We start from the raw sequence: 57671 nt of genomic DNA, 5'->3' as shown, positions 1-57671 counted from the left end.
CGGCGGGGCCGCCCTCCCGGGAACGGCGGCGCGGCCCCGGGAGCGCGCCGCCGGCTGGCGCTACCGGCAGGCGCTGGTGGCCCTCGGCACGGCCCCCTTCTCGGGCCACCTCACCGTCGACTCCCTGCTGGACGACGACCGGGCCGCGCCCGGCCCCGTACCGCACGGCGACGCCCGGCACCCGCAGCCGGACGCGGGCCCGTACCCCGGACCGGGCCCGTACCCCGGACCGGGCGCACAACCGCCGTCGCACGCGGGGCGCGAGGTACGGGGAGACCGGCCGCGGCACGGCCCGCCACCCGGCGGCCCGCAGGGAACCCGGAACGGCGCGGCGCGGACGGGACGGGCGGCCGCGGCGGTCGCGCCGCTGACCGAAGCCGAGCACCGGGTCGCGGCGCTGGCCGCCGGGGGCCTGCCCAACCGGGCCATCGCCGGGGAACTCGCCGTCACCGCCCGCACCGTGGAACAGCACCTGACCAAGGCCTACCGGAAGCTCGGCATCCGAGGGCGTCCCCAGCTGGCCGCGGCACTCGAACGAACAGCGACGGAGGAACCGACATGAATCCCCTGCTCCACCGGTGGCAGGAACTCGACCTGATCGCGGCGGCGCTGGACGCCACGGGCGGCACGGCGGGCGGCGGGTCGCTGACCCTGGTGACCGGGGGCATCGGGATGGGCAAGACCGCCCTGCTCAGGGCCCTGCCGGAGCTCGCCGAACGCCGTGGTGTCCGCGTCCTCACCGCCAGCGGGGTCCCGTACGAACAGGCCTTCGGCTTCGGCGTGCTCAGCCAGTTACTGACCCCGCTGCTCCCCGGCGCGGGGGGCCCCGTCACCCCGCCCGAGGAGTCGGCCGACCCGTGCGCCGGTGCCGGGCAGGACGCCGAGCTGCTCGCCCTCGTCGCCGAACACGCCGGCCGCAAACCGCTGCTCCTGCTGGTCGACGACCTCCAGTGGGCCGACGCCGCCTCGCTGAACTGGCTCGTCCGGCTCGCCGGAAGGCTGCCCCGGCTGCGCGTCACCGTGGTCGCCGCCCTGCGCGAGGGCGACCCCGGCGAGGACGAACCCCGCCTGCACCACCTCACCGGGCGCGCCGCGACCGTCCTGCGGCTGCGCCCGCTGTCCCCCGGGGCCACCGCCGACCTCGCCGCCGCCCGCCTCGGCCGGCCCGTGGACCCCGCCTGCGCCCGCGCCTGCCACGAGGCGACCGGCGGACACCCCCTGTTCCTCACGGCCACCCTCGACGCCCTGACCGCCGCCGCGCCGGCCCGCGAGGGGCGGCTGCCGGACGCGCGGACCCTCCGGGGGATCCGCCCCGAGGGCCTGCGCGAACGCCTCGCGGCCGTCCTGCGCGCCCAGCGGCCGCCGGTGTGGAGCTTCGCGGCGGCCCTCGCCGTCCTCGGCGAGGACACCGGGGTCGGGGAGGACACCGGGGACGCCGAGCGGGCCGGAGCGCCCGGCGCCCCGGAGGGCACCGCCGGGAGCGCCGGCTGGGAGGAGGACGCCGGAGACGCCGGGTACGCCGCGGACTCCGGGGGCGCCGGCCCGGCCCGGGAGACCGGGGGAGGCGCCGGGGACGGCGAAGGCGCCCGGGCCGGCGGTGAGGATCCCGCCGCACGGCTCGCCGGGCTCGACGACACCGGACGGGCCGAGGCGGTGCGGGCGCTGCGCCGTCTCGGGCTGCTGGCGGAGGAGCCCGTACCGCGGTTCGTCCATCCGGTCGTGGCCGACGCCGTGGAGGAGGCGATGACCCCCGCCGAAGCCGAGGCCGTGCGCCTGCGCGCCGCCCTGCTGCTGCACCAGGGCGGCCACTGCGCCGAGCGGGCCGCCGCCCAGCTGCTCGCGGTCTCCGCCTGTGAGGAGCCCTGGGCGCAGGAGGTCCTGCGGGCCGCCGCGGCCGCCGCCCAGCGCCGCACCGACCCGGAGGCCGCCGCCCGCTACCTGCGGCGCGCCCTGCTCCTCAGCCCGCCCGAGGGGCCCGCCCGCGCCGATCTCCTCGTCGAACTCGCCGTCGTCGAACGCGACTTCGCCCCCAGGGCGGCGCTGCGCCATTTCACCCAGGCCCTGCTCCTCCTCCCGGACCCGGCCCGGCGGGCCCGGGTGGCGGGCCGGATCCCGCCCTTCCTCCTCGACGACTGTCCGCCCGCCACCCTCGACACCGTCGCCAGGACGGCCGCCGAGCTGGGGGACGCGGCGGGCCTCACCGGCACCGACCGGCGCAGCGCCCTGCGGCTGGAGGCCCGCCTGCGGCACGCCGCCGTGGCCGGACCGGACGAACTGGCCTCCTCCGGCGACCGGTTGCGCGCCCTGGGCCCCATCCCGAGCCTGGACAGCGCGGCGGACCGCGAACGGGTCACCGTCCTGCTGCACGGCGCCGTCCTGGCCCAGCGGGTCACCGCCGCCGAGGCCGTCCCCCTCGCCGAACGGCTGCTCCAGCACGAGCCGGCCACCCCGGACCACGTCCACACCGCCCTGCCCCTGCTGACCGACGTCCTGGTCGCCGCCGACTCGCTCGGGACCATCGGCCCCTGGCTGCACACCGCCTACGACCGGGCCCGCCGCGACCACGCCACCGTCCCGCGCGCCCTGATCGCCTGCGAGCTCGCCCACCTCGCCCTGGCCCGCGGGGACCTGGCGGGCGCCCGCGCCCGCGCCGCGGAGGCGCTCGGCCTGGGCGCCGCCGACTGGGCCACCCTGCGTTCCCTGGCCGTCGTCGTCCTCGCCGCCCTGGAAGCCCGGGACACCGCCCTGTGCGAGCGGCTGGTGTCCGCCTCCCCGCCGGACGCCGCCCACGGCCACCTGCCCTCCCTGCGGCTGCTGATCCGCGGTTCCGCCGCCGCGCTGCGGCACGACCTGCCGACCGCCCTGGGCTGCTACCTCGACTGGGGCCGTACGGCCGAACGCGCCCACTGGCACAACCCGGCCGTCGCACCCTGGCGCTCCTGGGTCTCCGCCCTCCACTACCGCACGGGCCGCCCCGGCCAGGCCCACGACCTGATGGACGAGGAGTACGCGCGCGCCCTGAGCTGGGGCAGCCCGGTGGCCGTCGGCCGCGCCCTGCGCGGCCGGGGCGCGATCACCCGGGGAGAGCCGGGGATCGCCCTGCTGCGCGAGTCCGCGGCCACCCTGGACCGGAGCGCACACGTCCTCGAACAGGCCCGCACCTCACTGCTCCTGGGCCGCCGGCTGCTGGCGGCCGGACGCGCGGCCGAGGCCGAGCACCGGCTGACCCGGGCCCGGGAGCAGGGGCTCACCTGCGGGGCGCCCTGGATCGCCGACCGGGCGGGCAGGGCGCTCTACACCATCGCGGGCTCCCGGGGCGCGGACGCGGTCGCCGCGCTGACCCGCACCGAGCGCCGCGTCGCCGCGCTGGCCGCCGCCGGCACCTCCAACCGGGCCATCGCCGAACGCCTGGAGGTCAGCGCCCGGGCGGTCGAGAAGCACCTCACCCAGGCCTACCGCAAGCTGCGCATCGACGGCCGCGCCGAACTCGCCCCCATGGAGCGGCTGCTGTCCGAGGAGTGCCCCGAGGCCCGTACCCGGCCGGGGGAGGGGCGGGTACCCGGGGGACCCGTACCGAACCGAACCGAAGCCCCCCGGTACCGCGCGTAACCGTACCCCCCGGCCCGCGCCCACAGGGTTAGTGTGCGGGGGATTGATTTCGTTGACACTTTTCACCGGATCTCCCTACCTTCGTATTGGCGCTGATCGAACTGCGCGGACGGCGGAGTTCGCATTGCAGGAGCCGTGTTAAGGACGCGTTGACGCCGTGTTGAGGCCGCGTTTCCGAGGGAATCAGCCGCAATACCGCCAGCCATGGAAGGGTATTTATGAGCCAGGGTTTACCCGTGACCTTTTCCACTGTCCGGGACGGATACTTCAGCCCGCCCCCGGAGACCCGGTCGCTGCGCCGGACCGAACCGCTGACCCGCATGGAATTCGCCGACGGCCATCTCGGATGGCTCGTCACGGGCTATTCCGCCGCCCGGGCCGTCCTCGCCGACGCCCGCTTCAGCGCCCGCGGTGAGCTCAAGCACCCGCCGGTCCCGCGTGCCGCGACCCTGGACGAGGCCCCGGCGGCGCCCCCCGGCATGTTCATCCAGCACGACGACCCCGAGCACCAGCGCTACCGCAAGCTGCTGGTCGGGCAGTTCACCGTGCGCCGCATGCGCCTGCTCACGGAGTGGATCGAGAAGATCACCGCGGAGCGGCTCGACGAGATGGAGCGCCTCGGCTCCCCCGCCGACCTCTTCGAACACTTCGCGCTGCCCATCCCCTCCCTCGTCATCTGCGAACTGCTCGGCGTCCCCTACGCGGACCGCGCCACCTTCCAGCACCACACGCACGTGTGGAGCAGCTTCGGCGAGTCCACCGAGGACGTCACCGCCGCGTTCATGGAACTCGGGGCCTACCTGGGCGGCCTGGTGCGCCTCAAGCGCACCGAACCCACCGACGACATCCTCAGCGGCCTGATCACCGCGGACCCGGACCTCACCGACGAGGAACTCACCTCGATCGCCTTCCTGCTGCTGGTCGCCGGCCACGAGACCACGGCCAACCAGCTCGCCCTCGGCACCTTCGCCCTGCTGGAACACCCCGAACAGCTGGCCGCGCTGCGCGCCGACCCCTCGCTGATCGAGGGCGCCGTCGAGGAGAGCCTGCGCTACCTGAGCATCGTCCACCACGGCCCCACCCGGGCCGCCCTGGAGGACGTGGAGATCGAGGGCACCCTCATCAAGGAGGGCGAGGTCGTGATGGTCTCCCTCGCCGCCGCCAACCGCGACCCCGAACGCTTCCCCGATCCCGAGGCCTTCGACGTCACCCGGCGCGCCGCCGGCCACCTCGGCTTCGGCCACGGCATCCACCAGTGCCTCGGCCAGCAGCTGGCCCGCATCGAACTCCGCGTCGGCTTCACCGCCTTGCTGGAACGCTTCCCGGAACTGCGCCTGGCCTGCCCGCCCGAGGAGATCCGGCTCCGCCACGACATGCAGGTCTACGGCGTGTACGCGCTCCCCGTCGCCTGGTGACGGACGGCCCGCTGCGGGTCGGGGTCGACCGGCGGCTGTGTTGCGGCGCCGGGATGTGCGCCCTGCTGGCCCCCGAGGTCTTCGACCAGTGCGAGGAGGGCTTCGTGCTCCTGCTCGACCCCGGCCCGCCCGCCGCCGCGTACGCCTCCGTGCGCGAGGCCGCCGACCAGTGCCCCTGCTCGGCGATCACCCTGCACACCGGCGACTGACGCCTCCCCGGCCGCCGCCCGCGCCCGCCGCGCGGGGCGGACCCACGCCACCGCTCGTCCCTTTTCTCCCGAAAGTCAGGTACCTACCGTGGAACAGCACCTGTCACGCCGCCGCTTGCTCGGAATGACGGCCCTCGGCGCGGCGGCGCTCGCGGGCAGCACCACCATCGGCGCCCCCCGGGCCCTGGCCGCCGACCGCGCCGACGGCGTCGCCTTCGTCCCCGCCGTCGTCATCGGCACCGGCTACGGCGCCGCCGTCTCCGCCCTGCGGCTGGGCGAGGCCGGAGTCCGCACGGTCATGCTGGAGATGGGCCAGCTGTGGAACCAGCCGGGCCCCGACGGCAACGTCTTCTCCGGCATGCTCAAGCCCGACAAGCGCTCCAGCTGGTTCAAGAACCGCACCGAGGCCCCCCTCGGCAGCTTCCTGTGGCTGGACCTCGCCAACCGCGACATCGACCCGTACGCCGGCGTCCTGGACCGGGTCAACTTCGACCAGATGTCCGTGTACGTCGGCCGCGGCGTCGGCGGCGGCTCCCTCGTCAACGGCGGTATGGCGGTGGCCCCGAAGCGCTCCTACTTCGAGGAGGTGCTGCCGCGCGTCGACTCCGCCGAGATGTACTCCCGCTACTTCCCGCGCGCCAACTCCATGCTCCGCGTCAACCACATCGACGACGGCTGGTTCGAGAGCACCGAGTGGTACAAGTTCGCCCGGGTCTCGCGCGACCAGGCCCAGAAGGCCGGGCTGGGCACCGTACACGTCCCCAACGTCTACGACTTCGACCACATGCGGCGCGAGGCGGCCGGCGAGGCCCCCAAGTCCGCGCTGGCCGGCGAGGTCATCTACGGCAACAACCACGGCAAGCAGAGCCTGGACAAGACCTACCTCGCCGCCGCCCTGGGCACCGGCAAGGTCACCATCGAGACCCTGCACCAGGCCAGGACCATCCGGCAGCAGAAGGACGGCACCTACCTGCTGACCGTCGAACAGCGCGACGCCGACGGCCGGCTGCTCGCCACCAAGGAGATCTCCTGCCGCCACCTGTTCCTCGGCGCCGGCAGCCTCGGCTCCACCGAACTGCTGCTGCGCGCCCGTGAGACCGGCACGCTGCCGGACCTCAGCTCCGAGATCGGCGCCGGCTGGGGCCCGAACGGCAACATCATGACCGCCCGCGCCAACCACGTGTGGAACCCCACCGGCGCCAACCAGTCCTCCATCCCCGCCCTGGGCATCGACGACTGGGACAACCCGCAGAACCCCGTCTTCGCCGAGATCGCCCCCATGCCGGCGGGCCTGGAGACCTGGGTCAGCCTCTACCTGGCGATCACCAAGAACCCCGAACGCGGGACCTTCGCCTACGACGCGGCCACCGACCGGGCCGCCCTGCGCTGGACCCGCGACCAGAACACCCCCGCCGTCAGCGCCGCGAAGTCGCTGTTCGACCGCATCAACAAGGCGAACACGACGATGTACCGCTACGACCTCTTCGGCAAGCAGCTGAAGGCCTTCTCCGACGACTTCACCTACCACCCGCTGGGCGGCTGCGTCCTCGGCCGGGCCACCGACGACTACGGCCGGGTGAAGGGCTACAAGAACCTCTACGTGACCGACGGTTCGCTCATCCCCGGCTCCATCGGCGTGAACCCGTTCGTCACCATCACCGCCCTGGCCGAACGGAACATCGAGCGCGTCATCCGCCAGGACGTCACCGCCGCGTAGCCGGTGGCGGACGCCGGCCCGCCGGGCCCTCCGGGGCCCGCCGGTCCGGCACGCAGGGGGACCAGCACGGGGGCTCTCCCCGGCATGCCCGCACGCCCCGAGGCGCTGCGGAACCAGCAATCAGCAGTAGTTCAACGGGTCGATGGAGCACACATGATGCGCGAGTCTGTCGCTATGCCGGAGGAGTCCGGGAACGGCGCACACGAGGTGATCGTGGCGATCGGGTCGGCACACCGCCCGCCGGGGGCCACCGGCACGGACGCGGCGTACGACGCGGAATTCCTCGCGGAGGCCACCGCCGACCCGTCGGACCCCGCCCGGACCGACGCCCTGCCGCACGGGCCTGCCGCGGCGGAGACCTGGTGGGAGGCGCTGGAGGACGCCGGGGTCGTCCCGGCGGCGGCCCGGGGAGCGCGCGCCGGCGTCTTCCTCGCCGCCCCCGGGGAGGACACCGGGCTCCCCGCCCGGGAGGAGGCCGCCGCCGCGGTCGGCGCGGTCCTGCGCTTCGCCCCCGGAGCGGCCCCCCTGCTGAGCCTGCTCCCCACCGCCCCCGACGCGCTGCGCGCGGCCCGCGAGGGCCTCGTCCGGGGAGAACACGGCCTCGCGCTGGCCGCCGGCCCCGACGTACTCCTGCCGGACGCGGCGCCCGGCGGCTACGGCGCCGTCCTGCTGAAGCCCCTCGCCGGGGCCCGCGCCGACGGCGACCGGATCCTCGCCGTACTCGACGCCGACGGCCGGCTCACCGCCACCACCGACCTCGGCTGGGACGTCGCCCCCACCGGCGCCGCCGTCCGCGCAGCCGACGTCGCCCCTGGCCTGGAGTCCGCCCCTGGCCTGGAGTCCGGCCCCGGCCTGGAGTCCGGCCCCGGCCCGGAGTCCGGCCCCGGCGCCGAGACCGTCCCCGGTGCCGAGGAGCCGCTGCCCTGGATCCTCTCCGCCGCCGGGCCCGAGGCCCTGCGGGAGCGGGCGCGGGAGCTGCGGGAGTACCTCGGCGCGCGCCCCGGCCTCGACCCCGCCGCCGTCGGGCGGGCCCTCGCCACCACCCGGCACCCCTTCCCGCACCGCGCCGTCCTCCTCGCCGACGGCCGCGACCGGCTCCTCGACGCACTGGCCGCCCTCGCCGACGGCGGGTTCACCCCCGACGTGGTGCGGGGGACCGCCACCGCCCGTCCGGCCGCCTTCGTCCTGTCCGGCATCGGCGGACAGTGGCCCCAGATGGCCGCGGAACTCCTCGGCTCCTCGACCGAGTTCCACGCCGCCGCCCTCCGCTGCGAGCAGGCCCTCGCCCCCTTCACCGGCTGGCTCCTCACCGACGTGCTGCGCGGCGCCCCCGGTGCCCCCGGCCTGGACACCCCCGACGTCAGCGTCCCCGCCACCTTCGGCGTCCAGATCGCCCTCGCCGAGACCTGGCTGGCCCACGGCGTCCGCCCCCGGGCCTACGCCGGCCACAGCATCGGCGAGGTCGCCGCCGCCCACCTGGCCGGTGTCCTCACCCTGGAGGACGCCGCCCGCACCATCCACGCCTGGGGCGACGCCCTGGCCGAACTCGCCGGACACGGCGGTGACATGCTCGCCGTGAGCCTGCCCGGCCACCTCCTCCAGGAGCGGCTCGCGCCCTGGGCCGGCCGGCTGGCCGTCGCCGCCCACAACGGCCCCGCTTCCCAGGTGGTCTCCGGCGACGCCGACGCCGTCCGCGCACTGCGCTCCGTACTGGAGGGCGAGGGCGTCCGCTGCGGCGGCGTACGCCTCGGCGCCGCCGCGCACTCGGCGCACGTCGACGCCGTCCACGACCGGATGCTCTCCGCCCTCACGGGCCTCGCCCCCCGCGCCGGCCACACCCCGCTCTACTCCTCCGCCACCGGCGGCCTCGTCGACGGCCGCACCCTGGACGCCGCCTTCTGGTTCGAGGCCCTGCGCCGCCCCGTCCGCTTCGAGCAGACCACCCACGCGCTGCTGGCCGACGGCCACGAAGCCCTCGTGGAGATCAACCCGCACCCCTCGCTGACCGCCGCCATGCAGGAGACCGCCGCGGCCGCCGGCCGCCACGCCGTCACCATCGCCACCCTGCGCCGGGGTCAGGGCGGCCTGCGCCGCCTGCGCACCGCCCTGGCCGAGGCCTGCGTACAGGGCGTCGACGTCGACTGGGCCACCGCCTTCCCCGCCGGCCCGGCGGAGCGCGTCCAGCTGCCGGCCTACCCCTTCCGGCGGGCCGCCGCCGCCCACGGCGCACCGGCCCCGGCCGCCCGGCTGGCCCTGCTGCCCGAGGCCGAGCGCGAACGCACCGCCGCCGCCCTCGTCCGCTCCCTCACCGCCGCCCTGCTCGGGCTCCCCGGCCCGGACGCCGTCGCCCCCGACCGGGCCTTCCGCGACCTCGGCCTGGACTCCGTCACCGCCGTCGAACTCCGGGGCCGCCTCGGCGAGGCCACCGGGCTGGACCTGCCGCCCACCGTCGTCTTCGACCACCCCACCCCGGCCTCCCTGACGGGCCGGATCCTCGCCGAAGCCCTCGGCACCCACGAGGACCCGCAGGACGCGGACACCACCACCGCCGCCTGGGACGAACCCGTCGCCATCGTCGCCATGAGCTGCCGCCTGCCCAGCGGCACCGACACCCCCGAGGCCCTGTGGCGGCTGCTCACCGAGGGCGGCGACGCCGTGTCCGCCCTCCCCGCCGACCGCGGCTGGGACGTCGAGGGCCTCTACGACGCCGAGCCCGGCCGCCCCGGCCGCTACTACCAGCGCGAAGCCGGCATGCTCCGCGAAGCCGCCGCCTTCGACCCGGAGTTCTTCGGGATCTCCCCGCGCGAGGCCCTCGCCATGGACCCCCAGCAGCGGCTCCTCCTGGAGACCGGCTGGGAGGTCCTCGAACGCGCCGGCATCGACCCCGCCACCCTGCGCGGCACCCGCACCGGCACCTTCGTCGGCGCCATGAACCAGGACTACGGCCCCCGCCTCCACGAGGCACCCGAGGACATCAGCGGCTACCTGCTGACCGGCAACAGCGTCAGCGTCGCCTCCGGCCGCCTCGCCTACACCTTCGGCTTCGAGGGCCCCGCCGTCACCGTCGACACCGCCTGCTCCTCCTCCCTCGTCGCCCTGCACCTGGCCGCCCAGTCCCTGCGCACCGGCGAATGCTCCCTGGCCCTGGCCGGCGGCGTCACCGTCCTGCCGACGGCCGGCTCCTTCGTCGAGTTCAGCAAGCAGCGCGCCCTGGCCCCCGACGGCCGCTCCAAGGCCTTCTCCGCCGACGCCGACGGCTTCGGCCTCGCCGAGGGCACCGGCATGGTCCTCCTGGAGCGGCTCTCGGACGCCCGCCGCAACGGACACCGCGTGCTGGCCGTCCTCCGGGGCTCCGCGATCAACCAGGACGGCGCCTCGAACGGACTCACCGCGCCCAGCGGCCCCGCCCAGCAGCGGGTCATCCGGCAGGCCCTGGCCAACGCCGGGCTGACGGCCGCCGACGTGGACGCCGTCGAGGCCCACGGCACCGGCACCCGGCTCGGCGACCCCATCGAGGCCCAGGCCCTGCTGGCCACCTACGGGCGCGAGCGGCCCGAGGACCGTCCGCTGTGGCTGGGCTCCCTCAAGTCCAACATCGGCCACACCCAGGCCGCCGCGGGCATCGCCGGCGTCCTGAAGTCCGTTCTGGCCCTCCAGCACGGAGTCCTGCCCAAGACCCTGCACGCCGACGTCCCCTCCCCGCACGTGGACTGGTCCGCCGGACGGGTCCGGCTGCTGACCGACGCCGTGGACTGGCCCGCGACCGGCCGGCCCCGCCGCTTCGGCGTGTCCTCCTTCGGGATCAGCGGCACCAACGCCCACGCCATCCTCGAAGAGGCCCCCGCCGAGCCCGGGCCCGAGGCCCCCGCCGAGCCCGAGGCGGCCGACGCGGCCGACGCTGCCCCGGCCGCCGGCACCCCGGCCGAAGCCGTCGCGGCCGAAGCCCCCGCCGTGCCCTGGATCCTGTCCGCCCGCAGCCCCGAGGCGCTGGCCGCCCGCGCCGAAGCCCTCCTCGCCCACACGGCGGCGCACCCCGGCGTCCGCCCCGCCGACACCGGCCACGCCCTCGCCACCACCCGTACGGCCTTCGAACACCGCGCCGTCGTCACCGGTGCCACCGGGGCCGAACTCACCGAGGGCCTGCGCGCCCTCGCCGCCGGCGGCTCCACCCCCCGTACCGCCCAGGGCACCGCCGCCGACGGCCGCCGCGTCGCCTTCGTCTTCCCCGGCCAGGGCTCCCAGTGGGCCGGCATGGCCGTCGGACTCCTCGACACCTCCGCCGTCTTCCGCGACCGGATCGCCGCCTGCGGCCGGGCCCTCGCCCCGTACGTGGACTGGTCCCTGGAGGACGTCCTGCGCGGCGCCCCCGGTGCCCCCGCCCTCGACAGCGCCGACGACGTGGTCCAGCCCGCGCTGTGGGCCGTCATGGTCTCCCTCGCCGAACTCTGGCGCTCCTTCGGCGTCGAGCCCTCCGCCGTCATCGGCCACTCCCAGGGCGAGATCGCCGCCGCCGCCGTCTCCGGCGCCCTCGGCCTCGACGACGCCGCCCGGGTCGTCGCCCTCCGCAGCCGCCTCCTCGCCCGCCTCGCGGGACTCGGCGGCATGGTCTCCGTACCCGAACCCCTCGCCGACGTCACCGGGCGCCTGGAACGGTGGGGCGACCGGCTCGGCATCGCCGCGATCAACGGCCCCCGCTCCACCGTCGTCTCCGGCGACGCGGACGCCCTCGGCGAACTCCTCGCCGCCTGCACCGCCGACGGGATCCGCGCCAAGCGGGTCCCCGTCGACTACGCCTCCCACTCCGCCCACGTGGAACTCATCGAGGCCGAACTCGCCGCAGCCCTCGACGGCATCACCCCGCGCACCCCGCGCGTCCCGTTCTACTCCACCGTCACCGGCGAACCCGTCGACTCCGCCGCCCTCGACGCCGCCTACTGGTACACCAACCTCCGCACCACCGTCCGCTTCGAGCCGGCCGCCCGCCGCCTGATCGCCGACGGCCACCAGGTCCTCGTCGAATGCAGCCCCCACCCGGTGCTCGCGATCGGCCTCCAGGAGACCGCCGAGGACGCCTCCGCCACCGTGGACGTCATCCCGTCGCTGCGCCGCGGCGACGGGGGCACCGCCCGCTTCCTGACCTCCCTCGGCGAGGCCTGGACCCGGGGCGTCCCCGCCGACTGGGCCGCCGCCTTCCCGGGAGCGCGCCCGCACCCCGCCGACCTGCCCACCTACCCCTTCCAGCGGCGCCGCTTCTGGCTCGAACCCGCCGCGCCCGCCACCCGCGCGACCGGAGCCGGCCACAGCGAGGAGGAGGCCCGCTTCTGGGCCGCCGTCGAGAACACTGACGTACGGGCCCTCACCAGCTCCCTGGACCTGGCCCCCGACGCCTCCCTCGACAGCATGGTCACCCGGCTCGCCGACTGGCGCCGCCGCTCCACCCGGACCGCGCGGATCGACGACTGGCGCTACCGCGTCACCTGGACCCCCACCGAAACCCGGCACCGGCGCGGCACCCGCGCCGCGCTCACCGGCACCTGGCTGCTCGCCACCACCGCCGCACACGCCGGATCCGCCACCGCCACCGCCGTCCACGAGGCCCTCACCGCCTGCGGCGCCCGCGTCGAACGCGTCACCCTCGACCCGGCCGCCCACCCCGGCCGCCAGGAGGTGGCCGCACTCCTCACCGGCCGGCTCACCGAGGCCGCCCTGGACGCCGACGCCGTCACCGGGGTCCTCTCCCTGCTGGCCGAAGACCCCGCCGACGCCCCCGGACACCGGGTACCGGGCGCCCTCGCCGCCACCCTCGCCCTCATCCAGGCCCTCGGCGACACCGGCATCGGCGCCCCCCTGTGGTGCGCCACCTCCGGGGCCGTCGCCACCGGTCCCGCCGACCCGCCGCGCCACCCCGCCCAGGCCCAGCTCTGGGGCCTCGGACGGGTCGCCGGCGCCGAGTACCCCCAGCGCTGGGGCGGCCTCGTCGACCTCCCCGAAACCCTCGACGCACGCACCCTCGACCTCCTCACCGGCCTCCTCGCCGACCCCGGCGGCGAGGACGAGCTCGCCGTACGCGCCACCGGCACCCTCGCCCGGCGCCTCGTCCGCGCCACCACCGACGCGGCCGCCCCCAGCGGCGAATACGCCCTCGCCCGCCCCCACGGCACCGTCCTCGTCACCGGCGGCACCGGGACCCTCGGCACCCACGTCGCCCGCTGGCTCGCCCGCTCCGGAGCCGCCCACCTCCTCCTGACCAGCCGCAGCGGCCCCGCCGCCGAAGGCGCCGCCGAACTCCGCGAGGAACTCGCCGCCCTCGGCTGCCGCGCCACCATCGCCGCCTGCGACGCCGGCGACCGCACCGCCCTCGCCGGCCTCCTCGCCTCCCTGCCCGCCGAACACCCTCTCACCGGCGTCATCCACACCGCGGGCGCCCTCGACGACGGCGTCCTCGACGCCATGACCACCGACCGGCTGGAACACGTACTGCGTCCCAAGGCCGACGCCGCAGTCCACCTCCACGAACTCACCGCCGGCCACGACCTCGACTTCTTCGTCCTGTTCTCCTCCATCGCCGGCACCGTCGGCAACGGCGGCCAGGGCGGCTACGCCGCCGCCAACGCCCACCTCGACGCCCTCGCCCACCAGCGCCGCGCACAGGGCCTGCCCGCCACCGCCATCGCCTGGGGCTCCTGGGGCAGCGGCCGCATGATGGGCCGCCACGCCGAGGAACACCTCACCCGACGGGGCATCCTCCCCATGCCCACCGACCTCGGCATCGCCGCCCTGCGCCGCGCCATGGAACACGAGGACACGGCCGTCACCATCGCCGACGTCGACTGGGAGCGCTTCGTCCGCGCCTTCGCCCCCACCGGCGACTACCCGCTCCTGCACCGCCTCCCCGAAGCCCGCCGGATCCTCGACGGGGCCGCCGCGCCCGCCGGAGCGAACGGCCCCGCCGCAGGCGGCCCCGCCCTCGCCGGACAGCTCGCCGCACTCCCCGGCCCCGACCGGCTCCGGGCCCTCGTCGAGCTCGTCCGCACCCAGGCCGCCACGGTCCTCGGCCACGCGGGCGCCGACGCCGTCCAGCCCCAGCGGGCCTTCCGCGACACCGGGTTCGACTCGCTCACCGCCATCGAACTGCGCAACCGCCTCGCCGCGGCCACCGGCCTGCGGCTGCCCACCACCGTCGTCTTCGACTACCCCAACCCGGCCGAACTCGCCGGCCACCTCGACACCCTGATCGCCGGCGGTCCGCACACCGGGGCGACCGCCCCCGCGTCCGCCGCCCGGCCCGCCGACGACGAACCCATCGCCATCGTCGCGATGAGCTGCCGCTTCCCCGGCGGGGTGACCTCCCCCGAGGAGCTGTGGACGATCCTCTCGCAGGGCGAGGACGCCCTCTCCGCCTTCCCCGAGAACCGGGGCTGGGACCTCGACTCCCTCTACCACCCCGACCCGCAGCACCCCGGCACCACCTACGCCCGTGAAGGCGGGTTCCTTTACGAGGCGGGCGAGTTCGACGCCGCGTTCTTCGGCATCTCGCCCCGCGAGGCCCTCGCCATGGATCCCCAGCAGCGCCTCCTCCTGGAGACCACCTGGGAGGCCTTCGAACGCGCCGGCATCGACCCCGGCACCCTCAAGGGCAGCCGCTCCGGGGTCTTCATCGGCTCCAACGGGCAGGACTACGCCTCCGGCCTGCGCCGGGCGCCCGAAGGCGTCGAGGGCTACCTCCTGACCGGCCGGGCCGCCAGCGTCGTCTCCGGCCGCCTCGCCTACACCTTCGGCCTGGAGGGGCCCGCGCTGACCGTCGACACGGCCTGCTCCTCCTCCCTCGTCGCCCTCCACCTCGCCGTCCAGTCCCTGCGCCAGGGCGAATGCGAACTCGCCCTCGCGGGCGGCGTCACCGTTATGTCCGGCCCCGGCATCTTCATCGAGTTCAGCCGCCAGCGCGGCCTGGCCCCCGACGGCCGCTGCAAGGCCTTCGCCGCCGCGGCCGACGGCACCGGCTGGGGCGAGGGCGCCGGCATGCTGCTCCTGGAGCGGCTCTCCGACGCCCGCCGCAACGGCCACCGGGTCCTGGCCGTCGTACGGGGCTCCGCGATCAACCAGGACGGCGCCTCCAACGGCCTGACCGCCCCCAACGGACCGTCGCAGCAACGGGTCATCCGCCAGGCCCTCGGCGACGCGGGCCTCGCACCCGCCGACGTCGACGTGGTCGAGGCCCACGGCACCGGCACCCGGCTCGGCGACCCCATCGAGGCCCAGGCCCTTCTCGCCACCTACGGCCAGGGCCGCCCCGAGGACCGGCCCCTGTGGCTGGGCTCGCTGAAGTCCAACATCGGCCACACCCAGGCCGCCGCCGGCGTCGCCGGTGTGATGAAGCTGGTCCTGGCCCTCCAGCACGCCGAACTTCCCCGCACCCTGCACGTCGACGCCCCCACCCCGCACGTCGACTGGACGGCCGGCGCGGTCGAACTGCTCTCCGCCCCCGTGGCCTGGCCCGAGGAGCCCGGCCACGTCCGGCGCGGTGGCGTCTCGGCCTTCGGCGTGAGCGGCACCAACGCCCACGTGATCATCGAACAGGCCCCCGCACCGGAGGCGACCGAGACCGACGAGGCCGCGGACTCCGGGGACGACGCCCGGCAGGAGGCCGTCGTCTGGCCGCTGTCCGCGAAGACCGTCCCCGCCCTGCGCGCCCAGGCCCGGCGCCTGCGCGCCCACCTCACCGCGCACGAGGAGGCCACCCCGGCCGACATCGGCTTCTCCCTCGCCACCGGCCGGGCGGCCCTCCCGTACCGCGCGGCCGTTCTCGGCACCGACCGAGCCGAGCTGCTCCGCGGCCTGGACGCCCTCGCCGACGAGGACCCGACGGGCGCCCCCCAGCTCGTCACCGGCGTCACCGACACGGCCACCGGCCGCGAACCGGGCCGTACCGCCTTCCTGTTCTCCGGCCAGGGCAGCCAGCGACTGGCCATGGGACGCGAACTGCACGCCGCCCACCCGGTGTTCGCCGACGCCTTCGACGAGGCCTGCGCACACCTGGACGGACACCTGGAACGACCCCTGCGGGACGTGGTGTTCGGGGAGGACGCGGAGCTGCTGCACGAGACGCGGTTCACCCAGCCGGCGTTGTTCGCGGTCGAGGTGGCGTTGTTCCGTCTGGTGGAGTCGTGGGGTGTGCGTCCGGACTTCCTCGCCGGGCATTCGGTGGGCGAGTTCGCCGTGGCTCATGTGGCGGGTGTGCTGTCGCTGGAGGATGCGGCGAGGCTGGTGGCCGCGCGTGGCCGGCTGATGCAGGAGTTGCCGTCCGGTGGTGTGATGGTGGCGGTGCAGGCTTCCGAGGTGGAGGTGCGGGAGCTGCTGGCCGGTCTTGAGGACCGGGTGGGTATCGCTGCCGTCAACGGGCCTGTGTCCGTGGTGCTTTCGGGTGCGTCGGAGGCTGTGGCGTCCGTCGTGGACCGGCTGTCGGCGGAGGGTCGTAAGACCAAGGCGCTGGCCGTCTCGCACGCCTTCCATTCGCCGCTGATGGATCCGATGCTCGACGCGTTCCGGGAGGTCGTCGCATCGGTCTCGTTCGAGGCGCCTCGGCTGCCGATCGTCTCCACCCTCACCGGCGGCATCGTCACCGCCGAGGAGTTCGGCTCCGCCGACTACTGGGTGCGCCACGTCCGCGAGGCCGTCCGCTTCGCCGACGCCGTCACCACCCTGGCCGCAGAAGGCGCCGGCACCTTCCTGGAGATCGGCCCCGGCGGCGTCCTGTCCGCCCTGGCCCGCGAACTCCTCGACGACCAGGCCGTCACGGTCCCCGTCCTGCGGGCCGACCGCACCGAGGACCTGGCCGTCACCACCGCCCTCGCCCGGCTCCACGTCCACGGCACCCCCGTCGACTGGACGGCCCGGTACGCGGGCCGGGGCGCCCGCCGCGTCGCCCTCCCCACCTACCCCTTCCAGCGCGAGACCTACTGGCTGCACGTCCCGGCCACCGCCGACCCCACCGCGATCGGCGTCACCGACACCGAACACCCCCTCCTGGGCGCCACGGTCGTACTCCCGGACGGCGGCATCGTGCTCACCGGCCGCCTCTCCCTCACCACCCACCCCTGGATCGCCGACCACACCGTCTCCGGAGCCGTACTCGTCCCCGGCACCGCCTTCGTGGAACTGGCCCTGCGGGCCGGCCGGGAAGCAGGCTGCGCCCACATCGAGGACCTCACCCTGGAGGCCCCGCTCGTCCTGCCCGAACACGGCGGCGTCCAGCTCCGCCTCACCGTCGCGGCCCCCGACGACGAGGGCCGCCGCGCCCTGGAACTCCACTCCCGCCCCGAGGACGCCGCCTCCGACTGGACGCGGCACGCCGGCGGCACCCTGTCCACCGAGACGCCCCGGCCGCCGGTCGCGACCGAGCTCGCGGTCTGGCCCCCACGGGGAGCCGAACCCGTGGCCACCGACCACCTCTACGAGCTCCTCGACGACCTCGGCTTCGGCTACGGCCCCGTCTTCCGCGGCCTCACGGAGGCCTGGCGGCAGGGCGACACCCTGTACGCGGCCGCCGCCCTCCCGTCGCCCACCGCACCCGACGCGGACGCGTTCGGACTCCACCCCGCCCTCCTCGACGCCGCCCTCCACGCCTCCTGGCTCGGGCTGCTCTCCGGCACCGGCACCGGACAGGGCCTGCTGCCCTTCTCCTGGAGCGAGGTCGCCCTGCACGCCACCGGCGCCCCCGCCGTACGCGTCCGGCTCACCCCGGCCGGCCCGGACACCGTCTCCGTCCTGGTCGCCGACACGGCCGGCCAGACCGTCGCCACCGTCGGCGCCCTCGTCCTGCGCCCCGTCTCCGCCGACCGGCTCCGCGCGGCGGCGGCACCCCGCGCCGACGGCCTCCTGAGCCTCGACTGGACCCCGGTCCGGACCCCCGCCGACGCCCCCGAACCCGACTGCGTCCTGGCCCTCGCCGGACCGGACCCCGACAAGGAACCGGCACCGTCCGACCCGGCCGAAGCCGTCCGCGCGACCACCCACCACGCCCTCACGCTGATCCAGGAGTGGCTCGCCGAGGACCGGTCCGAGCGGACCCCGCTCGTCGTCGTCACCCGTCGCGCGGTCGCCACCACCCCCGCCGAACGCGCCGGCCTGGACCCCGCACAGGCAGCCGTCTGGGGCATGCTCCGCACCGCACAGTCGGAGAACCCCGGCCGATTCGTCCTCCTCGACCTCGAACCGGGCCTGGACCCGGGTGCCGGACCCGGCCGGGAGGCCGTGCGCGCCGCCCTGGCCACCGGAGAACCCCAGCTCGCCGTACGCGGCGGCACGGTCCTGCTGCCGCGCCTGACGGCCCACACCGACCGCCCGGCCGACGGGCCGCCGCGCCGCCAGACCTTCCCGGCCGACGGTACGGTCCTGGTCACCGGCGCCACCGGCACCCTCGGCCGGCTCGTCGCCCGCCACCTCGTCACCGAGCACGGCGTACGCCACCTCCTGCTGACCGGCCGCCGGGGCCCCGCCGCCGAAGGCGCGGCCGCGTTCGAGGCCGAACTCAGCGCCCTCGGCGCCCGGGTCACCACCGCCGCCTGCGACGTGGCCGACCGCCAGGCCCTGGCCGCCCTCCTGGCGTCGGTCCCCGACGGGCACCCGCTGACCGCCGTGGTCCACGCGGCCGGCGTGACCGACGACGGCATCGTCCCCGCCCTCACCCCGGACCGCGTCGACCACGTGCTCCGCCCGAAGGCCGACGCGGCCCTCCACCTGCACGAACTCACCCGCGACCTCGACCTCTCCGCGTTCGTGCTCTTCTCCTCCGTCTCCGCCACGCTCGGCGGCTCCGGACAGGCCAACTACGCCGCCGCGAACGCCTTCCTCGACGCCCTCGCCCAGCAGCGCCACGCCGCCGGACTGCCCGCCGTGTCCCTGGCCTGGGGCCTGTGGGCCGACGGCAGCGGCATGACCGGAAAACTGGACGCCACCGACCTCGCGCGGATCCGGCGCATGGGCCTCGTCGCCATGGACGCGGCCACCGGCCTCGCCCTCTTCGACGCCGCCTGCGCCGCCGGCGCGGACGTCCTCTTCCCCGTGCCGCTGGACCACGCGGGGCTCCGCGCCCAGGCGGCCGAGGGCACGGTCCCCGCCCTCCTGCGCGGACTCGTCAAAACACCCGTCCGCAAGGCCCACAGCGGCCCCGGCACCCCCTCCACGGCACCCGCCGACCGCGCCTCCGCCCTGGCCGCGACCCTGCACGGGCTCCCCGAGGCCGAACAGGACCGCGTCCTGACCGACCTGGTACGCGCCCAGGTCGCCACCGTCCTCGGCCACGCCTCACCCGACCGGGTGGAACCCGAACGCCCCTTCAAGGACCTCGGATTCGACTCCCTCACCGCCGTCGAACTGCGGAACCTGCTGAACGCCGTCACCGGCACCCGGCTGCCCGCGACCCTCGTCTTCGACCACCCCACCCCGCTGGCCCTCACCCGCTTCCTGCGCACCGAACTCCTCGGCGACACCCCCGGCACGAGCGCGCTCGTCCCGGCGGGCGCCCAGCCCGACGGCCTCCCGGCCGTCGACGATCCGATCGCGATCGTGGGGATGAGCTGCCGTTATCCGGGTGGGGTGCGTTCTCCGGAGGATCTGTGGCGGTTGGTGTCGGAGGGTGGTGACGCGGTCGGCGGGTTCCCGGTGGACCGTGGCTGGCCGCTGGAGGGGCTGTATCACCCCGATCCGGACCATGCGGGGACGAGTTATGCGCGTGAGGGTGGATTCCTTTACGAGGCGGGGGAGTTCGACGCGGGGTTCTTCGGGATCTCGCCGCGTGAGGCTCTGGCGATGGATCCGCAGCAGCGGTTGTTGCTGGAGACGTCGTGGGAGGTGTTCGAGCGGGCCGGGATCGACCCGGCGACGCTGAAGGGCTCACGGACCGGCGTGTTCGCCGGAGTCATGTACCACGACTACGGCTCCCGGCTCTCCGTCGTACCCGACGGCTTCGAGGGCTACCTCGTCAACGGCAGCGCGGGCAGCATCGCCTCGGGCCGCGTGGCCTACACCTTCGGTCTTGAAGGCCCGGCGGTGACGGTGGACACGGCGTGCTCCTCGTCGCTGGTGGCCCTGCACCTGGCGGCGCAGGCCCTGCGCCAGGGCGAGTGCTCCATGGCGCTCGTCGGCGGTGTGACGGTGATGGCCACCCCGAACATCTTCATCGAGTTCAGCCGTCAGCGCGGCCTGGCCGTCGACGGCCGCTGCAAGGCTTTCTCCGCCGCCGCCGACGGCACCGGCTGGGCCGAAGGCGCCGGCATGCTCCTGGTGGAGCGGCTCTCCGACGCCCGCCGCAACGGCCACCAGGTACTGGCCGTCGTACGGGGTACCGCGATCAACCAGGACGGCGCCTCCAACGGCCTGACCGCCCCCAACGGGCCTGCGCAGCAGCGGGTGATCCGCCAGGCGCTGGCCCAGGCCGGTCTGTCGGCGGGCGATGTGGACGCGGTGGAGGCGCACGGGACGGGCACCACGCTCGGTGACCCGATCGAGGCCCAGGCCCTCCTCGCCACCTACGGCCAGGACCGGCCGGAGGACCGGCCGCTGTGGCTGGGCTCGCTGAAGTCCAACATCGGGCACACGCAGGCGGCGGCCGGTGTGGCGGGTGTGATCAAGATGGTGATGGCGATGCGTCACGGGGTGCTGCCGAAGACCCTGCACGTGGACGAGCCGTCGCCGCACGTGGACTGGACGGCGGGGGACGTGCGGCTGCTGGCCGAGGCCCGTGAGTGGGCCGAGTACGGCGGTCGTCCGCGCCGGGCGGGCGTCTCCTCCTTCGGCGTCAGCGGCACCAACGCCCACGTCGTCATCGAACAGCCCGCACCGCACGAGGCCCCGGAACCGCACCCCCGCCCCGACGCTGTGCCGGCCCACGGCACGGCCGTCGTCTGGCCGCTGTCGGCCAAGGACCCGGCGGCGCTCCGCGCGCAGGCCGGACGCCTCCTCGCGCACCTCAGCACCCACGCGGACCTCCACCCCCTCGACGTGGCCCTCTCCCTGGCACCCCGGGCCGGCCTCGACCTCCGGTCCGCCGTCGTCGGCACGCACCGCGAGGAGCTGCTGAACGGCCTGGAGGACCTGGTCGCCGGACGGCCGACGGCGAGCGCCGTCCTGCGGGGCGAGACCCCGCAGGGCACCTCCGTCGGCGGCAGCCGGACCGCGTTCCTCTTCTCGGGCCAGGGCAGCCAGCGGCTGGGCATGGGACGTGAACTGCACGCCGCCCACCCGGTGTTCGCGGAGGCCTTCGACGCCGCCTGTGCCGCTGTGGATCCGAATCTCGAACTCCCGCTGAAGGGTGTGGTGTTCGGGGAGGACGCGTCGCTGCTGCACGAGACGCGGTTCACCCAGCCGGCGCTGTTCGCCATCGAGGTGGCGCTGTTCCGTCTGCTGGAGTCGTGGGGTGTGCGTCCGGACTTCCTCGCCGGGCATTCGGTGGGCGAGTTCGCCGTGGCTCATGTGGCGGGTGTGCTGTCGCTGGAGGATGCGGCGAGGCTGGTGGCCGCGCGCGGCCGGCTGATGCAGGAACTGCCGTCCGGTGGTGTGATGGTGGCGGTCCAGGCCTCCGAGGAGGAGGTGCGGGCCCTGCTGGCCGGGTTCGAGGACCGGGCGGGTATCGCTGCCGTCAACGGGCCTGCGTCCGTGGTGCTTTCGGGTGCGGCGGAGGCGGTTGCGTCCGTTGTGGACCGGCTGTCTGCGGAGGGCCGTAAGACCAAGGCCCTGTCCGTTTCCCACGCCTTCCATTCGCCGCTGATGGACCCGATGCTCGACGCCTTCCGGGAGGTCGTCGCATCGGTCTCCTTCGAGACGCCCCGGCTGCCGATCGTCTCCACCCTCACCGGCGGGATCGTCACCGCCGAGGAGTTCGGCTCCGCCGACTACTGGGTGCGCCATGTCCGCGAGGCCGTCCGTTTCGCCGACGCCGTCGACTGCCTCGCCCTCGAAGGCGTGCGCACCTTCCTCGAAGTCGGCCCGGGCGGGGTCCTCACCGCCCTCGCCCAGGAGCTCCTGGACGAGCGCGCCCTCACGGTCCCCGCCCTGCGCACCGACCGGGCCGAGGACCTGGCCGTCACCACCGCCCTCGCCCTGCTCCACGTCCACGGCACCCCGGTCGACTGGGCCGCCGTCCACGCCGGACGCGGCGCCCGCCGCCTCGACCTGCCCACCTACCCCTTCCAGTACGAGCACTACTGGCTGGACGCCCCCGCCGCCACCGGCGACGTCACCGCCGCCACCGGCGACGTCACCGCCGCCGGACTGGCCGGCGCCGACCACGCCCTGTTCGGGGCGATGGCCCTGCTGCCCGACGGTGCGGGCTCCCTCCTCACCGGACGCCTCTCCCTCGCCACCCACCCCTGGCTCGCGGACCACGCCGTCTCCGGAGTGACCCTGCTCCCCGGCACCGCGTTCCTGGAGATGGCCGTACGCGCCGGTGACGAGCTCGGCTGCGGCCGCGTCGACGAACTCGCCCTCGCCGCCCCCCTGGTCCTCCCGGAGCAGGGCGCGGTCCAGATCCGGGTGGTCGTCGGCCTCGCGGACGAGGACTCGGGACGCCGGACGGTGAAGATCTACTCCCGCGCCGAGACCGCGACCGAGGCCGGAGGGGAGGGTGACTCCTGGACGCGGCACGCCACGGGCTTCCTCGTCCCCGATACAGGCTGGACCCCGCCGGAGACGAACGAGCCCTGGCCCCCGGCTGACGCCACCGCCGTCGACCTCCACGACTGCTACGACCGGCTGGCCGACGCCGGCTTCGACTACGGCCCGGTCTTCCAGGGGCTGCGCGCCGTCTGGCGGCGCGGCGAGGACGAGCTGTTCGCCGAGGTCGCGCTGCCCGAGGGGACGCCGGTCGACGGCTTCGCCCTGCACCCCGCGCTCCTGGACGCGGCCCTGCACGCCATGAGCGTCGGGGAGTTGCTGGGCACCGACCACACCGGCCGGCTCCCGTTCGCCTGGGGCGGCGTGAGCGTGTTCGGCAGCGGCGCCGAGACCCTGCGCGTCCGCCTGGCCCGGGCCGTGAGCGGGCCGGATGCGGTGGAACTGCGGATCGGCGACGGACTGGGACGGCCCGTCGCCACGGTCGACTCGCTGCTGCTGCGCGCGGTCACCCCCGCACAGCTCGCCGAGGCCGGCGCCGCCGCCCAGGGGGGCGCCGGGCTGCGGGACGCGCTGTTCCGCGTCGCGTGGGAGCCGGCCGAGCCTGCCGCGGACCCGGTGCCCGTCGCGCCGGTCAGCTGCCGCAGCCTCGCGGACCTGGACGGGAGCTCCGTCCCGGACACCGTGGCCGTCACGCTGCCGGACACGGGGGAGGGGGCCGCACCGGCCGCCGCCACGCGCCGCGTACTGGAGCTGCTCCAGCAGTGGCTCCGCGAGGACCGGTTCGCCGCCTCGCGCCTGGTCGTCGTGACGCGCGGCGCCACCGACGCCGGGCCCGGCGAAAGCGCCGTGGACCCCGCGCAGGCGGCGGTCTGGGGGCTCGTACGCTCGGCCCAGTCGGAGAACCCCGGCCGGTTCGTGCTGGTGGACACCGACGGCGACGACACCGCCGCGCTGTCCGCCGCCGTGGCCTGCGGTGAGCCCCAGGTGGCGGTCCGAAGCGGGGCCCTCCACGTCCCCCGGCTCGTACGGGCCGACGTACCGGCCCCAGCCGAGGACGCCCCCGTTCCCTTCCCGGCCGACGGAACGGTGCTGATCACCGGCGCGTCGGGTGCGCTGGGCCGGCTCGTCGCCCGCCACCTCGTCACCGAGCACGGGGTACGGCACCTACTGCTCGCCAGCCGCCGGGGCCAGGAGGCGCCCGGAGCCGCCGAGTTCGCGCAGGAGCTGCGTGAACTGGGCGCCGAGCCCCGGACGGTGGCCTGCGACGTCGCGGACCGCGCCGAACTCGCCGCCCTCCTCGGGACGGTGTCCGCCGGGCACCCGCTGACCGCCGTGGTCCACGCCGCCGGCGTCACCGACGACGGCACCGTCCCCGCCCTCACCCCCGACCGGGTCGACGGGGTTTTCCGCCCGAAGGCCGACGCGGCCCTCCACCTGCACGAACTCACCCGCGACCTGGACCTGTCCGCCTTCGTCCTGTTCTCCTCCGCCGCCGGGATCCTCGGCAGCGCCGGACAGGCCAACTACTGCGCAGCGAACTCCTTCCTCGACGCCCTCGCCGCATCCCGCCGGGCCGAGGGGCTCCCCGCCGTGTCCCTCGCCTGGGGCCTGTGGGCACAGAGCAGCACGCTCACGGACGGGCTGGCCGCCGCCGACCGGCACAGGATCAGCCGGTCCGGACTGATCGCACTCGAAGCGGCGGAGGGCCTGGCTCTCTTCGAGGCCGCCTGCCGCTCCGAACGGGCCGCGCTGGTCCCGGTCCGCCTGGACCCCGAGACCCTGCACGCCCAGGCCCGTACGGGCACCCTGCCGCCGCTGCTGCGCAAGCTCGTACGCGGCCCCGTACGGCGCGGACTCGAAGGCGGCGGGCAGACGGCCGCCGGGCAGACCCCGGCGGCCGGGCGGCTCGCCGGCCTGCCGGCCGACGAACGGTACGCGTTCGTCCTCGACCTGGTACGCACCCGGGTCGCGGCCGTCCTGGGCCACGCCTCGGCCGGATCCGTCGCGGTGGACCGGCAGTTCAGGGACCTCGGCTTCGACTCCCTGACCGCCGTCGAACTGCGCAACACCCTCAACTCCGCCACCGGACTGCGACTGCCCGCGACCCTCGTCTTCGACCACCCGACCCCCGAGGCGCTGACCCGCCTGCTGCTCACCGAACTGTTCGGCCCGGACGCCGACACGGCCCGGCCCGACACGGCCCTCCACATCGCCTCCGTCGACGATCCGATCGCGATCGTGGGGATGAGCTGCCGTTATCCGGGTGGGGTGCGTTCTCCGGAGGATCTGTGGCGGTTGGTGTCGGAGGGTGGTGACGCGGTCGGCGGGTTCCCGGTGGACCGTGGCTGGCCGCTGGAGGGGCTGTATCACCCCGATCCGGACCATGCGGGCACGAGTTATGCCCGTGAGGGTGGATTCCTGTACGAGGCGGGGGAGTTCGACGCGGGGTTCTTCGGGATCTCGCCGCGTGAGGCTCTGGCGATGGATCCGCAGCAGCGGTTGTTGCTGGAGACCTCGTGGGAGGTGTTCGAGCGGGCCGGGATCGACCCGGCGACGCTGAAGGGGTCACGGACCGGTGTGTTCGCCGGAGTGATGTACCACGACTACGGCTCCCAGCTCGGCGGGAACGCACCCGAAGGGCTCGAAGGCCACCTCGGCATGGGCACCTCCGGGAGCGTGGCCTCGGGCCGGCTCTCGTACACCTTCGGTCTGGAAGGCCCGGCGGTGACGGTGGACACGGCCTGCTCCTCGTCGCTGGTGGCCCTGCACCTGGCGGCGCAGGCCCTGCGCCAGGGCGAGTGCTCCATGGCCCTCGTCGGCGGCGTCACCGTCATGGCGACCCCGAACACCTTCGTCGAGTTCAGCCGTCAGCGCGGCCTGGCCGCCGACGGCCGCTGCAAGGCCTTCTCCGCCGCCGCCGACGGCACCGGCTGGGCCGAAGGCGTGGGCATGCTCCTGGTGGAGCGGCTCTCGGACGCCCGCCGCAACGGGCACCGGGTGCTCGCGGTGGTCCGGGGGTCGGCGGTGAACCAGGACGGTGCGTCCAACGGCCTGACGGCGCCGAACGGGCCTGCGCAGCAGCGGGTGATCCGCCAGGCGTTGGCCCAGGCCGGTCTGTCGGCGGGCGATGTGGACGCGGTGGAGGCGCACGGGACGGGGACCACACTCGGTGACCCGATCGAGGCCCAGGCCCTCCTCGCCACCTACGGCCAGGACCGGCCGGAGGACCGGCCGCTGTGGCTGGGTTCGCTGAAGTCCAACATCGGCCACACCCAGGCGGCGGCCGGTGTGGCGGGCGTGATCAAGATGGTCGAGGCGATGCGCCACGGAGTGCTCCCCAAGACCCTCCACGCCGATGAACCCTCCCCGCACGTCGACTGGTCGACGGGGTCGGTACGCCTGCTGACCGAGGCCCGCGAGTGGTCCGAGCACGGCAGCCGTCCGCGCCGGGCGGGCGTCTCCTCCTTCGGCGTCAGCGGCACCAACGCCCACGTGGTGCTGGAACACGTACCCGGCACGGAACCCGGCCCCGGGGCCGCCACCGGCACCCCCGCCGAGCCCGGCGCCGTCGCCTGGGTGCTGTCCGCCAAGGACGACACCTCACTCCGCGCCCAGGCACAGCGCCTGGCGGCCCATGTCACCGAGCGGCCGGCGCTCGGACTCGCCGACGTCGGGCATGCGCTCGCGGTGTCCCGGTCGTCGATGGAGCTGCGTGCGGCGGTCGTGGGGGCCGGCCGTGAGGAACTCCTCGCCGGCCTGGAGGCCCTCGCCGCAGGCCGGCAGGCAGCCGGTGTCGTACGGGGCGAGGCCGAGCCCGGGGGGAGCCGGACGGCGTTCCTGTTCTCGGGCCAGGGCAGCCAGCGACTGGGCATGGGACGTGAACTGCATGCCGCCTTCCCGGTGTTCGCGGAGGCCTTCGATGCCGCCTGTGCCGCTGTGGATCCGTATCTCGAACTCCCGCTGAAGGACGTCGTGTTCGGTGAGGACGCGGAGCTGCTGCAGGAGACGCGGTTCACCCAGCCGGCGCTGTTCGCCGTCGAGGTGGCGTTGTTCCGGCTGGTGGAGTCGTGGGGCGTACGTCCGGACTTCCTCGCCGGGCATTCGGTCGGCGAGTTCGCGGCGGCCCATGTGGCGGGTGTGCTGTCGCTCGGCGACGCGGCGAAGCTGGTGGCCGCGCGGGGCGGGCTGATGCAGGAGCTGCCGTCCGGTGGTGTGATGGTGGCGGTGCAGGCCTCCGAGGAGGAGGTGCGGGAGCTGCTGGCCGGGTTCGAGGACCGGGTGGGTATCGCTGCCGTCAACGGGCCTGCTTCCGTGGTGCTTTCGGGTGCGTCGGAGGCTGTGGCGTCCGTGGTGGACCGGCTGTCGGCAGAGGGCCGTAAGACCAAGGCCCTGGCCGTTTCCCACGCCTTCCATTCGCCGCTGATGGATCCGATGCTCGATGCCTTCCGGGAGGTCGTCGCATCGGTGTCCTTCGAGACGCCCCGGCTGCCGATCGTCTCCACCCTCACCGGCGGGATCGTCACCGCCGAGGAGTTCGGCTCCGTCGACTACTGGGTGCGGCACGTCCGCGAGGCCGTCCGCTTCGCCGACGCCGTCACCACCCTGGCCGCAGAGGGCGCCGGCACCTTCCTGGAGATCGGCCCGGGCGGGATCCTGACGGCCCTGGCTCAGGAGAGCCTCGACGAGCAGGCGACGGCCGTCGCGCTCCTGCGCGGCGACCGTCCCGAAGAGCTCGCCGTCACCACCGCCCTCGCCCGGCTCCACGTCCACGGCACCCCCGTCGACTGGACGGCCCGGTACGCCGGATCGGCCGCCCGTCCCGTCGACCTGCCCACGTACGCCTTCCACCACCGGCGCTACTGGCTCGACGCGGTCGCACCGGCGGGCGACGTGGCCGCCGCCGGCCTCGTGGACGCCGAACACCCCTTCCTGGGCGCGGCCGTTCCCCTGGCCGACGGTCAGGGGGCCCTCCTGACGGGCCGGCTGTCCCCGGCCACCCACCCCTGGCTCGGCGACCACACCGTGATGGACGCGACCCTCCTGCCCGGCACCGCACTCGTGGACCTGGCGCTGCGCGCCGCCGACGAGGTGCGCTGCGACCGGGTGGACGAGCTGACCCTCGGCGCGCCCCTCGTTCTGCGCGAGGACGCGGCCGTACAGCTCCAGGCCGTCGTCAGCGGGCCGGACGCGACCGGGCACCGTACCGTCAACGTCTACTCCCGCCCCGAGACCGCCGACGCCGCCGAGCCGTGGACCTGCCACGCGACCGGTGTGGTCTCCGTGGACGCCCACGGACCGCAGGAGCCGTCCTCCGCCCCCGACGCATGGCCGCCGCTGCGGTCCGAGCCCCTGGACACCGGCGGCGCGTACGAGCGGCTGGCCGATCTCGGCTTCGGCTACGGGCCGGTGTTCCAGGGCCTGCACGGGCTCTGGCGGCGCGGCGACGAGGTGTTCGCCGAGGTGCGGCTGCCCGAGGAGACCGGAGTCACCGGCTTCGGCGTCCACCCGGCCCTGCTCGACTCGGCCCTCCATGCGATCGGCCTCGGCGGCCTGCTGCCCGACGCCGGGCAGGGCCGGATCCCCTTCGCCTGGAACGGGGTCACCGTCCACGCCACCGGCGCCCGCGCCCTGCGGGTGCGGATCGTCCCGGCCGGCGCCGACGCGGTGGCCCTGGAGGCCACCGACGAGGCCGGCCGGCCCGTGGCCTCCGTCGACTCCCTGGTGCTGCGGCCCGTCTCGGCGGAGCAACTGGCCCGCGCCGGGCGGGCGCAGGGGAGGCACGACTCGCTGTACCGGCTCGACTGGACCCCCCTTCCCCGCACCCCGGAGGACCCCGTGACCCTGCCGGGCGGGCAGTGGACCCTCGTCGGAGGCGACGACGGTCTGCGCGCGGCGCTGGAGGACTCCGGTATGGACGTCACCTTCCGTCCCGACCTGGCGGATCCGGCCGGCGCGGGGGAGGGCCCGGCGCCCGCCGTGCTCCTCGCGGCCGTCGACGTCCACCCGGACCGGGACCACCCCGTCACCCACGTCCACGCCACCGCCCACCGCGCCCTGGAGCTGCTCCAGCGGTGGCTCGCCGACGACCGGCACACCGACTCCCGGCTCGCCGTCCTGACCTGCAACGCCGTCGCCGCCAAGGGGCGCGGCACCGAGGACGGCGACAAGGAGGTGGACCCGGCACAGGCCGCGATCTGGGGCCTGGTGCGCTCGGCGCAGGCGGAGAACCCTGGCCGTTTCGTCCTGGTCGACCTCGACCGCGACCCGGCGTCCGCACGGGCCCTGCCCGCCCTGCTGGCCTCGGGCGAGGACCAGTTCGCCGTCCGCGGGGGTACGGTCCTCGTCCCCCGGCTGGCACGGACCGGGCCCCCGGCCCTCCCCGGCGAGTCCGCGCCCGCGTTCACGGCCGACGGGACCGTGCTCGTCACCGGCGCCTCCGGGCTGCTGGGCCGGCACGTCGCGCGGCACCTGGTCACCGGCCACGGGGTGCGTGACCTGCTGCTCGTCAGCCGACGGGGCGCCGCCGCCGGGGGCATGGCCGAACTGGAGGCGGAACTGACCGCCCTGGGGGCCCGGATCACCGTCGCCGCCTGCGACGTGGCCGACCGGGAGGCCCTCGCCGGGGTCCTCGCCGCGATACCCCAGGGGCGCCCCCTGACCGGTGTGGTGCACGTCGCCGGAGTCACCGACGACGGGATCCTCACCGGTCTCACGGCGGAGCGCGTCGACCGGGTCTTCCGGCCCAAGGTGGACGCCGCCCTGCACCTGGACGAGCTCACCCGCGACATGGAACTCTCCGCGTTCGTCCTGTTCTCCTCCGCCGCCGGTGTCTTCGGCGCGGCGGGCCAGGCCAACTACGCCGCCGCCAACGCCTTCCTGGACGCCCTGGCCCGTCAGCGCCGCGCCGCCGGCCTGCCGGCCGTGTCCCTGGCCTGGGGGCTGTGGGCGGAAAGCAGCGGCATCACGGGCGAGTTGACGGATGCGGACCGGGGACGGATGTCCCGCAGCGGTATCCTGCCGCTGAGCACCGAGGAGGCCCTCGGCCTCTTCGACGCCGCGACGGCGCACCCGCGCGGCGTGGTCGTCCCGGTCCGCCTCGACCAGGCGCGGCTGCGCGGGCAGGCGGCCGCCGGCACCCTGCCGGCGCTGCTCACCTCCCTGGTGCGGACCCCGGCCCGGCGTTCCGCCGCCGACGGGGGAGCGGACACCGCCACCGGCCGGCCGGCCGCCGTCGGGGACCTGAGGGCCCGGCTGGCCGGACTCTCCGAGTCCGAACGCGGCACCCTGCTGCTGGACCTGGTGTGCGAGCACGTGGCCGCGGTCCTGGACCTCGCCTCGCCGCAGGCGGTACGGCCCGGGCAGGCCCTGCGCGACCTCGGATTCGACTCGCTGACCGCCGTCGAACTGCGCAACCGGCTGGGCAAGGACACCGGGCTGCGGCTGCCGCCCACGCTCGTCTTCGACTACCCCACCCCCGCCGAACTCGCCGGCTACCTCGGCACCCAGGCGGCCCCCGGGCCCCGGGACGTCACCGGGCTGCTGGCCGAACTCGACCGGATCGAATCGGAGTTGCAGACCGCGGCGCCCGCCGACACGGACCTCCGCGACGCCGTCACCGCCCGCCTGCGCCACCTGCTGGACCGGTGGGCCGCGCCCGCCGGCCAGGGCGAGGCGGACACCGCGGCCGTCGCGGACGGGCTCCAAGGAGCCACGGACGACGAGATGTTCGACTTCCTCGGCAAGGAATTCGGCATCTCCTGAACCGGACCGGGTGCGGGGCCGCACGCCCCGCACCCGTCCCCCGGCCGGACTCCGGCCCCCCGGCTGCGCCGACGCGGCCCCCTCCCCGGCCCTCCCGGCCCCCCGACCGCACAGGCCCCGACGGCCCCACGGCCCGTACGGGCTCGATGCAAAAGGTGACCCCAGTGACTGATCTTCAGGCGAACAACAACGAGGAAAAGCTCCGCTACTTCCTCAAGCGGGTATCGGCGGACCTCCACGAGGCCCGCGAGCGGCTGCGCGACCTCGACGCGGAGCGGCACGAGCCGATCGCCATCGTCGCGATGAGCTGCCGCTTCCCCGGCGGGATCAGCACCCCCGAGGGGCTCTGGCGGTTCCTGGCACAGGACGGGGACGCCATCACCGGGTTCCCCACCGACCGGGGCTGGGACCTGGAGGCCCTCTACGACCCCGACCCGGACACCCGGGGCACCAGCCACGTCCGCGAGGGCGGATTCCTCGACGGCACCGGGCTCTTCGACGCCGGCCTCTTCGAGATCTCGCCCCGCGAGGCCCTCACCATGGACCCCCAGCAGCGGATCCTCCTGGAATCCTGCTGGGAGACCTTCGAGCGGGCCGGCATCGACCCCACCTCGCTCAAGGGCAGCCGGACCGGGGTGTTCTCCGGCGTGATGTACCACGACCACTCCGCCCTGCTCCAGCGGGCGGTGGAGGACGTCGACGGCTACATCGGCACCGGCGGTGCGGCCAGCGTGGTCTCCGGCCGGGTTTCCTACACCTTCGGCCTCGAAGGCCCGGCCGTCACCGTCGACACGGCCTGCTCCTCCTCCCTCGTCGCCCTCCACCTGGCCGTACGGTCCCTGCGCCAGGGCGAATGCGACCTGGCCCTGGCCGGCGGCGTCACCACCATGCTCACCCCGACGTCCTTCGTGGACTTCAGCCGTCAGCGCGGACTGGCCGCCGACGGCCGCTGCAAGCCCTTCGCCGCGGCCGCCGACGGCACCGGCTGGGGCGAGGGCCTCGGCGTGCTCCTGGTGGAACGGCTCTCCGACGCCCGCCGCAACGGCCACCCGGTCCTCGCCGTCGTCCGGGGCTCCGCCGTCAACCAGGACGGCGCCTCCAACGGCCTCACCGCCCCCAACGGGCCCTCCCAGCAGCGGGTCATCCGCCGCGCCCTGGCCGACGCCCGGCTGACCCCCGCCGACGTGGACGCGGTGGAGGCCCACGGCACGGGCACCACCCTCGGCGACCCGATCGAGGCCCAGGCCCTCCTCGCCACCTACGGACAGGGACGCGCCGAGGAGCGGCCCCTGTGGCTGGGCTCCCTGAAGTCCAACATCGGGCACACCCAGGCGGCCGCCGGCGTCGGCGGAGTGATCAAGATGGTCGAGGCCCTGCGCCACGGCCTGCTCCCCAGGACCCTGCACGTGGACGAGCCCACCCCGCACGTCGACTGGTCCTCCGGCGGCGTACGCCTGCTCACCGAGCCCGTCCCGTGGGCCCGGGGCGAACGCCCCCGCCGCGCGGCCGTCTCCTCGTTCGGGTTCAGCGGCACCAACGCCCACGTCGTCCTCGAAGAGCCGCCGCACCCGGAGCCGGAACCCGCTCCGGAGCCCGCCGCCCGGACCCGCACACGGAGCACGCCCGTACTGCTCTCCGGGAAGAACGCCGCCGCCCTGCGCGAGCAGGCCGCCCGCCTCCTGCGCCACACCGACGGCCACCCCGCACCCTCCCTGGCCGACATCGGCCTCTCCACGGCGACCACCCGCGCCGCCCTGGACCACCGCGCCGTCGTCGTCGCCCCGGACCTCGAAGGACTGCGCCGCGCCCTGGAACCGCTCGCCCGGGGCGAGAGCGCCCCCGGCACCACCGACGCCGCCACCGCCACGGGCGTCGTCCTGCCCCGCAGCCGGACCGCGTTCCTCTTCTCCGGCCAGGGCAGCCAGCGCCCCGGCATGGGACGCGAACTGTACGCGGCCTTCCCCGCGTTCACCGAGGCCTTCGACACCGTCTGCGCCGCCCTCGGCCCGTATCTCGGACACCCCCTGAAGGACGTGGTGTTCGGCTCCGACACCGACGCGCTGAACCGGACGGAGCACGCGCAGCCGGCCCTGTTCGCCCTCCAGGTCGCCCTGTACCGGCTCGTGGAGTCCTGGGGCGTGCGCCCCGACCTGCTGGCCGGCCATTCGGTGGGCGAGTTCGCCGCCGCCCACGTCGCCGGAGTGTTCTCCCTCGACGACGCGGCCCGTCTGGTGGCCGCCCGCGCCCGGCTGATGCAGGCCCTCCCGGCCGGCGGCGCGATGGTCTCCGTCGAGGCCTCCGAGCAGGAGGTACGGGAGCTGCTGGCCGGACACGAGGAGCGGGCCGGCATCGCCGCCGTCAACGGACCCGCCTCCGTGGTCGTCTCGGGCGCCGCGGCGACCGTCGCCGAGGTGACCGGCCGGCTCTCCGCCCAGGGCCGCAAGGTCAAGGACCTGCCCGTCTCGCACGCCTTCCACTCCCCGCTGATGGAGCCCATGCTGGACGAGTTCCGCCGCGCCTTCGACGGCGTCTCCTTCGGCACCCCGGCCCTGCCGGTCGTCTCCACCCTGACCGGCCGCCCCGTCCCCGCCGGAGAACTCCGCACCGCCGGATACTGGGTCCGGCACGCCCGCGAGGCCGTCCGGTTCGCCGACGCCGTCGCCGCCCTCGCCGCCGAAGGCGCCGGCACCTTCCTGGAGATCGGCCCCGGCGGCGTCCTCACCGCCCTGGCCGCCCACCTCCTCGACGAGCAGGCGGTCGTGGTCCCCGCCCTGCGCGCCGGCCGCCCCGAGGACCTGGCCGTCACCACCGCCCTCGCCCGCCTCCACGTCCACGGCAGGCACGTCGACTGGGAAGCCGTCTTCGCGGGCCGCGGCGCCCGCCGCGTGGAACTGCCCACCTACGCCTTCCAGCGTGAGGAGTACCGGCTCGAGACCCGGCCCGACACCGGCGACCTCTCCGGCGCCGGACTGCGCCCCGCCGACCACCCCCTCCTCGGCGCCGTCATGACCCTGGCCCACGGCGAGGGAGTCCTGCTGACCGGCCGCGTCTCCCTCACCACGCACCCCTGGCTGGCCGGCCACCGCGTGCTGGGCAGCCCGCTGCTGCCCGGCACCGCCCTCGTCGAGCTGGCAATCCGTGCCGGGGACCAGGTCGGATGCGGCCGCATCGACCACCTCACCCTGGAGGCACCGCTCGTCCTGCCCCCGCAGGGCGGGGTACGGCTCCAGGCCGTCATCGACACCGCCGACGCCGACGGCCGTCGCGGCGTACGCCTCTACTCCCAGCCGGACGAGGCGCTCGCCGCCGACGCCTGGACCTGCCACGCCACCGGCCTCCTGGCCCCCGCCCCCGCCGCCGTCCCCGACGCCTCCGCGCTCACCCCGTGGCCCCCGGCCGGCGCCGAACCCGCCGACCGCGAGGCCCTCTACGACCGGATGACCGGCCTCGGCCTGGAGTACGGGCCGCTGTTCCGGGGAGTCCGCGCGGGCTGGCGGCGCGGCACGGAGCTGTTCGCCGAGATCGCCCTGCCCGAAGGGACCGACACCACCGGATTCGGCCTGCACCCCGCCCTCTTCGACGCCGCCCTCCACACCGCCGGACTCGGCGGCCCCGACGTGAACGACGGCCCCCGCATCCCCTTCGAGTGGAACGGGGTGACCCTGCACGCGACCGGCGCCACCACACTCCGGCTCCGGATGGCCCCCGCCCCGGACGCGGAGGGCGCCGTCACCCTGCTCCTCGCGGACGGCGCGGGACGGCCCGTCCTCTCCGTGGACTCCCTCGTGCTGCGCCCCGTGACAGCCGAACGGCTGGCCGCAGCGGCCGGCACCCGGGACGACGCCCTCTGCCGCCCGGTGTGGACCCCCGTGGACCCCGCCACCGCCGGGCACGCCGCACCCGTCCCCGCCCCGCTCGACTCGCTCCCCGCCCCGGACACCGGGGACGCCCCGCTCCCGGACACCGTGGCGGTGACGGTCAGCGTGCCGGCCGAGGAGGACACCCCCGAGGCCGACCGGGCCGACCGGCCCGCCGGGGCCGCGCGGGCCGCCCTCGCCCTCGTCCAGGACTGGCTCACGGACGCCCGTGCCGACGGCTCACGGCTGCTGGTCCTCACCCGGGGCGCCGTCGCCACGGGACCGGCGGAGGGCGCCGACCCCGCACAGGCCGCCGTCTGGGGGCTGGTGCGCACGGCACAGTCCGAGAACCCCGGCCGCTTCCTCCTCGTCGACACCGAGCCCGGAACCCCCGGAGCCGACCCGGCCCTGCTCGCCGCCGCTGCCGCCACCGGCGAACCGCAGCTGGCCGTACGCGGGGGAGCCCTGCTCGCACCCCGCCTGGTCCAGGCCGGCCCGCCGGCATCCGGACCCGCGCCGGACGGGGAAGCGGACCCGGTGTTCCCGCCGCACGGCACCGTCCTCGTGACCGGAGCCTCCGGCACGCTCGGACGCCTGGTCGCGCGCCACCTCGTCACCCGGCACGGCGTCCGCCGGCTGCTGCTCCTCAGCCGCAGCGGGCCCGGCGCGGCCGGCGCCGAGGAGTTCGCGGCCGAACTCACCGCCAGGGGAGCCCTGGTGGAGACCGTCGCCTGCGACGTGGCCGACCGGCACGCACTCGCCGCGCTGCTGGCGGACGTCCCCGCCGCACACCCGCTGACCGCCGTCGTCCACGCGGCGGGCGTCACCGACGACGGCGTCCTGCCGGCCCTCACCCCGGACCGGATCCAGCGGGTGTTCGCCCCCAAGGTCGCCGGCGCACACCACCTCGACGCACTCACCCGCGACCTCGGCCTCTGCGCCTTCGTCCTGTTCTCCTCGGCCGCCGGCGTCTTCGGCAACCCCGGCCAGGGCAACTACGCCGCCGCCAACGCCGCCCTCGACGCCCTCGCCCAGCAGCGGCGCGCGGCCGGCCTGCCCGCCGTCTCCCTGGCCTGGGGCCTGTGGGCCGACGGCAGCACCCTGACCGCCGGCCTCGCCGAGACCGACCGGCGCCGCATCGGCCGCTCCGGACTCCTCGCCCTGGAGACCGACGAGGGCCTCGCCCTCCTCGACCGCGCCCTGGAATCCGCCGAACCCCTCCTCGTCCCCGCCCGCTGGGACCTTCCCGCCCTCCGCGAGCAGGCCCGCGCGGGCACCCTCCCGGCCCTGCTCCGGGACCTGGTCCCCGCCCCCGTACGCCGGGGCGAGGCCGCGGCGGCCGGATCGCCCGACGGCGTCCGCTCCGCGCTCGCCGAGCAGTTGGCCACCCTGCCCGAAGCGGGCCGCACCACCCTGCTCGTCGACCTCGTCCGGACGCACGCCGCCGCCGTACTCGGCCACGGCCGCCCCGAATCCGTACAGGCGGGCCAGGCCTTCCGGGAACTCGGCTTCGACTCCCTGACCGCCGTCGAACTGCGCAACCGCCTCGCCTCGGCCACCGGCGTACGACTCCCCGCCGGCCTGGTCTTCGACCACCCCACCCCGGACGCCCTCGCCCGCCACCTCCTGCACCGGCTCACCGACACCCCCCGGCCCGCGACCGGCACCCGCACGGCCCCCCGCGCCGGGACGGCCACGGACGAACCCGTCGCCATCGTCGCCATGGGCTGCCGCTACCCCGGCGGAGTACGGTCCCCCGAGGACCTGTGGCGGCTGCTCACCGAGGGCGGCGACGCCATCGCCGGATTCCCCGAGGACCGCGGCTGGGACCTCGACCTGCTCTCCGCGAGCGGCGGCACCGCCGGATCCAGCAGCACGCTCCGGGGCGGATTCCTCTACGACGCGGGCGAGTTCGACGCCGCCTTCTTCGGGATCTCCCCCCGCGAAGCCCTCGCCATGGATCCCCAGCAGCGCCTCCTCCTGGAAACCTCCTGGGAGGTGTTCGAGCGCGCCGGGATCGCCCCGTCCGCTCTGCGCGGCTCCCGCACCGGCGTGTTCACCGGCGTCATGTACCACGACTACGCCTCCTCCCTCCAGCAGGTCCCCGACGGGGTGGAGGGCTTCCTCGGCACCGGCAACTCCGGCAGCGTCATCTCGGGCCGGCTGTCCTACACCTTCGGCCTGGAAGGGCCCGCCGTCACCGTCGACACCGCCTGCTCCTCCTCCCTGGTCGCCCTCCACCTCGCCGTCCAGGCCCTGCGCCAGGGCGAATGCGAACTCGCCCTCGCGGGCGGCGTCACCGTGATGGCCGGCCCGGGCGCCTTCATCGAGTTCAGCCGCCAGCGCGGCCTCGCCACCGACGGCCGCTGCAAGGCCTTCTCCGCCGACGCCGACGGCACCGGCTGGGCGGAAGGCGTGGGCGTGCTCCTGGTGGAACGCCTCTCGGACGCCCTGCGCCACGGCCACCCCGTACTCGCGGTGGTCCGGGGTTCGGCGGTGAACCAGGACGGGGCCTCCAACGGCCTCACCGCCCCCAACGGCCCGGCGCAGGAGCGGGTGATCGAACAGGCCCTGGCGAACGCCGGACTCTCGGCGGCGGACGTGGACGCCGTGGAGGCGCACGGCACCGGCACCCGGCTGGGCGACCCGATCGAGGCCCAGGCGCTGCTGGCGACGTACGGCCAGGACCGGTCGGGGGAGCGTCCGTTGTGGCTGGGCTCGCTGAAGTCCAACATCGGCCACACCCAGGCGGCGGCCGGCGTCGGCGGCATCATCAAGATGGTCGAGGCGATGCGCCACGGCGTCCTGCCGAAGACCCTGCACGCGCAGGAACCGTCCCCGCACGTCGACTGGTCCTCCGGCGCCGTCCGCCTCCTCACCGAACCCGTGGAGTGGACGGGCGAGGGGCGGCCGCGCCGGTCCGCCGTCTCCTCCTTCGGCTTCAGCGGCACGAACGCCCATGTCGTCCTCGAACAGGCCCCGGAAGCCGCCGTAGAGGCCACTCGCGCGACCCCGTTCACCTCACCGTGGCTGCTCTCGGCCAAGACCCCGGAAGCACTGCGCGCTCAGGCCCGCGGCCTCCTGCCGTACGCCCAGGACCCGGACCGGGCGGCGGGGGACGTGGCCTACTCCCTGGCCACGGGGCGCAGCGCGCTGGAGCACCGGGCGGCCGTGATCGCGGAGAGCCCGGCCGGGATGCTGGAGGCCCTGACCTCTCTGGCGAACGGCACGCCCTCGCCCGCGGTGCTCCGGGGCACGGCCGCGGCCGGTGGGGGGAAGCAGGCCTTCCTGTTCTCCGGGCAGGGCAGCCAGCGGCTGGGCATGGGGCGTGAACTGCACGCCGCCTTCCCGGTGTTCGCTGACGCTTTCGACGCCGCCTGTGCCGCTGTGGATCCGTATCTCGAACTCCCGCTGAAGAGCGTGGTGTTCGGTGAGGACGCGGAGCTGCTGCACGAGACGCGGTTCACCCAGCCGGCGCTGTTCGCGGTCGAGGTGGCGTTGTTCCGGCTGGTGGAGTCGTGGGGTGTGCGTCCGGACTTCCTCGCCGGGCATTCGGTGGGCGAGTTCGCGGCGGCCCATGTCGCGGGTGTGCTGTCGCTGGAGGACGCGGCGAAGCTGGTGGCCGCGCGCGGCCGGCTGATGCAGGAACTGCCGTCCGGTGGTGCGATGGTGGCCGTCCAGGCCTCCGAGGAGGAGGTACGGGCCCTGCTGCCCGGGTTCGAGGACCGGGCGGGTATCGCGGCCGTCAACGGGCCTGCTTCCGTGGTCCTTTCAGGCGCCGAAGACGCCGTCGCCGAGCTGGCTGGGAAGCTCTCGGCCGAGGGCCGTAAGACCAAGGCCCTGACCGTTTCGCACGCCTTCCACTCCCCGCTGATGGAGCCGATGCTCGACGCCTTCCGCGAGATCGCGGAATCGGTCGTCTTCGAGGCTCCGCGGCTTCCGGTCGTCTCCACCCTGACGGGAGCGCTCGTCACCGCCGAAGAGATCGGCTCCGCCGACTACTGGGTGCGTCATGTCCGTGAGGCCGTCCGTTTCGGCGACGCCGTCACCGCCCTGGCCGCCGAAGGCGTACGCACCTTCCTGGAGGTCGGCCCCGGCGGTGTGCTGACCGCCCTGGCCCAGGAATCCCTGGAGCAGGACGCGGTGGCCGTGGCCCTCCTGCGCCCCGACCGGGCCGAGGGTTCGGCCGTCACCGGGGCCCTGGCCCGGCTGCACGTCCACGGCACCCCCGTCGACTGGGAGGCGGTCCTCGCGGGCCGTGGCGCCCGCCGGGTGGACCTGCCCACCTACCCCTTCCAGCGCACCCGATACTGGCTGGCGGCGGCCCCCGCCCCGGGCGACGTCTCCGCCGCCGGTCTCGTGGAGGCGGACCACCGCCTGCTCGGCGCCGCCGTTCCGCTCGCCGACGGTGAAGGGCTCGTCCTCACCGGCCGGTTGTCGCTCACCACGCACCCCTGGCTCGCCGACCACGTCGTACTGGGCGCCGTGCTCGTCCCCGGCACCGCCTTCGTCGACCTGGCGCTGCACGCCGCCCACGCCGAGGGCGTCGGCTGCGACCGGCTCGACGAGCTGACGCTCGGGGCACCGCTCGTCGTCCCCGAGGACGGGGCCGTCCAGGTCCAGGTGCGGGTCGCGGCCCCCGGTGCCGACGGCCGCCGGGCGCTGGAGATCCACTCGCGTCCGCAGGGCGCGCCCGCCGAGGAGCCCTGGACCAGCCACGCGACGGGCACCCTGTCCGCCGCCGCCGTTCCTGACGACGCGGCCGCCCTGGCCGCCTGGCCCCCGCCGCACGCGGTCGCCGTCACGGACGGGTCCCCGGACTCCCTGTACGAGCGGATGGCCGGCCTGGGGCTGGACTACGGTCCCCTCTTCCGGGGCGTCCGCGCCGCCTGGAGCGGGGACGGGGAGCTCTTCGCGGAGCTGGAACTCCCCGAGGGGACCGACGTCTCCGGGTTCGGGCTGCACCCGGCCCTGCTGGACGCCGCCCTGCACGCGGTCGCCCTCGGGGACGGACTGCTCGGCGACGGCGACGGCGACGGGGACGGCGACGGCGACGGGGACGGCGACGGCGCCGGTGCGGACCGGGTGCGGGTTCCCTTCTCGTGGACCGGCGTCACTCGGTCCGCCGCCCCGGCCGCCGGCCCCACCGCCCTGCGGGTCCGGCTGGCCCCGGCAGGCCCGGATGCCGTCTCCCTGCTGGCCGCCGACACCACCGGCAGGGCCGTGGTACGCGTGGACTCGCTCGTCCTGCGGCCGATCTCCGCCGAACAGCTCGCCGCCGCGCGGGCCGGACGGTTCCAGGACGCACTGTTCCGCGTCGAGTGGACCGAGGCGCCCCCCGCCCCGGCCCCGGCCCCGATCCCGGACGCCGACCACGTCGTCCTGCTGGAGACGGAGCTAGCGGACCGCCCGGCCGAGGCCGCCCCCGCCGTCCGGTACGCGGCGGCCCGCGCCCTGGCCCTCGTACAGGAGCGGCTGACCGCTGCGGAGGCGGGGGAGGAGGAGCAGGGGAGGCTGGTGTTCGTCACCCGGAACGCGGTGCGCGCGGGCGACGGGGAGGTGGCCGGCCCGGACCCGGCGCAGGCCGCCGTATGGGGCCTGGTCCGGTCCGTCCAGTCCGAGCACCCCGGACGCTTCGTCCTCGTCGACGTCGACGTCGACGCGGAATCCGGTGTGGCGGCGGCGCTCGCCACCGGAGAGCCGCAGTGTGCCGTCCGGGACGGCAGGGTGCTCGTGCCCAGGCTGGCGCGTGCCACCGCACCCGCGCCGACCGGGGGCGGCGCCCTGGGGCTGGACCCGGCCGGCACGGTCCTGGTGACGGGGGCCACGGGCGCCCTGGGCCGGCTGGTGGCCCGGCACCTGGCCACCGCGCACGGCGCACGGCACCTCCTGCTGGTCAGCCGCCGGGGCGCCGACGCCGAGGGGGCCGCGGCCTTCGCCGCCGAACTGGGCGCCCTGGGCGCCGAGGTGACCCTGGCGGCCTGCGACGCGGCCGACCGGACCGCGCTCGCCGCCGTACTCGACGCGGTTCCCGCCGCCCACCCGCTGACCGCCGTGGTGCACGCGGCCGGTGTCCTCGACGACGGCCTCGTCGGCTCGCTGACCGCCGAGCGGCTGGACCGGGTTCTCGGGCCCAAGACGGACGCGGCGTTCCACCTGCACGAGCTGACCCGGGACCGGGACCTCGCGGCCTTCGTCCTGTTCTCCTCGCTCGCCGGCACCTTCGGTACCGCCGGTCAGGCCAACTACGCGGCCGCGAACGCCGGTCTGGACGCCCTCGCCGAGGTGCGGCGCGCGGCGGGGCTGCCGGCCGTGTCCCTGGCCTGGGGCCCCTGGGCGGACACGGAGGGCCCGCACGGCATGCTGGGCGAGGCCGCCGCCGGGACGCTCGCCCGGATGGCCCGGGCAGGCGTGTCCCCGCTCTCCCCGGACGAGGGCCTCGCCCTCTTCGACGCGGCGACCGCGACCGCGAACGCCACGGAGCCGACGACCGCGACGGAGCCGGCGACGGCCGCCGCCGCGCCGGCCGTGCTCCTGCCGGTACGGCTGAACCTGGCCGCCCTGCGCCGCAGCGCCGGGAGCAGGCCGGTGTCCGCCCTGCTCCGTGGTCTCGTACGGACCCCCGCCCGCCCGGCGGCGGACCCCGCGACCGGCGCCGACGCGCTGGCCGGGCAACTGGCGGGGGCCTCCGGCGAGAAGCGCCGGCGGATCCTGCTCGGGCTCGTCAGGACCCAGGTCGCCGCCGTGCTCGGACACACCTCCGCCGAGTCCGTCGGCGCCGCCCAGGCCTTCCGCGACCTCGGCTTCGACTCGCTGACCGCCGTGGAACTCCGCAACCACCTGGGCACCGCCACCGGGCTCCGCCTCCCGGCGAGCCTGCTGTTCGACCACCCCACCCCGGCGGCCCTGGCCGATCACCTGGCCGGCGCGCTGCCCGCCGCCGGAGCGGACGCCGACGCGGAAGCCCCGTCACTGCTCGCCGAGATCGACCGGCTGGAAACCGTGTTCGCCCGCTCCGCGCACGACCGGGCGGCGCGCGCCACCGCCGCCCTGCGGCTGGAGGTCCTCCTCGCGAAGTGGCGCGAGGCCGCCTCCGGCCCGGCCGCCGCCGGCACCCCGGCCCCCGGCCACGAGACCGGGGAGGACGCCGCGGCCGAGGTGGAGCGCGCCTCCGACGAGGAACTCTTCGACCTGCTCGACGGCGAGCTCGACACCCACTGATCGACCAGCACGCCCATCCCTTCGCGTTGAGGAACAGAAACCAGATGACGACCGATGTGACCAAGCTCCGCGACTACCTCAAGCGTGCCACCGTCGATCTGCGCCACGCCCGCCAGCGGCTGCGCGAGGCAGAGGGCAAGAACCGCGAACCGATCGCCATCGTGGGCATGAGCTGCCGCTTCCCGGGCGGCGTCGAGTCCCCCGAGGACCTGTGGGACCTGGTCGCCGAGGGCCGTGACGCGATCTCCGGCTTCCCCACCGACCGGGGCTGGGACCTCGACGCGCTCTACGACCCGGACCCCGAGAACCCCGGCACCACCTACACCCGCGAAGGCGGATTCCTGGACGGCGCCGCGGATTTCGACCCCGCCTTCTTCGGGATCGGCCCGCGCGAGGCCCTCGCCATGGACCCCCAGCAGCGGCTCATCCTCGAAGCCTCCTGGGAGGCCGTCGAGCGCGCCGCCCTGGACCCGCAGTCCCTGCGCGGCAGCCGCACCGGCGTGTTCGCCGGGGTCATGTACCACGACTACGTCTCCCGCCTCCCCGCCATGCCCGAGGGCATCGAGGGCTACGTGAGCACCGGCAACACCGGCAGCGTGGTCTCCGGCCGCATCGCCTACACCCTGGGCCTGGAGGGCCCGGCCGTCACCATCGACACGGCCTGCTCCTCCTCCCTCGTGGCCCTGCACCTCGCCGTCCAGGCCCTGAGGCAGGGCGAGTGCGACCTCGCGCTCGCGGGCGGCGTCACCGTGATGGCCGGACCGACGACCTTCGTCGAGTTCAGCCGGCAGCGCGGGCTCTCACCCGACGGCCGCTGCCGGGCCTTCTCCGCCGGGGCCGACGGCACCGGCTGGTCCGAGGGCGTCGGCATGCTGCTCGTCGAACGGCTCTCCGACGCCGTCCGGCTCGGCCACCCCGTCCTCGCCGTGGTCCGCGGTTCCGCCGTCAACCAGGACGGGGCCAGCAACGGGCTCACCGCCCCGAACGGGCCGGCCCAGCAGCGGGTCATCCACCAGGCGCTGGCCAACGGCCTGCTCTCCCCGTCCGACGTGGACATCGTCGAGGCGCACGGCACCGGCACCACCCTCGGCGACCCGATCGAGGCCCAGGCCCTGCTCGCGGCCTACGGCCAGGAGCGGCCCACCGGCCGGCCCCTGTGGCTGGGCTCCGTCAAGTCCAACCTGGGGCACACCCAGGCCGCCGCCGGTGTCGCGGGCGTCATCAAGATGGTCCAGGCGCTGCGTCACGGCGTCCTGCCGAAGACCCTGCACGCGGACGAGCCGACCCCGCACGTCGACTGGTCCTCGGGGGCCGTCTCGCTGGTCACGCGGAACACCGCCTGGCCCGAGACGGAGCCGGGCCGGCCCCGCCGGGCGGCCGTGTCCGCCTTCGGCGTCAGCGGTACGAACGCGCACGTCGTCCTCGAACAGCACGTCGCCCCCGCCGGCCCGGCCGCCGTTCCGGGCCCGGCCGCCGCCTCGGGCACGGCCGTCACCATGGGCGGGTCCGGTGCCTCCGCAACGGTCGATGTCCCCGCCGGGGACGGCGCCTCTGCCCGGGACGCCGCCGCAGGCGGAGACGCGGGATCCGGTAGGGACGCGGCCGCCACGGCCACCTCCGCCGCCGGCCGGGCCGCCACCGTCGGGACCGCCGCCGTCAGTGCCGTCGCCGACCGGGCCGCCACCCTCGGGACCGCCCTCGCCGGCCGGGCCGCCACCCTCGGCAACGCCATCGCCGACCGGGCCGCCACGCTCGTCGGCATCGGCGGCGAGACCGACGCCGCCGGAGCCCCGGACGGCGTCCCGCGCCTCACCCCCTGGCCGCTGTCGGCCAAGACCCCGGCCGCCCTCGCCGCGCAGGCCGCCCGCCTCCGCGCCCACCTGGCCGCCCTGCCCGCCGCACCCGGTGCCGGCGCCCCGACGGCCGCCGACATCGCCCACTCCCTCGCCACCACCCGTACCGCCTTCCCGCACCGCGCCGTCCTCCTCGCGGCCGACCGGGCCGGCCTGGACCGGGCCCTGGACCACCTCGCCGACGCCGAGCCCGGCACCCCCACCCCCGCCGGCACCGAGGTGGTGCGCGGCACCGCCGACGACACCCGCCAGGCCGCCTTCGTCTTCCCCGGCCAGGGCTCCCAGTGGGCCGGCATGGCCGTCGAACTCCTCGACACCGCCCCGGTCTTCGCCGACCGGCTGCGCCAGTGCGAGGAAGCCCTCGCCCCCCACGTCGACTGGTCGCTCACGGACGTCCTGCGCGGCGCGCCCGGCGCCCCCGGTTTCGACCGGGTCGACGTCGTCCAGCCCGTCCTGTTCGCCGTGATGGTCTCGCTGGCCGAACTGTGGCGCTCCGTCGGGGTGCGTCCGACGGCCGTCGCCGGCCACAGCCAGGGCGAGATCGCCGCCGCGGCCGTCGTCGGCGCGCTCAGCCTGGAGGACGCCGCGAAGGTCGTGGCCCTGCGCAGCCGGGCGCTGACCGTGCTGTCCGGCCGGGGCGGCATGCTCTCCGTCGCCCTGCCCCTGGACCGGCTCACCCCCGCCATGGCGCCCTGGGGCGAGCGGCTGTCCGTCGCCGCCGTCAACAGCCCGTCCTCCCTCGTCGTCTCCGGCGACGGCGACGCCCTCACCGAACTCCGTGACGCCCTGCACGCCGACGGGGTCCGGGCCCGGCTGATCGCGGTGGACTACGCCTCCCACTCCGCGCACGTCGAAGCCGTCCGCGAACGCGTCCTCGAAGCCCTCGCCGACATCACCCCCCGCGCCTGCGAGGTGCCGTTCTACTCCACCGTCACCGGCGGCGTCGTGGACACCGACCGGCTCGACGCCGAGTACTGGTACCGCAGCCTGCGCCGCACCGTCCGCTTCGAGGAGGTCACCCGCGCCCTCGTCCGCGACGGGCACGGCGCCCTCATAGAGGTCAGCGCCCACCCGGTACTGACCATCGGCATCCAGGAGACCCTCGACGACCTCGGCGGCGGCGCCGTCGCCCTCGCCACCCTGCGGCGCGACGAGGGGGGCACCGACCGCTTCCTGCGCTCCGCCGCCGAGGCCCACGCCCACGGCGTCGCCCTCGACTGGCCGGCCCTCCTCGCCGCCCCGGACGCCCGCCGGATCCCGCTGCCCACGTACGCCTTCCAGCACGAGCGCTACTGGCTCGAGGCCCCCCACACCCCGGCCGACGCGGCCGGCCTGGGCCTCGTCCCGTCGGACCACCCCCTGCTCGGGGCCGTCACCACCCTCGCCGACGCCGACGGCCTGCTGCTGACCGGCCGCCTGTCCCGGCACACGCACCCCTGGCTGGCCGAACACGAGGTGCTGGGCGCGGTCATCCTCCCCGGCACGGCCTTCGTGGAACTCGCCGTCCGGGCCGGCGACCACCTCGGCTGCGAGGAACTGGCCGAACTCGCCCTCCAGGCACCGCTGGTCCTGCCCGAACAGGGAGGCGTCCTCGTCCAGGTCGCGGTCGGCCCGGACGACGGCTCCGGAGAGCGGCGCTTCGCCGTCCACTCCCGCCCCGACACCGCCGCCGACGACGCCTGGACCTGCCACGCCACCGGCGTGCTCGACTCCGCGCCCGCCACGGCCGCCCCCGCCGGCGCGCCGGAGCCGGCCGACTGGCCGCCCGCCGGCGCGGCCCCCGTCGACCTCGACGGCTTCTACGCCGGACTCGTCGCCCGCTCCTTCTCCTACGGCCCGGTCTTCCAGGGCCTGCGCGCCGCCTGGCGGCTCGGGGACGAGGTGTTCGCCGAGGTGGCCCTCCCCGAGGAAGCCCGCGCGGAAGCCGACCGGTACGGACTGCACCCGGCCCTGCTGGACGCGGCGCTGCACGCCGTCGGCTTCGGCCCGCTCGGGGACATGGGCACCGGCCGGATGGCCTTCTCCTGGGAGGACGTCCGCCTGCACGCCGCCGGAGCCGCCCGGCTGCGGATCCGGCTGACCCCGGCCGGCCCCGACGCGGTCGCCGTCACCGCCTCCGACGACGCCGGGCGCGCCGTGGCCACCGTCGGCACGCTCACCTTCCGCGAGGTCCGCGAGGAGCACCTGAGGGCCGCGCTCACCGAGCACCACGAGTCCCTCTACCGGGTGGAGTGGCAGACCCGGCCGGTCCCCGGCACGGCCTCCGCCGCCGCCCCCTGGGCCCTCATCGGCGCCGGGGAGGCGGACCTCCGGGAGACCGCCGCCGCCCTGGAAGCCGGCGGTACGCGGGCCGACGCCCACCCCGACCTCACCGCCCTGGCCGCGGCGGTCACGGCCGGCGCACCCGTCCCCGCGACCGTGGCCGTCCTCCTCCCCACGCCCGCCGGCGCGGCCGACGCCGACGCCGACGCCGGGACCGTACGGGAGACCGCCCGGGCGGCTCTCACCCTGCTGCGGGACTGGCTGGCCGACGACCGCTTCGCCGCCTCCCGGCTGGTCCTCCTCACCCACCGGGCCGTCCCGGCACCGGGCAGGGACGCCGACGCGGCGGGCACCGCGGACACCCGCCCCGAACACGCCCCCGTCTGGGGCCTGATCCGCTCCGCCCAGTCCGAGCACGCCGACCGCCTCGTCCTCGCCGACACCGACGCCACCCCGGACTCCCTGCGCCGCCTGCCCGCCGCCGTCGCCACCGGCGAACCCCAACTGGCCCTCCGCGACGGCGTGATGTCCGTACCGCGACTGGCCCGCGTCCCGGTCGGGACGGAACCCGCCACCGTTCCCGCCCTCGACCCCGAGGGCACCGTACTGATCACCGGAGGCACCGGCGCCCTCGGCCGGCTCGTCGCCGCCCACTTCATCACCACCCACGGCGTCCGCAACATCCTCCTCACCAGCCGCCGGGGCCCCGAAGCCGAGGGGGCATCCGCGCTCCAGGAGGAACTCACCGCACTCGGCGCCACCGTCACCGTCGCCGCCTGCGACGCCGCCGACCGCGACGCCCTCACCGCCCTCCTCACGGCCGTCCCCGCCGACCGGCCGCTCACCGCCGTCGTCCACGCCGCCGCCGTCGTGGCCGGCGGACTCGTCGACTCCCTCACCCCCGAGGACCTCGACCTGGTCCTGCGCCCCAAGGTCGACGCCGCGCTCAACCTCCACGAACTGACCCGCGGCCTGGACCTCTCCGCCTTCGTCCTCTTCTCCTCCCTCGCCGGCACCCTCGGCGGCGCCGGCCAGGGCGCCTACGCCGCCGGCAACGCCTTCCTCGACGCCCTCGCCCACCGGCGCCGCGCCCAGGGCCTGCCCGCCTCCTCCCTCGCCTGGGGCGTCTGGGACGAACGCGGCGACCAGACCCGCCTCGCCGACGAGGACCTGCGGCGCATGACCCGCGCCGGACTCGTCCCCCTCACCGCCGAGGAGGGCCTGCGCCTCCTCGACACCGCCCGCACCCTGGACCACGCCGCCCTGGCCCCGGTACGCCTCGACCCGGCCGCCCTGCGCGGCCAGGCGGCCGGCCCCGTACCCGCCCTGCTGCGCGGACTGGTCCGCACCACCGCCCGCCGTACCGCGCACAGCGCCGCACCCGGCGCCGGCGGCCTCTCCGCCGAGCTGTCCCGGCTGGCGGCCCTGCCGCCCGCCGAGCGCGAGGACACCGTCCTCACCCTCGTACGCGACCAGGTGGCCGCCGTCCTCGGCCACGCCACCCGCGAGGCCGTCGACCCCGGCCGGGCCTTCCGGGAACTCGGCTTCGACTCGCTGGCCGCGATGGAGCTCCGCAACCGGCTCGCCGCCGCCACCGGCGTCCGCCTGCCCGCCACCGTGGTCTTCGACCACCCCACCCCCGCCGCCCTCGCGGCCCACCTCCTGGACGAGATCCCCGGCGGCCACCCCGGCACGGCCCTCGTCACCGCCGCGCCCGCCACGCCCGGCCGCCCCGCCGCCACCGGCGCCGAGGAGCCCATCGCCATCGTCGCCATGAGCTGCCGCCTGCCCGGCGAGGTCCGCAGCCCCGAAGACCTCTGGAACCTCCTCGCCGACGGCACCGACGCCATCACCGGCCTGCCCGCCAACCGGGGCTGGGACCTCGACGCCCTCTACCACCCGGACCCCGACCACCCCGGCACCAGCTACGTCAGGGAAGGCGGATTCCTGCACGACGCGGGCGAGTTCGACCCCGGCTTCTTCGGCATCTCGCCCCGCGAGGCCCTCTCCATGGACCCCCAGCAGCGCCTCCTCCTGGAAACCTCCTGGGAGGCCTTCGAACGGGCCGGGATCGACCCCGCCACCCTGCGCGGCACCCGCACCGGAGTGTTCGCCGGAACCAACGGCCAGGACTACGCCATCGGCCTCTCGACGCAGCAGACCGAGGGCATGGAAGGGCACCTCCTGACCGCCAACTCCGCCTCCGTGGTCTCGGGCCGGGTCGCCTACACCTTCGGCCTCGAAGGCCCGGCCGTCACCGTCGACACCGCCTGCTCCTCCTCCCTGGTCGCCCTGCACCTGGCCGCGCAGTCGCTGCGCCGCGGCGAATGCGACCTGGCCCTCGCGGGCGGGGTCACCGTCATGTCCACACCGGGCGCGCTCATCGGCTTCAGCCGCCAGCGCGGCCTGGCCCCCGACGCCCGCTGCCGCGCCTTCGCCGCCTCGGCGGACGGTACCGGCCTCGCCGAGGGCGCCGGCATGCTCCTGGTGGAGCGGCTGTCCGACGCCCGCCGCAACGGCCACCGGGTCCTGGCCGTCGTACGGGGCTCCGCGATCAACCAGGACGGCGCCTCCAACGGGCTGACCGCCCCCAACGGGCCCGCGCAGCAGCGGGTCATCCGCCAGGCCCTCACCGACGCCGGACTGTCCGCCGTGGACGTCGACGCCGTCGAGGCCCACGGCACGGGCACCACCCTCGGTGACCCCATCGAGGCCCAGGCCCTGCTGAAGGCCTACGGCGCGGGCCGCGAGGCCGATCGGCCCCTGTGGCTGGGCACGGTCAAGTCCAACATCGGGCACACGCAGGCGGCGGCCGGTGTGGCGGGTGTGATCAAGATGGTGATGGCGATGCGTCACGGGGTGCTGCCGAAGACCCTGCACGTGGACGAGCCCTCGCCGCACGTGGACTGGACGGCGGGGGACGTGCGGCTGCTGGCCGAGGCCCGTGAGTGGTCCGAGTACGACGGCCGTCCGCGCCGGGCGGGCGTCTCCTCCTTCGGCGTCAGCGGCACCAACGCCCACGTCATCGTCGAAGAGGCCCCGGCCGACCCCCTCACCGGTGCGGCGAACGACGGCCCGGACCGGGAGGCCCCCGCGCCGCTGCCCGTTCCCTGGCTGATCTCCGCGAAGGACGAGAACGCGCTGCGGGCCCAGGCGGAACGCCTGCTGGCCCACGTCCGCTCCGGCGACCGCCCCGACGAGACGGACGTCGCCCTCTCCCTGGCGACCACCCGAGCCGCCTTCCCCCACCGCGCGGTCATCACCGGCCACGACCGGGACGAGCTGCTGCGCGGCCTCGCCGCCCTCGCCCACGGCGAGACCCCGGGACCGGAGACGGTGACGGGCACGGCACCCGCGGGGGCCAGCCGGACCGCCTTCCTGTTCTCCGGGCAGGGCAGCCAGCGGCTGGGCATGGGACGTGAACTGCACGCCGCCTTCCCGGTGTTCGCGGACGCTTTCGATGCCGCCTGTGCCGCTGTGGATCCGCATCTCGAACTCCCGCTGAAGGACGTGGTGTTCGGTGAGGACGCGGAGCTGCTGCAGGAGACGCGGTTCACCCAGCCGGCGCTGTTCGCGGTCGAGGTGGCCCTGTTCCGTCTGCTGGAGTCGTGGGGTGTGCGTCCGGACTTCCTCGCCGGGCATTCGGTCGGCGAGTTCGCGGCGGCCCATGTCGCGGGTGTGCTGTCGCTGGAGGACGCGGGGAAGCTGGTGGCCGCGCGGGGCCGGCTGATGCAGGAGCTGCCGTCCGGTGGTGTGATGGTGGCGGTGCAGGCTTCCGAGGAGGAGGTGCGGGCCCTGCTGCCCGGTCTTGAGGACCGGGTGGGTATGGCTGCCGTCAACGGGCCTGTGTCCGTGGTGCTTTCGGGTGCCGAGGACGTCGTGGCGGAGCTGGTTGGGAAGCTCGCGGCAGAGGGCCGCAAGACCAAGGCCCTGACGGTTTCGCACGCCTTCCACTCCCCGTTGATGGATCCGATGCTCGACGCCTTCCGCGAGGTCGCGGAATCGGTGGTCTTCGAGGCTCCGCGGCTTCCGGTCGTCTCCACCCTGACGGGAGCCCTGGTCACGGCCGAGGAGTTCTGCTCCGCCGATTACTGGGTGCGTCATGTCCGTGAGGCCGTCCGTTTCGCCGACGCCGTCACCACGCTGGCCGCCGAAGGCGTACGCACCTTCCTGGAGGTCGGCCCCGGCGGTGTGCTGACCGCCCTGGCCCAGGAGTCCCTGGACGAGCACGCCGTCACCGTTCCCGTCCTGCGGGCCGACCGCGCCGAGGACCTGGCCGTCAGCACCGCCCTCGCCCGGCTGCACGTCCAGGGCACCCCCGTCGACTGGGAGGCGGTCCTCGCGGGCCGTGGCGCCCGCCGGGTGGACCTGCCCACCTACCCCTTCCAGCACCAGCCGTTCTGGCTGGTCCCCGCGGGCTTCCGGGAGACCGGCCCCGAGGCGGCGGACCCGGCCGAGGCCGCCTTCTGGGACAGCGTCGAGAACCAGGACCTGGCCGCCCTCGCCGAACGGCTGGAGGTCGCCGGGGACTCCCCGCTCAGCTCCGTCCTGCCCGCGCTGTCCCAATGGCGCCGGCGCCAGCGCAGCCGTTCCGTCGTCGACTCCTGGCGCTACCGGATCTCCTGGCAGCCGCTGACCGGCGGCCGGGACACCGCCGAGCTGACCGGTACCTGGCTGCTCGCCGTCCCCGGGGACGGGGAGGACGACGTCGTCACCGCCGTCTCCGAGGCCCTGACCCGCCACGGCGCCGAGGTCGCTCTGCTGCCCGTACCCACCGACGAGACCCGTACCGGGCTCGCCGCCCGCCTGCGCCGCGAGCCCGGGGCGACGGAGCCGGCCGGTGTGCTCTCCCTCCTGGCCCTCACCGACGAGCCGCACCCGGACCACCCCGACCTGCCCGCCGGGCTGGCCCTGACCACCCTGCTCGTCCAGGCCCTGGGCGACGCGGGGCTCACCGCGCCCCTCTGGTGCGCCACCCGGGGAGCCGTCGCCACCGGCCGCTCGGACACCCCGACCAGCGCGTGGCAGGCCATGGTCTGGGGCCTCGGCCGCTCCACGGCCCTCGACCACCCGGACCGCTGGGGCGGACTCGTCGACCTGCCCGCCGCCCTGGACCGGCGGGCCGCCCGCCGTCTCGTCTCGGTGCTCGCCGACCGGACGGAAGGCGAGGACCAGATCGCGATCCGGCCCTCCGGCGTCTTCGTCCGCCGCCTGGCCCGCGCCCTCGCCGCCGACACCTCCCCGGCGGACCGGACCTGGCAGCCGCGCGGCACCGTCCTGATCACCGGCGGCACCGGCGCCCTCGGCGCCCACGTCGCCCGGCACCTCGCCCGCAACGGCGCCGAGCACCTCGTCCTCACCGGCCGACGGGGCCCGCAGGCCCCCGGGGCGCCCGAACTCGCCGCCGAGATCGAGGCACTGGGAGCCAGGGTCACCCTCACGGCCTGCGACCTCTCGGACCGCGAGCAGGTGGCCGCCCTCCTCCGGGACCTCGCGGAGGACCACCACCCGCTCACCGCCGTGATCCACGCGGCCGGCCTGCCGCAGTTCACCCCCACCGACACCCTGACCCCGGCCGACCTCGCCTCCGTCGTCGCCGCCAAGGCGGCCGGCGCCCGGCACCTGGACGAACTCCTGGCCGACCGGGACCTGGACGCCTTCGTCCTGTTCTCCTCCGTCGCCGCAGCCTGGGGCAGCGGCAGCCAGGCCGCCTACTGCGCGGCCAACGCCCACCTCGACGCCCTCGCCGAGCAGCGCCGGGCCCGAGGACTCGCCGCCACCTCCGTCGCCTGGGGGCCCTGGGCCGACGGCGGCATGGCCGGTGACGACGAGGCCGAGGCCCACCTGCGCCGGCGCGGGCTGCCCGCGATGTCCCCGGACACCGCGATCGCCGCACTCCAGCGGGCCCTGGATCTCGACGAGACCACGGTCGTCGTCGCCGACGTGGCCTGGGACCGGTTCGCCCCCGCCTTCACCCTCGCCCGGCCCAGCGCTCTCCTCGCCGACCTGCCCGAGGCCCGTGCGGCCCTCGCGGCCGCCCGGGGCGGGGCGGACGCCACCGGCGCGGACGAGGACACGGCCCCCTCCCGTACCGCCGGACTCGCCGCGCTCCCGGCCGCCGAGCGCCACCGCGTGCTCCTCGATCTGGTCCGGGCCGAAGCGGCCCGGGCCCTGGGCCACCCGGACCTGACGGCGGTGGCCTCCGAACGCTCGTTCAAGGACCTCGGCTTCGACTCCCTCACCAGCGTGGAACTGCGTAACCGGCTGAACGGCGCCACCGGGCTGCGTCTGCCCGCCACCCTCGTCTTCGACCACCCCAACGCGGAGGCCCTCGCCGCCTTCCTCTCCGCCGAGGTGTCCGGACACGCCCCGGCCGCGCTCCCGGCGGGCGGCCCCGCACCGGCCGGACCCGCCGGGACGGCCGCTCCCGACGAGCCGATCGCCATCGTCGCCATGGGCTGCCGCTTCCCCGGCGGCGCCGACACCCCCGAGCAGCTCTGGCAGTTGCTCGCCGACGGGGTCGACGCCGTCACCCCCTTCCCCGCCGACCGGGGCTGGGACCTCGACTCCCTCCACCACCCGGACCCCGAGCACCCCGGTACCACCTACGTCAGCGAGGGCGGGTTCCTCCACGACGCGGGCCGCTTCGACGCCCGTTTCTTCGGGATCTCCCCGCGCGAGGCCCTGGCCATGGACCCCCAGCAGCGGCTGCTCCTGGAGACCGCCTGGGAAACCCTCGAACGGGCCCGCCTCGCCCCCTCCTCCCTGCGCGGCAGCCGCACCGGTGTGTTCATCGGCTCCGGCTACCAGGGCTACGGCGCCACCCCGGGCGCCCTGCCCGACGGCGTCGAGGGACACCTCCTCACCGGCACCTCCAGCAGCGTCATGTCCGGCCGCATCGCCTACGCCCTGGGCCTCGAAGGCCCCGCGCTCACCGTGGACACGGCCTGCTCCTCCTCCCTGGTCGCCCTGCACCTGGCCACCCAGGCCCTGCGCCAGGGAGAGTGCGAACTGGCGCTCGTCGGCGGGGCGGCCGTGATGGCCGGCCCCAACGCCTTCGTCGAGTTCAGCCGCCAGCGCGGGCTGGCCGCCGACGGCCGCTGCAAGCCCTTCGCGGCGGCCGCCGACGGCACGGGCTGGGGTGAGGGCGTCGGCATGCTGCTCGTGGAGCGACTCTCGGACGCCGTGCGCAACGGGCACCCGGTGCTCGCGGTGGTCCGGGGCAGCGCGGTCAACCAGGACGGCGCCTCCAACGGCCTCACCGCCCCCAACGGCCCTGCCCAGCAACGGGTGATCCGTCAGGCCCTCGCCAACGCCGGGCTGACGCCGGCGGACGTGGACGCCGTCGAGGCGCACGGCACGGGCACGGCCCTCGGCGACCCGATCGAGGCCCAGGCGCTCCTCGCGACCTACGGTCAGGACCGGCCGGAGGACCGGCCGTTGTGGCTGGGCTCCCTGAAGTCCAACATCGGCCACACCCAGGCCGCCTCCGGCCTGGCGAGCGTGATCAAGACCGTACTGTCGCTCCGGCACGGCCTGCTGCCCAAGACCCTCCACGTGGACGAGCCCTCCCCGCACGTCGACTGGTCGGCGGGAGCCGTCCGGCTCCTGACCGAGCCCGTGGCCTGGACGGACACGGACCCCGCCCGGCCGCGCCGGGCGGCCGTCTCCTCCTTCGGGGTGAGCGGCACCAACGCCCACACCATCATCGAGCAGGCCCCCGCCACCCCTGCGGAGCCGGCGGAGGCCCCCGACGCCCGGGGCGGATGCCTGCCCTGGATCGTCTCCGGCGGCGACGAGGCGGCCCTGCGCGAGCAGGCCCGCAACCTCCTCGCCCACACCCGCTCCCACCCCGGGCTCACCCCGGCCGACCTGGCCCTCTCCTTGGCAGAGTCCCGCACCGCCCTGCCGCACCGCGCGGTGGTGCTGGGCACGACCACCGAGGAACTGGGCGCAGGCCTGGCCGCCCTCGGCCAGGGCGAACCCTCGGCGGACCTCGTACGGGGCCGCACGGCCGGTTCCCGGTCCGGGACGGCGTTCCTGTTCTCGGGTCAGGGGAGTCAGCGTCTGGGGATGGGGCGTGAGTTGTATGAGGCGTTCCCGGTGTTCGCGGATGCGTTCGATGCGGTGTGTGCGCGGGTGGACGGGTATGTGGACCGGCCGTTGCGGGAGGTGGTGTTCGGTGGGGATGCCGGGTTGCTGGAGCGGACGGAGTTCGCTCAGCCGGCGTTGTTCGCGGTGGAGGTGGCGTTGTTCCGGCTGGTGGAGTCCTGGGGTGTGTGTCCGGACTTCCTGGCGGGGCATTCCGTCGGTGAGTTCGCGGTGGCGTATGTCGCGGGGGTGTTCTCGCTTGAGGACGCGGTGAAGCTGGTGGTCGCGCGGGGCCGGCTGATGCAGGCGCTGCCGGCGGGTGGGGTGATGGTGGCGGTGGAGGCCTCGGAGTGCGAGGTCCGTGAGCTGCTGGCGATCTCCGAGGGCGAGGCGGGCATCGCGGCCGTCAACGGTCCTTCCTCGGTGGTGCTTTCGGGTGCCGAGGGGGCCGTTGGACGTGTCGTCGAGAAGCTGTCGGCCGAGGGTCGCAGGACGAAGGCCCTGACGGTCTCGCACGCTTTCCATTCCCCGTTGATGGATCCGGTGCTGGGCGATTTCCGTAAGACGCTGGAATCGGTGTCGTTCGGGTCTCCGGTTCTGCCGGTGGTGTCGACGTTGACGGGTGCCGTGGTGTCGGCGGAGGAGTTCTGCTCCGTGGACTACTGGGTGAGTCATGTCCGTGAGGCGGTGCGGTTCGCCGACGCGGTCGAGGCGTTGGCGGCGGAGGGTGCCGGTGCGTTCCTGGAGGTCGGTCCGGGTGGTGTGCTGACGGCGCTGGCCGCATCCGTCCTGGACGGGGATCGGACGGCGGTGGCGGTGCTGCGTGGTGACCGGCCGGAGGAGACGGCGGTCCTGACGGCTATGGCGCGTCTTCACGTGCAGGGGACGCCGGTGGACTGGACGGCCGTCCTGGCCGGGCGGGGTGCCCGCAAGGTGGACCTTCCCACCTACGCCTTCCAGCACGACCACTACTGGCTGACGCCGCAGGCCGCACCGGCCACCCACACCACCGCACCGGCCGACGCGGCGGAGGCGGAGTTCTGGGACACCGTCGAGAACGGGGAACCGCAGGCCCTCGCCGCGCGGCTCGGGCTGGCGGCCGGAGCGCCGCTGGACTCGGTGTTCGGCGCGCTCTCGGCATGGCGTCGCGAGAGCCGCACCCGCAGCACGCTCGACGGCTGGCGCTACCAGGCGGTGTGGCAGCCCCGCACCGGCCTGCCGGCCGCCGCCCCGTCGGGGACCTGGCTGGTCGTGGCCCCGGACGCGGCCACCGCCGAGCCCTACGCCCGGATGCTCCGGGAGCGGGCCGCCGACCCCCTCCTCGTCACCGTCACCGACCCCGGCGCCGACCGCAGGACGCTCGCCGCGCTGCTGCGCGACGCGGGGGCCGTGGGCGGCGCACTGGTGGCCGGAGTCCTGTCCCTGCTGGCCCTGGACGAACGCCGCCACCCCCGGCACACGGACCTGCCGGCCGGCCTCACCGCCACCGTCGCGCTCGTCCAGGCGCTGGGGGACCTGGAGGCCGGGGCGCCGCTGTGGTGCCTCACGAGCGGGGCCGTGGCCGTCAGCGGCTCCCGGCAGGTCACCCGGCCGCTCCAGGCCCTGGTCTGGGGTCTGGGACGCGCGGTCGCCCTGGAGAGCCCGGCCCGCTGGGGCGGCCTGGTCGACCTCCCCGCCACCGGTGCCGCATCCGGATCCGGCGCCCCCGACGAGGGGACGCTCGCCCGGCTCGCCGAGGTCCTCGGCGGGGCCGACGGCGAGGACCAGCTCGCGGTGAGCGCCTCCGCGACCCTGGTCCGCAGGCTGACCCGGATGCCCCGCACCACCGGGGACGTCGCCGCCGACGGCGGCTGGAAGCCCCGGGGGACCGTCCTGATCACCGGCGGTACGGGCTCGCTCGGCGGGCACACCGCCCGCTGGCTGGCCGGGGCCGGTGCCGAGCACCTGGTCCTCGTCGGCCGGCGCGGCGAGGCCGCCCCGGGCGCGGCCGAACTCGCCGCCGAACTGCGGGAGTCCGGGGTGCGGGTGACGGTCGCCGCCTGCGACGTCGCCGACCGGGAGGCCCTGGCGGGCCTGCTGGACGGGCTGTCCGCAGATCCCGCCCCGCTGACCGCCGTCGTCCACGCCGCCGGGCTCCCGCAGTTCACCACCGTCGCGGAGACCACCCCCGAGGAGCTGGCCGCCGTGGTCTCGGCCAAGGTGGCCGGCGCCGTCCACCTGGACGAGCTGCTCGCCGGCCGGGAGCTGGACGCGTTCGTCCTCTTCTCGTCCGTCTCCGGCGTGTGGGGCAGCGGCAGCCAGGCCGCCTACTCCGCGGGCAACGCCTTCCTCGACGCGCTCGCCCAGCACCGGCGGGCCAAGGGGCTCGCCGCGACGGCCGTCGCCTGGGGCCCGTGGGCCGAGGGCGGAATGGCCGCCGACGGCGGCGCGGAGGAGTACCTGAGGCGCAGCGGACTGCCCGCGCTCTCCCCGGCACTGGCCGTCGCGGCCCTGCGACTGGCCATGGACCGGGACGAGACCGCCGTGGTCGTGGCGGACGTCGACTGGCCGAGGTTCGCGCCCTCCTTCACCATCGGCCGGCCCAGCGCCCTCCTCGCCGGCCTGCCCGAGGCGCGGGCCGCGCTGGCCGCCGGCGCGGCCGACGACACCCCCGGCGCCGCCGCCCCCGTGGCGCAGGACCTCGTACGGGAGCTGTCCGGCCTCGGCCCCGAGGACCGGTACGAGCTGCTGCTGGAGCTGGTGCGCAAGGAGGCCGCGGCGGTACTCGGCTACCCGGCCACCGACGCCATCGAGCCCGACCGGGCCTTCCGGGACCTCGGCTTCGACTCGCTCACCGCGGTCGAACTCCGCAACCGGATGGGCGCGGCGACCGGGCTCCGGCTCCCGGCGACGCTGGTCTTCGACCACCCCACCCCCAGCGCCCTCACCGACGGGCTGCTGAGCGCCCTGCTGCCCGCAGGGGCGGCGGACGGCGCCCCGCAGGAGGGCCCGGACGAGGAGCGGGTCCGCCGCGCCCTCGCCACCGTCCCGCTGGCCCGGCTGCGTGCGGCGGGGCTAATGGAAGCCCTGCTGGGCCTGGCCGCCGGAGCTGCGGACACCGCACCCGGCCCCGACCACGGGGATCCCGACACCGACGCCGGCTCCGCCATCGCGGACATGGACGTCGACCACCTCATCGAACTGGCGCTGGGCGACAGCGAAGCCTGACCAACGGCCTGAGTACGGAGCACATCATGACCACATCGAACGACAAGATCGTTCAGGCACTGCGCGCCTCCCTCCAGGAGACCGAGCGGCTGCGCCGCGAGAACCGGAAGATGACGGCCGATGCCCGCGAGCCCATCGCCATCGTCGCGATGAGCTGCCGCTTCCCCGGCGGCATCGGCTCCCCCGAGGAGCTGTGGCGCCTCCTGGCGGAAGGCGGCGACGCGATCTCCGGCTTCCCCGCCGACCGCGGCTGGGACCTCGACGCCCTCTACGACCCCGACCCGGACCACGCCGGCACCTGCTACGTCCGGCACGGCGGATTCCTCGACGGCGTGGGCGAGTTCGACGCCGGATTCTTCGGGATCTCCCCGCGCGAGGCCCTGATGATGGACCCGCAGCAGCGGCTGCTGCTGGAAACCGCCTGGGAGGCCTTCGAACGGGCCGGGATCGACCCGGCCACCCTGCGTGGCTCCCGCACCGGGGTCTTCGCCGGTACCAACGGCCAGGACTACGCCCGGCTTTCCACCTCCCCGGAGGACTTCGACGGATACCTCGGGACCGGCAACGCCGCCGCCGTCATCTCCGGACGGCTCGCCTACACCTTCGGCCTCGAAGGCCCCGCCGTGACGGTCGACACGGCCTGTTCCTCCTCCCTCGTCGCCCTGCACCTCGCCGCCCAGGCCCTCCGTAAGGACGAGTGCACCCTCGCCCTGGTCAGCGGGGTGACGGTGATGTCCACGCCCGGTGCCTTCATGGAGTTCAGCCGGCAGCGCGGGCTGGCCGCCGACGGCCGCTGCAAGCCCTTCTCCGCCGCCGCCGACGGCACCGGCTGGAGCGAGGGCGTCGGCATGCTGCTCGTG

The 57671-nt window shown here is 75.8% G+C and carries 9 protein-coding genes (2 of these 9 cut by a window edge); all 9 read left to right on the top strand.

The features are described from left to right. Window positions 1-562, top strand: the end of a protein-coding gene (locus tag ABT403_RS25105) for a helix-turn-helix transcriptional regulator (RefSeq protein WP_344158445.1). 2369 nt of this gene lie to the left of the window's left edge; only the last 562 of its 2931 coding nucleotides appear in the window; its start codon lies off the left edge, out of view; the stop codon is at window positions 560-562. After that, window positions 559-3609 carry an AAA family ATPase gene (locus ABT403_RS25100; protein WP_344158447.1) on the top strand — a complete coding sequence of 1017 codons (3051 nt, stop codon included), beginning with the start codon at window positions 559-561 and terminating at the stop codon, window positions 3607-3609. The genes ABT403_RS25105 and ABT403_RS25100 overlap by 4 nt, the downstream gene beginning before the upstream one ends. A 236-nt stretch (window positions 3610-3845) precedes the next feature. Continuing rightward, a complete protein-coding gene (locus ABT403_RS25095; protein ID WP_344158449.1) occupies window positions 3846-5024 on the top strand; it encodes a cytochrome P450 in 1179 nt (392 codons plus the stop codon). Continuing rightward, complete coding sequence (locus ABT403_RS25090; RefSeq protein ID WP_425580182.1) at window positions 5021-5233, top strand: ferredoxin; 213 nt, start codon at window positions 5021-5023, stop codon at window positions 5231-5233. Before ABT403_RS25095 ends, ABT403_RS25090 begins: the two co-directional genes overlap by 4 nt. Before the next feature lie 124 nt (window positions 5234-5357). Beyond that, entirely contained in the window at window positions 5358-6950 is a 1593-nt protein-coding gene (locus ABT403_RS25085) for a GMC oxidoreductase (RefSeq protein ID WP_344158988.1), read from the top strand. Window positions 6951-7106: 156 nt separating this feature from the next. After that, entirely contained in the window at window positions 7107-30320 is a 23214-nt protein-coding gene (locus ABT403_RS25080) for a type I polyketide synthase (protein WP_344158451.1), read from the top strand. A 146-nt stretch (window positions 30321-30466) separates the two neighbouring features. Then, on the top strand, window positions 30467-41398 hold the full coding sequence (locus tag ABT403_RS25075; RefSeq protein ID WP_425580183.1) for a type I polyketide synthase: 10932 nt from the start codon (window positions 30467-30469) through the stop codon (window positions 41396-41398). 44 nt (window positions 41399-41442) lie between these two features. Continuing rightward, window positions 41443-56811: a type I polyketide synthase gene (locus ABT403_RS25070; protein ID WP_344158455.1), complete on the top strand. Its 15369-nt coding sequence runs from the start codon at window positions 41443-41445 to the stop codon at window positions 56809-56811. Next, window positions 56808-57671 carry the start of a type I polyketide synthase gene (locus ABT403_RS25065; RefSeq protein WP_502966015.1) on the top strand. It continues 10425 nt past the right edge of the window, so the window shows 864 of its 11289 coding nt (coding positions 1-864); it begins with the start codon at window positions 56808-56810; its stop codon lies beyond the right edge, outside the window. Before ABT403_RS25070 ends, ABT403_RS25065 begins: the two co-directional genes overlap by 4 nt.

Source organism: Streptomyces sp. NPDC000075, assembly GCF_040301925.1.
GTDB lineage: Bacteria > Actinomycetota > Actinomycetes > Streptomycetales > Streptomycetaceae > Streptomyces > Streptomyces polychromogenes.
Note: the sequence above shows the minus strand (reverse complement) of the source record. Positions and strands in the feature narration are given on the sequence as shown.

Bases quoted from the DNA above. Each gene is read 5' to 3' on its own strand.
- ABT403_RS25100 (WP_344158447.1), top strand. From the start codon at position 559: ATGAATCCCCTGCTCCACCGGTGGCAGGAACTCGACCTGATCGCGGCG.
- ABT403_RS25085 (WP_344158988.1), top strand. From the start codon at position 5,358: ATGACGGCCCTCGGCGCGGCGGCGCTCGCGGGCAGCACCACCATCGGC.
- ABT403_RS25080 (WP_344158451.1), top strand. From the start codon at position 7,107: ATGCGCGAGTCTGTCGCTATGCCGGAGGAGTCCGGGAACGGCGCACAC.
- ABT403_RS25075 (WP_425580183.1), top strand. From the start codon at position 30,467: ATGCAAAAGGTGACCCCAGTGACTGATCTTCAGGCGAACAACAACGAG.
- ABT403_RS25070 (WP_344158455.1), top strand. From the start codon at position 41,443: ATGACGACCGATGTGACCAAGCTCCGCGACTACCTCAAGCGTGCCACC.